This is a genomic window from Bacillus sp. AFS002410, assembly GCF_002556365.1.
Taxonomy (GTDB): domain Bacteria; phylum Bacillota; class Bacilli; order Bacillales; family Bacillaceae_G; genus Gottfriedia.
This window is the reverse complement of record NZ_NUEU01000009.1, coordinates 229,165-286,835: the sequence shown is the minus strand read 5'-3', so window position 1 is coordinate 286,835 and position 57,671 is coordinate 229,165. Positions and strand designations below refer to the sequence as shown.

Sequence of the window (57,671 nt, the reverse complement as noted above, 5' to 3'; positions counted from 1 at the left end):
ATTATCATTAAAAGAACAATTATTTAAATCTCGCGAAGTAGAAGTGCGTCGTCCGCTACATTTACTGACAAGAAGAGAATGTGAAGTACTCCAAATGTTAGCAGACGGCAAAAGTAACCGTGCAATTGGTGAAGCGCTTTTCATTAGTGAAAAAACTGTAAAAAATCATGTAAGTAATATTTTACAAAAACTAGAAGTAAATGACCGTACTCATGCTGTTGTAACGGCTATACGTAATGCTTGGGTAGAAGTGAAATAATCTGAAAAAATAGAGTATCAATATGATACTCTATTTTTATTTTTTGGCAGAATGAGGGGCGCACTAAGACCACATCTTTCAGTTAGAAATCGTTTGGAAAGAAGCCTTAATTACTCGGTTATGCTTTTCAACGCATAGGCTTTTAAGTATAATAGTTCTTTCTAACTCTAAAGGAATTGTCGAATTGCCTCAGAGTATAGAGAATAAAATTCAATGATTTTACTAAGTTTGTTGTGTAAAATTAAATTATTAAATACATAGTTAAACGTTACTATTTGTAAGAAAGGATATGACAATGAGAACTGCAATTGTTACAGACAGTACATCCTATATCGTTCAGGAATTAAGGGATTCTTTAGATATACATATGCTGCCACTTAATGTAATTTTCGGAGATGCATCCTATCAAGAGGAAATTGAAATAACAGCTGAACAATTTTTTATTAAGGTTCGAGAACAAAAGGACCTACCAAAAACATCACAGCCTGCTTATGGCACGATTATTGATAAATTTGAACAGTTAGCAAAGGAATATGACGCAGTAGTTGCGATCACATTATCATCTGGAATAAGTGGAACATATCAAAGTATGGTTACAGCTGGATCAATGTTTGATAACTTAGAGGTAGTAGCATATGATTCAGAAATTAGCTGTATGGTCCAAGGATATTATGTTATTGAAGCTGCGAAAATGGCCAAAGATGGTGCAAGACCTTCTGAAATCGTCGCTCGTTTAGACGAAATAAAAAAATCAGCAAATGCCTACTTCATGGTTTATGATCTAGATCACCTACAACGCGGTGGAAGACTATCAAGTGCACAAGCATTTGTAGGAAGTTTACTACAAGTAAAACCAATCCTAACATTCGTAGACAAAAAGATCGTAGCTTTTGAAAAAATAAGAACTGAAAAAAAAGCAATGAAGCGAATTACAGACTTATTCGGTGAAGTTGCATCAAAAGGTGAAAAAATGAAGGCAGTTGTTATTCACTCCAACCGTGAAGAAGATGCCAAAAAATTAGCCCAACAACTCGGAGAAGCATATCCGAATGCTGAAATGGAAATTTCATATTTTGGCCCAGTCATAGGAACGCATCTCGGTGATGGTGCTTTAGGATTGGGTTGGTATATTGTTTGAGTAGAAGCTCCTTTGATTAGGGGCTTTTTTTATTGGTGAGAGTATGGAAGAAAGTGTTTATAAAGACACAAATTATCTGATTTTCTGACATAAAGTTTTAAAGTGTTATATGCGCGATGAAGGAACTTTGTCGTTACAATTATCTTAAGTCGTCACTTGCTACTTCGATTAATTCAGTGAAGTAATTAATTGATGAATATAATGATGAAAAGGATATAAGATGCCTATAAACATGGGGGTCTTTTTGTTTTTTCTCCAAAAAATCATTTAAAGAAAGTAGGTAAAAAATGGACGAATTCTTAGGTAGAAAACACCAACTCAGTCCCACATTTAGCCCTCAAGATCTCCCTCCAACAAGTCAAATCATTCAAGCAGTTCAAAAAGTCAAAACACGTTATCAATGTTTTCGTTGTGGTAATCAAGACCAACATTTTTTTGCTACTCATTTTTGTTATAAATGTTCTTCGCAATGTACGTATTGTCGAAAGTGTATCATTATGGGGAAAATGTCAACTTGTACAAAGCTTGTTATAAATGAAGCTGATATGAAATTAGATCGTTCAATAGCTGGACTTGAGTGGACTGGAAAGCTTTCGCCTCAACAAGAGAAAGCTTCTCTGAAGGTTGTTGAAACTGTAAATGAAAATCAAAGTCTGCTTCTCTGGGCAGTATGTGGTGCAGGAAAAACTGAAATGTTATTTGACGGAATTGATGCTGCACTACAGCAAGGTAAATTCGTTTGTATTACGACTCCAAGAGTAGATGTTGTTTTAGAATTAGCTAATCGTTTTCGGCAAGCATTCCCTACTATTTCAATTGCAGTACTTTATGGTGATAGTGAAGAAGTATGGGACGGTAATAGAATAACAATTTGTACAGTTCATCAGTTAGTGAAATTTAGGCATGCTTTCCATCTTCTAATTATTGATGAAGTCGATGCTTTTCCTTATAATATTGAAACGCATTTGCACTGGGTTGCAAGTGAAGCAAGAACAATGATAGGTTCAACAGTACAATTGACTGCCACCCCGTCAACAACTCTACAACAGTTAGCGCTAAAAAATAGAATTAAAAACGTTATGGTCCCCGCTAGATACCATAGACAACCTCTGCCTGTGCCAGACTTCGAATGGATTGGTAATTGGCGTAAAGTAATCCACAAATCAAAAAAACTCCCAAAACCACTAGAGAAATGGCTAAAAAAAATTCTACTAGAAGACTGTCCAATCTTTCTATTTATCCCGACGATTAGTGAATGTATTTATATAGAAGAAGCTGTTAAAAAGATATCTAATAAAACTGCATCAGTCCATAGTAAAGACCAATCTAGACATGAAAAAGTTCGTGCATTCCGAAATGGAGAAATTCAAATCTTTATAACAACGACTATTTTAGAGCGAGGTGTCACGATATCAAATAGTCAAATTGCAGTACTAGGTGCTGATGAAGTGGTTTTTTCTGAAAGTGCACTCGTTCAAATTGCAGGTAGAGCGGGAAGACATATTGATTATGCTACCGGAGAGGTACTTTTTTTTCATAATGGCATTAGTGAGGAAATGGTTAGAGCTAAAAAGCAAATCCTTCTAATGAATGAATTAGGACTGAAGAGAGGATGGCTAGATAAAAAATGATCTGTATATATTGCGGAGGTCGGTTTATTGAGAATTTTACATTGCACAAACTGTTCTTTGAAAAAAAGGATATCGTATGTTTGCAATGTAAAGGGCTGTTTATAAAAATTATTGATCCAGTTTGTGAAATTTGTTGTGGCCATGTATTAGAGAATCAAAAGCTTTGTAAAAATTGTTTAGAATATAAGGAGCAAAATCCGAATCAACCTCTGATTATAAATAAATCAATATTTCATTATACAAATGAAATAAAAGAGTGGTTAACTTATTTTAAATTTTGTGGTGATGTAAAATTAGCATCATTATTTGCTGAAGATTTGAAAGAATACTATGAAAATTCTTTTGGAAATTATAAAATAGTGCCTGTCCCGTTAAGTAATGAGAGATTAAACGAAAGAGGTTTTAATCAAGTAGAAGAGCTTGCGCGTTATGCCGGGTTAAGTTTAACCAAATGTTTAAAACGAATTCATACAGAAAGGCAAAGTAAGTTAAACCGAAATGAAAGGCTAAACCGAGATCAAATATTTTCATTTAGTGGGGAGATGAAGATCGATAATGAATCGGTAATAATACTTGATGATGTATATACAACAGGAAAAACCGTGCGAGATGCTGCAACAATTTTGTTAGAAAATGGTGCTGCTGAGGTATATTCGCTAACATTAATTCGTGCATAAATGTTAGTGTATTGTCATGTGTAAAATGAATTAATTTTACTACTAATTTTGCCGATATAAATTATGTGCACTGAATATAATAGAAAGAAAAAACTAGAAATAGAGCAAAATGCCTATTGTAGAGGTAATAAGCGATTAACGATGAGGTGAGAGAAATGAAGGGTAATCCATCTGATGAAGATCGATTTCATTTAGATCAAAACAACATAGAAAAAATCGCAGAGGATAAACAAGAGAATAGAGAAGAAAGAATAGAAATCTCCCCTCAGGCTATGGAAAATCAAAATGCCGATGAGATAATCACGAAACGCAATGATCGTATAGAGCAATTAAAAAAGCAAATCGAAGAAGGAACCTACAAAGTACAAGCTATGGATGTTGCTGAAAAAATGCTTAAGTACTTTCATAAAAAATAAGATCTAAAGTCGGTGTTAAGTGGTGAGGAGTTCAGTATTAATTTCTATTAAAGAACTATAGATTACATAAAAGATAATTGGGCTTGGCAGAGAACTGCCAGGTCTTTTTTGTGCTAAGTCAATTTCGCCAAAATATAATAATTTAGACTAAGTAAATCGAATTTCAATAGTGGAATTATGTTTTTATAGGGACTTAATTTTTTGTAGTATTTTAATTTGAATTAGAGGAAAGTTAATATTAATTATTTTGATAAAAACTTAATAAATTCTTGGAAAGATTTTCATAATATATCACACAATTTTTTCTAATAATGTGATAAACTCAAATGGTTTAGTTTTTAACTTTTTTTGTAGAGGTGTACATATGTTATCGATATTAAAACGATACTTGATTGGTAAACCACTTAAGTCGACAGAATTAAGTGAACAAAGGTTATCGAATACGAAGGCATTAGCAATCCTTTCATCAGATGCACTATCTTCAGTAGCATACGGTCCTGAACAAATTTTGATCGTATTAACTACTGTAGGGGCAGTAGCATATTGGTATTCGGTTCCGATTGGTATAGGTGTTTTGGTTTTATTATTAGCATTAATATTATCTTATCGCCAAATTATTTTTAGTTATCCACATGGTGGTGGCGCTTATGTCGTTTCTAAGCAAAACCTCGGCGTCGTTCCAGGTTTAGTTGCAGGTGGTTCCTTACTTGTTGACTATATTTTGACAGTAGCAGTTAGTGTTTCAGCGGGAACGGACGCGATTACATCCGCCTTTCCGATTTTGCATTCTCACACAGTTTTTATTGCTGTTATTTTGGTTATGTGTATTACGATTTTAAACTTACGTGGATTAACTGAATCTGCTTCAATTTTGGCATATCCAGTTTATTTATTTGTTGTAGCACTTGTTATTATCATTATCGTAGGTTTGTATAACGTCTTTACAGGTCATGCACCACAAACAGATCATGCGGCTATCGGTACGGTTGTTCCGGGAATCTCGCTCTTTATTCTTTTAAAAGCATTTTCATCTGGTTGCTCAGCTTTAACTGGTGTAGAAGCAATATCGAACGCAATTCCTAACTTTAAGGTTCCTTCTGATAAAAACGCAGCAAAAACATTATTAATGATGGGGTCAATTTTAGCTGTACTTTTTTCAGGAATCATGTTTTTAGCATACTGGTATGGAATTGTACCAAATGCTGAAGAAACTGTAATGTCTCAATTAGGGTCCGATATTTTCGGAAGAAATATAATCTATTTCTTTGTACAAGGTACAACTGCTTTAATTCTTGTTTTAGCAGCAAATACTGGATTCTCGGCTTTCCCATTACTTGCATATAACTTAGCAAGTGATAAATTTATGCCAAGAATGTATCTACTTCGAGGAGATCGTTTAGGTTATTCAAATGGTATTATTACACTTGGCGTTGCTTCAATATTATTAATTATTGCGTTCCAAGGTAAAACAGAAGCGTTAATTCCACTATATGCTGTTGGTGTATTCGTACCGTTTACACTATCTCAAACGGGTATGGTTGTTAAATGGATTAAGCAAAAGCCACCGGGTTGGTTCCCAAAATTAATCGCAAACTTTGTAGGGGCATTTATTTCTGCAACAGTTTCAATTATTTTCTTAACGACAAAGCTAAACCAAGTTTGGTCAATCTTTATTTTCTTACCTTTGATTGTTATTCTTTTCTTGAGAATACGTAAGCATTATGAAGCAGTAGGTGACCAATTAAGATTAAATAATGATATTCCTGAAAAAATAAGTGGAAATATCATGGTCGTTCCTGTTGCAGGAATTACAAAAGTAGTTGAACGGACAATGCAATACGCTCAAGGTATTGCCGATGAAGTCTATGCTGTTTATATCTCTTTTGATAAGGAAAGTGAAGATCAAATGAGAGAAAAGTGGAAAGCATGGAATCCGAATGTAAACCTAATTGTCGTCCATTCGGAGTATCGAGAAATTACTAGACCACTTCTAAAAGTAATTGATGAAATGGAAGCTAAAGCTCATGAGCAAGGCTTTGAAATTACAGTCTTAATTCCACAGTTTATTACGAAGAAAAACTGGCATAATATTCTACACAACCAATCAAGTTTATTATTACGTGCGTATTTACTTCATAAACGAAGCGTTATAGTAACTACTGTACCTTTCAGATTTAAAGTGTAGTAAAGTCTATAGGAACCAGTGGTTTTAATAGAAAAATTAATTTAATAATATTTTTGGAAAAAATAGGTAAATTATAGCAGGACAAGTTAAAAGGTTCGCGAATAAGATAAATGAAGGAATAATTAGAATTTTTCGTTATTTGTCGAATTCGTGAAAAAAAAGGCGATAAGCTACTTTTGACTTGTCCTGGTTTTATGATGTATAGTTGAATTGTGGAGAAGATTCACAAGTTTTCGACTGAAGGGAATGGATTTGAATGCAAGGTAAAGTAAAATGGTTTAATGCAGAAAAAGGTTTTGGATTTATCGAGCGCGAAGATGGAGACGATGTATTCGTACATTTCTCAGCAATTAACGCAGACGGCTACAAATCTTTAGAAGAAGGCCAAGCAGTTAGCTTCGAAATCGTTGAAGGTAACCGTGGACCTCAAGCTGCTAACGTTACTAAAATTTAATTTTTCCGTTAATAAGTAAGTATTTGCTTATATAGATTCGGACCACGAGGGCTTACTCATTTGAGTAAGCCTTTGTTTGTTTTTCCGTGAAAATGTAGTATGTATCTTTAGAGTGAGATAAAAATATAATCTGATATAAATGTATAAACGTTCATTAAAATGACACAGAGATTTCGAATATTGGACAAAATTAGCAAGCAGGATTTTCGAATTGAGGTGTAGAATATAAGTATGACAGCTTTCACTTTTGGAGCTTGATGAAGGAGGAAACCCATATGATGCTAAACATCCGAGGCGAAAATATTGAAATTACTCCAGCAATTCGTGACTATGTAGATAAAAAGTTATCACGATTTGATCGTTATTTTGACGAAGAGTTAACAGCTAGAGTTAATGCTAAGGTATTCCACGACAAGCAAAGAATTGAAGTAACTATTCCTGGAACGTATATGTTATTACGTGCAGAAGAAGAACATGCAGATTTATATGCAGCTGTTGATTTAGTGATTGATAAACTAGATCGTCAAATTAGAAAACACAAAACGAAAGTTAATCGTAAACTACGAGAAAAAGGTTCATTAAAATTTATGTTTGCACCATCTACTACTGAAGCAGCTGTTGCAGTAGAAGAGCATGAAAATGATATTGAGTTAGTACGAACAAAGCAATTTGATTTAAAACCTATGGATGCAGAAGAAGCCGTATTGCAAATGAATATGCTAGGCCATAACTTCTTTGTATTCTTAAATGGCGATACAAATAAAACCAACATCGTTTATGCTAGAAAAGATGGACGTTATGGTTTAATTGAAGCTAAATAATATAACAACAAAATAATAATAAAAGGACTAAGCTGATGATTAAGCTTAGTCCTTTTTTGCTTATTTGTTAATATTTTCGAAAATATTAAATAATTCTAACGGAACATTCTCGACATAAGGTTGTCACTTAACTTCATTTAATGATAAAATTAGAAATAGTATCTACTTACTTAATGACATTTTAGTTTATGACTTTAAAATAGAGGAGCGTTACGAATGCTTGGAATGATAAAAAAGGTTTTTGACCTTAATCAACGACAATTAAATAAAATGCAAAAACAGGTTGATCAAGTTATATCTTTACAAGATCAGTATGCTAAATTAACTGATGATGAACTTAGAGGTAAAACATTTGAGTTTAAAGAGCGTATCCAAAAAGGTGAAACACTTGATGATATTTTAGCTGATGCGTTTGCTGTAGTTCGTGAAGGTGCTACTCGTGTACTAGGTATGACTCCATATCCTGTGCAGTTATTAGGTGGAATCTCATTACATGAAGGTAATATTTCAGAAATGAAAACTGGGGAAGGTAAAACATTAACATCTGCTTTACCAGTTTACTTAAATGCATTGAGTGGAGAAGGTGTTCATGTTGTTACTGTCAACGAATACTTAGCTACTCGTGATGCTCGAGAAATGGGTCAATTATATGAATTCTTAGGACTGACAGTTGGTCTTAATTTAAATAGCATGGAACCTGATGAGAAGCGTGAAGCATATGCATGTGATATAACGTATAATACAAATAATGAATTAGGCTTCGATTACCTACGTGATAACATGGTTGTTTACGCAGAACAACGCGTACAACGACCGTTAAACTATGCAATTATTGATGAGGTTGACTCAATTTTAATTGACGAAGCACGTACGCCATTAATCATTTCTGGACAGGCGAAACAATCGGCCCAAGCGTATATTGCGGCAAATGCATTTGTTGGAATGCTTAAGCTAGACAATGATTACACGTATGATGTAAAAACAAAATCAGTTCTATTAACTGAAGATGGTATTTCACGCGCAGAGAAAGCTTTCGGCGTTGAAAACCTATTTGATTTAAAAAATGTTAATCTAAACCATCATATCACTCAGGCATTGCGTGCTCATGTTACAATGACGCATGATGTTGATTATGTAGTTCAAGATGGGGAAATTGTGATCGTTGACCAATTTACAGGTCGTTTAATGAAAGGTCGCCGTTACAGTGAAGGTCTTCACCAAGCGATCGAGGCTAAAGAAGGATTAAAAGTCCAAAACGAAAGTATGACGCTTGCGACAATTACTTTCCAAAACTACTTCCGTATGTATAAAAAGCTTTCTGGTATGACAGGTACAGCTAAAACTGAGGAAGAAGAGTTCCGTAATATTTACAATATGAATGTTCTTGTTATTCCTACGAATCGTCCAATCGCTCGTATGGATAAACCGGATCTTGTATTTAAATCAATGAATGGTAAATTTAACGCTGTTGTTGATGAAATCGTAGAGCGCCACAAAGCGGGCCAACCAGTTCTTGTTGGTACAGTTGCGATCGAAACTTCAGAGTTAATTGCTCAATTATTAAAACGTAAAGGTGTTAAGCATGAAGTATTAAATGCTAAAAACCATGAACGTGAAGCTGATATTATCGCTTTAGCTGGACATCAAGGCGCAGTTACGATTGCAACAAACATGGCCGGTCGTGGTACAGATATTAAATTAGGTGAAGGCGTACGTGAACTTGGCGGATTAGCCGTTATTGGTACAGAGCGACATGAGAGTCGTCGTATTGATAATCAGTTACGTGGTCGTTCTGGTCGTCAAGGTGACCCAGGGGTGACAACTTTCTACCTATCAATGGAAGATGAGTTAATGCGTCGATTCGGCTCAGATAATTTATCGGTAATGATGGACCGTCTAGGCTTAGATGATACTCAACCGATTGAAAGTAAAATGGTTTCTCGTGCAGTTGAATCTGCACAAAAACGAGTAGAGGGTAATAACTTTGATGCTCGTAAACAATTACTTCAATACGATGATGTTTTACGTCAACAACGTGAAGTTATTTATGCTCAGCGTTCTGAAGTTATTGATTCAACTGATTTACAACCAATCGTTAAGAGTATGATTGAAGGAACTATTAACAGAGTAGTTCAAGCTCATACACCAAACGAACAACTTCAAGAAGAGTGGAATGTAGAAGGAATCGTTGATTTCTTAGAAGCTAACTTGTTAAATGAAGATGAAGTTGCAGTTGAACAATTACGAGTAATTGAGCCAGATGAAATGGTTGAGTTAATTCAAAAAGTGGTATTTGAACGTTATGAAGAAAAACAAGCAGTCCTACCAGAAGAACAAATGCGTGAGTTCGAAAAGGTTGTACTATTACGTACAGTTGATGGTAAGTGGATGGCTCATATCGATGCAATGGATCAACTTCGTGAAGGTATCCATTTACGTGCATACGCACAAATCGATCCATTACGTGAATATCAAATGGAAGGTTTTGCAATGTTTGAAGAGATGATTGCTTCTATTGAAGAAGAAGTATCTCGCATCATTATGAAAGCTGAAATTGAAGCCGATGTAGAGCGTGAAGCTGTACAAGGTGAAGCGATTCATGTAAGTAATGACGGTGAAGGTGAAGTTAAGAAAAAACCAATCGTAAAAGGCGAAGAAATTGGTCGTAATGAAGATTGTCCTTGTGGATCAGGTAAGAAGTATAAAAATTGCCACGGTAAAGGAATCTAATAAAATAGAAACTATATGAAAAGGGGCAAGGGCAAGTACTGTTAAGGATGAGTTATAACTTTCATTAGTTATACTCACTTTACTACTTGTCTTTACCTGCTTTTTATTGTTCGTAAAATTTAATCGAGGTGTTATGTAATGGAATTAGTAGAAGTAAAGCAAGAATTAGAAAAGATGGCGAAACGCCTTCAAGCATTTAGGGGGTCTCTTTGACGTCGAAACAAAACAAGCAAGATTAGAAGAGCTTGAAGCGTTTATGTCAGAACCGGATTTTTGGGATGATCAAAAAGCTGCGCAAGTAGTAATTAGCGAAGTAAGTGGTTTAAAAGAAGTAATCAATGAATTTAATGACTTAGATGAAGGTTATGAGAACCTAGAAATAACTTATGAGTTAGTTAAAGAAGAAGACGATAAAGAGCTATTTGAAGAATTAGTTTCTGAAGTAAAAGTATTAACAGTTAAGTTAAATGACTTTGAGCTTCAGTTACTTTTAAGTGAACCATATGATAAGAATAATGCAATTTTAGAATTACACCCAGGAGCGGGTGGAACTGAGTCACAAGACTGGGGTTCTATGTTGTTACGTATGTATACAAGATGGGCTGAAAAACGTGGATTTAAAGTAGAAACATTAGACTACTTACCTGGTGACGAAGCAGGAATTAAAAGTGTAACTTTAGCAATTAAAGGACACAATGCATATGGGTATTTAAAAGCGGAAAAAGGTGTACATCGTTTAGTACGTATATCTCCATTTGACTCTTCAGGTCGCAGACATACTTCATTCGTTTCTTGTGAAATTATGCCAGAATTTAATGAAGAGATTGAAATTGAAGTTCGTACGGAAGATTTAAAAATTGATACGTACCGTGCAAGTGGAGCAGGTGGTCAGCATATTAATACGACTGACTCAGCAGTTCGTATTACGCATACACCGACTAACACAGTTGTTACTTGTCAGTCAGAACGCTCACAAATTAAAAACCGTGAATCTGCAATGAAAATGTTAAAAGCAAAACTATATCAACGCAAAATAGAAGAGCAACAAGCTCAATTAGATGAAATCCGTGGAGAACAAAAAGAAATTGGCTGGGGAAGTCAAATTCGTTCATATGTTTTCCATCCTTACTCAATGGTTAAAGATCACCGAACAAATGCTGAAGTAGGTAATGTTCAGGCAGTAATGGATGGTGGACTTGATCCATTTATCGATGCTTACTTACGTTCAAAGATTTAATTTTGAAAAATGGGCTGATAAGATTGAAGAGCACTTCATTCTTACCAGCCTTAATCTTTGAGGACTTAAAGAGGTATTTTTATCAATCTAATTCAGATAGTCTGTGACCAACAACATCTTCTATTTAGAAGGTGTTATTCTTTTGAACTTTTTTCTTTTTGGGGATTAGCAAGGAACTTTCTTACTAATGTGAAGGAGTTACATGAATCATATTTATTTTTCGATTGTTTTACAAATGTAAGAAAGTAAATTTTGTTTAAGTGTAATGAAATCTTATTGTTTTTTTCATAATAAAAAATAGAGAGAGTATCCGATAAAAAGGATATAAAATCGAAAAGTTTTCGATAAGTGAGAAATTTTGAGGGGGATAAGTTTGAAAAAGGTAAAATATTCAACTGCTCTAACTGTAGGGTGGGGAAAAACGTTTTTTGATTATTTTTTCGTTTTAATTGGTTCAGCTATTATAGCTATTGCATTCTGTGTATTTTTATTACCAAACCATATTGCTTCTGGAGGAGTAAGTGGGATCTCGACTATTCTAAAAAGTACTATGGGATTTAACCCAGCTTTTGTACAGTGGGCATTTAATATTCCTTTATTTATAGCAGGTGTTATTTTTTTAGGTCGTCAATTTGGAGCAAAAACATTAGTTGGAACAATTTTTATTCCGCTAGTAGTATATTTAGTTGATTTATACAATGTAAAGCCTGCAACTGATAACCCACTTTTAGCATCTATATTTGGTGGACTTTTTATTGGTTTAGGTCTGGGGATCGTATTCCGTGGTAAAGCATCTACAGGTGGAACAGATTTAGCAGCTCAAATCGTTCATAAATATACAGGTTTTTCACTTGGAATCTGTGTAGCATTCATCGATGGATTAATTGTACTTACTTCTGCAATCGTATTTAATCTTGAAAGTGGTATGTATGCACTGATTGCACTATTTGTTACGAGTAAAACAATTGATTTAGTTCAAATTGGTCTTGCTAGATCAAAAATGGCACTTATTATTACATCAGAAGTAGAGCAAGTAACGAACGCAATTGTTCACGAACTAGATCGCGGTGTAACAAAGCTTACCGGTGTTGGAGGATATACTAATGAAGATCGTCTAGTATTAATGTGTGTATTAGATCAAACAGAATTTTCTTCCCTACGTGACATCGTTCAGTCAATCGATCGACAAGCATTCATCACAGTCGTGGATGCAACAGAGGTTCTTGGTGAAGGATTCACAAATTTGACATAAAAAGGAAAAATAAATACTTTTATAAGTAGTAGACTATAGTTATGGGAATATTAAAGGGGCGATATTTGTGAAAAAACTACTTCTTGCATTTGTAACTGGTGGTATGTTGTTAACAATGGCAGCGTGTGGATCAAATAATAACAACAATACAAGCGATACTAAAGATTCAAGTGAGCCGGCTTCAGTTGCAAACGGTGAAAAATTTTTTAAACAAACTTGTGCTAGCTGCCACGGTGGAAATTTAGAAGGTATAATTGGGCCAAGTTTAAAAAAGGTTGGAGCGAAATATTCTGAAAAAGATATAGAAAATATTATTCATGATGGTAGAGGATCAATGCCTAGTGGAGTTTTAAAAGGAAACGAAGCGAAGAGTGTTGCAATGTGGTTAGCTACTAAAAAATAAGCGTTAGATTTTTTGATGATTTGCTGTTAAAACGGACAAGCAAATCGTTCGGTTGCTAATTATGTATCAGGTTTATGTAACGAAAAAGAAGTAAGGAAGGCTATTTTGTCAATCCTTACTTCTTTCATGTCATTTGGTTTTGTTTTCCAATTAAAACCATAACCTAATTTAATAAAACAGACTATTTTCTGTTAATTAGAAAAGGTCTGTTTTTTTTCATTTTAGTTACAGTATGCCAAAATTTGTTAAAGAATCACTCTGAAAAGTCGAAATTTATATTGACTATTATGAAAATGTAACATAAATTTATCAGTTCTGACATTTTTTAAGTGGTATAATAGAGGAGCTTAGCTGAATTTATCGAAAAATGTAAATAGCAGGCGAAACGTGAGATTAAGAAAAGACAAGAAAAATTACATCCAGAATGAATCTAATATGATTTGATAGAAGAAAAATGGAACAAAAATTAAGGAGAATGTCATGATTGAGTTAAAAGATGTATACAAGACCTATCCTAATGGTGTTCTTGCGGTAAATGGTATTAATGTAAAAATTCGCCAAGGTGAATTTGTTTATGTCGTTGGACCAAGTGGTGCCGGTAAGTCGACATTCATTAAAATGATGTATCGTGAAGAAAAACCATCAAAGGGTTCGATCTTAATTAATGGAATTGATTTAAGCCATATGAAGGATAAAAAGGTTCCTTTACTACGCCGAAATATAGGTGTAGTATTCCAAGACTATAAGTTATTACCGACATTATCAGTTTATGAAAATATTGCATTTGCACTTGAAGTTATTGAAGAAAATCCGAAAACAATAAAGAAGAGAGTTATGGAAGTACTTGAACTTGTTAAGTTAAAACATAAAGCACGATTCTTACCTACTGAGCTTTCTGGTGGAGAACAGCAACGTGTTTCGATTGCACGTTCTATTGTAAACAGACCAAAAGTAGTGATCGCAGATGAGCCGACGGGTAACCTAGACCCTGAGACTACATGGGAAATTATGGAGATTTTTAAAGAAATCAATGACCGTGGAACAACTGTAGTAATGGCGACACATAATAAAGAAATTGTAAATACGATTAAGCGACGTGTTATTGCAATTGAATCTGGAAAAATTGTACGCGACCAAGCGAGAGGAGTGTACGGTTATGAAAGCTAGAACTGCAAGAAGACATGTTCGCGAAGGACTTCGTAGTTTAAAGAGAAATGGTTGGATGACTTTTGCATCAGTAAGTGCTGTTGCAGTTACATTGATGCTTGTTGGTGTATTTTTAACTGTAATTTTAAATGTTAATCATATCGGAACGACTTTAGAAAAAGATGTTGAAGTACGTGTATTAGTTGATTTAACAGCAAATAAAAAACAGCAAGCTATTTTAAAAGAAGAAATTCAAAAATTAGATCATGTAACGACTGTTAAGTTCTCGTCGAAAGATCAAGAACTAAATAATCTAATCAAAAGCATGGGCGAAGATGGGAAAGCATTCCAACTATTTGAGCAACAAAACCCATTAAATGATACGTATATCGTTAAAACAGATTCTCCTGAGCAAATTGCTCCTGTAGCGAAAAAAATTGAAGGCTTAAAATATATTGACGAAGTAATTTATGGTAAAAAACAAGTACAAAAATTATTTAATGCCGTTTCTGTAGGTCGTAACATCGGTTTAGTACTGATTTTCGGACTATTATTTACAGCAATGTTCCTAATCTCTAATACGATTAAAATAACGATTATGGCAAGACGTCGTGAAATTGAGATTATGAGATTAGTAGGGGCAACTAATAACTTTATTCGTTGGCCGTTCTTATTAGAAGGATTGTTACTAGGGGTATTAGGTTCAGTTATTCCTATCGTTATACTATTAACTGGCTATAAGGTCATTTATAATATGCTAATGCCAAAATTGGCAGGAACAATGTTTACATTACTACCATTTTCACCGTTTGTGTACCAACTATCTGCTGTTTTAATAGGTATTGGTGCTGTAATCGGTATGTGGGGTTCTGTTATGTCTATTCGTAAGTTTTTACGAAAATAAGAGTAAGTTTTTTATCGATAGTTTTATTAATAACGTAATGCGATTGATGAGCTCTAGTTCCTCATTTAACGTCTTTTTTGAGTTGATACAGGTACTAGGGCTTTTCTATATACATAAAAGGAGGGATCTTAGATGAACAGGAGACAATCATCGAAAGTAATAACGGTTATGTTATGCAGTACTTTCATAATCGGTGCTATCCCATCCGTTTCTTTTGCTGAAAGTAAGTACCAATCTGAAATTGACCGCATCAAAACGAAGCGTAGTGAGGTTAAGGAAAAGACGGATGCAACAAACAACAAAATTGCGGACATTAAACATGACCAGCAAGCAGTTGTTGCAGAGCTTGAAAAACTTGATGCACGAATGAAAGTAACTAAGCAAAAAGTTAACCAAACGGAAGATGCAGTTAATAGTGGGAAAGTGCAGATTTCAAAACTAAAGGAAGAAATTAAGTTTATTGAGGAGCGTATTGAGTCTCGTCAAGAATTATTGAAAAACCGCATGCGATCTCTTCAAAAAGCTGGGGGAATGGTATCCTATATTGATGTCATTCTAGGGGCTAATAGTTTCGGAGATTTAATTCAACGAATGAGTGCTGTACAAACTATTATGAAGGCTGACGAAGACATTATTAAACAGCAAAACTCAGACTTAAAAGAAGTCAGTGCTAAAAAAGATGATTTGACAGCAAAGCAAGCAAAAATTGAAAGTGATTTAGCGAGCTTAAAGAGTCTTAAAAATCAACTTACAAGTCAAGTAAGTGAAAAGAACAAATTAATGGCTTCCTTAAAAGAGCGAGAAAGCGAAGCCCATGAAGATGTATTAAATTTAAAAGAACAAGATCAACTTTTAGCTAGTCAACAAGCTGCAATGCAAAAGGCACTTGAAATAGCTAAGAAACAAGCTGAAGAAAGAGCCAAGAAAGAAGCTGCGGAAAAAGCAGCAGCTGCAAAAGCTGCCGCAGAAGCAGCTAAGCGCAAGGCTGAAGCAGAAAAAAATAAACCATCTACTAGTTCAAGTCATTCAAGTGGATCTGGAAGCTCTGGAAACTCTAGTAGTTCTAGTAGTTCAACAGGAAGCTCTGATAGTACTCCAACAGTGTCTAGCGGAAACTTTACAAGACCGGCTAACGGTTACATCTCCTCTGGATTTGGCCAACGTTCATTCGAAGGCGGGGAATTCCATGAAGGAGTTGACATTGCCTCAGCAGGTAGTGTACCAGTTGTAGCAGCAGCTGATGGAGTTGTTATACGTGCTTACGTCTCATCTACTTATGGTAATTGTGTATTCATTACACATAATATAGATGGACAAGTATGGACAACTGTATATGCTCACTTAGCTAGTTTTAACGTATCAACAGGACAAACTGTTTCAAAAGGTATGCAAATTGGTTATATGGGTAATTCAGGTCACTCTACTGGACAACATTTACACTTTGAATTACACAAAGGTGAATGGAATTACGCTAAAACAAATGCAGTAGATCCGATGAAATATATTAATTTTTAAGTTAGTAAACCTATCCTAATTTTTTGGGATAGGTTTTTTGTTTTTAAATCGTGATAAGGGGTAGGGAATCGTAAACGAGTGTTGAAGATTGCACATAAAATTGAGGAGTTGTAAATGATGTGAATTGCAATTCAAAAGTGAGAATCGTAAATAAAAATAGGCCATCGCAAATAAATTTGGGAAATCGCAAATAAAAAGCGAGAATCGCAATTAAAATTATGGAATCGCAAATAAAAAGTGAGAATCGCAATTAAAATTGTGGAATCGCAAATAAAAAGTGAGAATCGCAAATAAAAATGGGAAATCGCAATTAAAATGCAGAATATCAAAAAAAATGCCGTCAAACCGATGAAATAGTATCACCTTTTAACAAAAATTCGCTAGTTTTTAAAAAAGTTAAGTAGTTTTCATCAAAAACCTCTATTAAATAAAAAAACAAATAAATTAGCCCCAACTTAAAAGTTTATTTCTCTATGTGGCTATTACGCTTACTTGTTAGAACGGCATCTTCATCCCTTTTAATGTTAAAAAAATGACAGATCCACCAGATTTTTTCAACGAATCTAATAAAATAGCATATTACTTTTACATAAATAAAAAAAATCCAATTTAGTTAAAATATTCCTAGTTTATAATAATTATAATTTGATATTGATTTTCATTTAAAAGTAATTTATTATATATTTATTACTAATTAATAATAATTATAATTAAGGAGAAATGATATGACAAATAACCGTTTAACAACAAATCAAGGTGTTCCTATTGGAGATAATCAAAATTCACTTACGGCAGGGCGTAGAGGTCCAACTTTATTAGAGGATTATCAATTAATTGAAAAGCTAGCTCATTTTGATCGTGAAAGAGTACCTGAACGTGTTGTACATGCGCGTGGAGCTGGAGCACATGGTGTTTTCATCACTAAAAATAGTATGAAAAAATACACGAAAGCTAAATTTCTACAAGATGCTGGTACGGAAACACCGGTATTTGCTCGTTTCTCAACAGTTATTCATGGAATGCATTCTCCTGAAACACTACGTGACCCTCGAGGGTTTGCTGTGAAATTCTATACTGAAGATGGAAACTATGACTTTGTCGGTAATAATCTACCAATATTCTTTATTCGTGATGCAATGAAATTCCCTGATATGGTTCACTCGTTGAAGCCAGATCCAAGAACAAATTTACAAACACCTAACCGATATTGGGATTTTATGTCACTAACGCCTGAGTCAACAAATATGTTATTACATGTATTTTCTGATGAAGGTATTCCAGCGAACTACCGTCAAATGAGAGGTTCAAGTGTTCATGCATATAAGTGGGTAAACGAATACGGGAATACCGTATATATAAAACTTCGTTGGGTACCAAAGCAGGGAATTGAAAATCTTTCAATGGAAGAAGCTAGTGAAGTTCAAGGTAAAGATTTTAACCATGCGAGCCGTGATTTATATGTTTCAATTGAAAATGAAGATTTCCCAGAATGGGACTTATATGTTCAAGTATTAAATCCAGCAGATATGGATGATTTCGACTTTGATCCATTAGATCCTACAAAAGATTGGTTTGAAAATGTGATTCCACGTCAGTTTGTTGGAACAATGATCTTAAATAAAAACCCGGAAAACATATTTGCTGAAACAGAATCAGTTGGATTTAATCCTGGTGTACTAGTTCCCGGTATGCTACCTTCTGAGGATAAGTTGCTGCAAGGAAGACTATTCTCGTATTCAGATACACAAAGATATCGAATTGGAGCAAATTATATGCAGCTTCCTATTAATTGTCCTTTTGCGAAAGTAGCGAATGGCCAACGCGATGGTCATATGCCAATTGGTCAGCAAACCCATCAAATTAACTTTGAGCCAAATAGCTACTCAAATACGCCAAAAGAGGATACGAATTATGTAGAAGTGGCTCAGCCATTAAACGGTGTTTCTGAGCGTAAGAAAATCGAAAAAACGAATGACTTTGGACATGCAGGGGAAGTATGGAATAGATATAGTAAAGCAGAGAAGGATGCTGTTATTAAAAATATTAGCGCTGATATGGCAGACGTAGATGAAAAAATTAAGCTTCGTGCAGTTTGTAACTTCTATCGTGCTGACGCAAATTTAGGTGAGAAACTTGCAAATAACTTAGGAATTGATTTAACTCCATACTTGCAACATCTTCCAAAATAAATTAAACTCTTCTAATAAAAATTTATTAAATCGTGTTCTACTTGCAAACATAAGTGATACAGGCTTATCATATAATAGAACAGAAATGGCATCGCACGTCTGTGTGATGCTTTTTCAATACATACACTATTTAATAGATTGGAACGTTCTAAAAGGAACGAAAAATAGGAGGTTCTGTATGAATCGTAAAACAACGACTCTACTTGCAACAGCGACATTTGTTGTTGGTATGGGTGTAGGTACATTTGGATTTGGTGATGGTACAAGTACGATCGTTTCGAAATTATCAGAGAGTAAAGAAGTAAAAGCTTCTGAAGATCAAAATATAGCTAAAATACAAAAAGCTTACGAAATAATAGCGAACCAATATGTGAAAAAAATTGATCCGGATAAATTAACTGAAGGAGCAATTCAAGGAATGGTGACAACTTTAGATGATCCATTCTCGACTTATATGGATGGGAGAACAGCTAAACAATTCCACGAATCTTTAGGTTCATCTTTCCAAGGAATTGGAGCAGAGGTTTCTAAAGATGGAGACAAGTTAATTATCGTATCTCCAATTAAAAATTCACCTGCAGAAAAGGCTGGTCTGAAACCGAAGGATGAAATTTTATCTGTTGATGGTAAAAGTGTAAAAGGTTTATCTCAATATGATGCTGTCTTAAAAATCCGTGGTAAAAAGGGAACTAATGTAACGATAGAAGTGAAACGTCCAGGAGTTGCAGATCCAATTAAATTTACAATTAAACGTGACGATATTCCAATGTATACAGTATTTAGTTCAGTTAAAGATGTAAACAATGAAAAAATCGGATATATTCATATCACTTCATTTAATGAAAAAACAGCTGATGAGTTTAAGAAGGAATTGAAAAAATTAGAGAATCAGGATATTCAAGGCCTAACAATTGACGTGCGTGGTAATCCTGGTGGTTACTTACAAGCTGTTGAAGGTGTATTAGAAGAATTAGTTGTAAAAAATGAACCATATTTACAAGTAGAAAATCGAGATGGCCAACGTGAGAAATACTATACTAAATTAACAAAAGCGAAACCATATCCAATTGATGTATTAATTGATAATGGTAGTGCATCAGCAGCTGAGATTCTTGCGGCAGCATTAAGTGAAGCAGGACATTATGAATTAATTGGTCAAAAATCATATGGTAAAGGTACTGTTCAATCAACATTAGATTTCAAGGATGGCAGTAACATTAAGCTAACTCAATTTAAATGGTTAACTCCAGATGGTACTTGGATTCATAAAAAAGGTATTAAACCAGATGTTGCGGTGAAACAGCCTGATTATTTCTACGCAACACCGATTGATAAAAAGAAAACATTTAAATTTGATGACAATGATGAGAATATTAAGCAAGCTCAAATTATGTTAAAAGGTTTAGGATATGACCCAGGACGTAAGGATGGTTACTTCAGCAAGCAAACAGAAACTGCTGTTAAGGACTTCCAAGGAGCTGCTGGTATTACAGTCAATGGTAAAATCGATCCTTTAACTTCAGATAAACTTGAGGCATCATTAATTGATAAAATTAAAGATGAAAAGAATGATCTACAATTAGAAAAAGCTTTAGATATGGTAGCTAAGTAAAAATAACAGACAAAGGACGAATATTAATTCGTCCTTTTGTTGTGTAGATAAACTGGTTTTGAAAAGCAGAATATTTTTAGCAGTTCGTCCTCTTTTGACATAATTCCCGGGAAATAGATTCGAAATTACAAACCATGCAGGAGTTTTAGTTTTTGATGTCGAAAGTACACTTTGAGAAGAAGTGTGCTTTTTTTATTGTTTTAAAACATATTCTCTTTGAAAAAACATCAATAAACCGATAACATAAGTATATCAATCTATTAATAAAAGAAGGTGGTGAATGTTATGTGGTCAAATTTAGTCTCTGAACTCTTAGTTGGATTAGGTAAATTATTTTTAAATCCATTTACTTATATATTCTTTATCGCATCAATTATATGTGGCAATATTCGTGTAAAGCGTGAACGTAAGCATTTTTCAGTCCGAAATTTTAATGTAACGTTCGAGTGGAAGACTTCAATATGGTCTGGGTTATTTATTGGAGTAATTCTCTCGGTTATTACGTTAGGGGCTGGAATAAGTATTCCAATTGAAATGGTTTATTTATTGAGTGTGCTAACGATTATTTGTGCGCTATTGTTGCAATTTAGATGGATGTCACCAGCTAATATTTTTGGACTAGCATTAGTTGCGCTACCTTTATTAAATAGAGGACAAGGATCTTTACCATTTTTACATAAGTTTGTTCCTAGCGATATGAGTGCAATGCTTCCTGCTATCATTATTTTACTTGGTTTAATGCTATTGGCTGAAGGAATATTAGTTCAGCGAAATGCGGCAAAGCATACAACGCCTTTATTTATTGAGAGTAAACGGGGAAAAAGAGTAGGGGCACATCAGTCAAATAAATTATGGATGATTCCTTTATTTTTATTAATACCAAGTGGACCAATTGTAAGTGATTATTCATGGTGGCCTACACTTTCTTTAGGCGATAGTAGCTATTCTATAATTTGCGTACCATTTGGGATTGGGTTTTACCAATTAATTCAAGGAATGCTACCAAAGGATTCAATTAAGTTAGTAGGTAAGCGAATAGTTTCTTTAGCGATTTTAGTATGCATTGGTGGAATCTTAAGTTATTTTATTGGATTTGTAGCTTTTATTGCTGCTGCAATCGCAGTAGTAGGAAGAGAAGCAATCAGTTATTTTCATAGAAATCGAGATACTAATACACCATCATACTTCACAACGAAATCAACGGGCCTTACTGTATTAGGAATTTTACCAAACTCTGTCGCTGACAAAATGAAAATACTAGTTGGTGAAAGCATTACAAAGGTAAATGGAAAAAATGTGTCAACCGTTAATGAATTTTATGAAGCACTTCAAATTAATCGCGCGTACTGTAAATTAGAAGTAATTGATTATAATTCTGAAATGCGTATTGCTCAATCTTCCGTTTATGAAGGTGAGCACCATGAGTTAGGATTCTTATTCCCGGAAGAGGAATCTAAATATAGTGGCCAGGTTGGATAATTTTTAAACAGTCAAATAAGAAGGAACATATTCTAACTGAGAATATGTTCCTTTTTTATTTGTTTTATTTTTGGGATTTCGACTGAAGTGTGAGTATTATGTAGTGAAAAATACATGGGTAATATGTCGTGTGTACAACCGTGATGTGAGACCTATTGCTCGGAAATGTAAAATCTATCATTCTATTAAAAGAAGGAAATAAGAACAGTGCGAATTTTCTTCTTTTAAATTTTGTCACTTTAGTTTGTGACAAATACGAATATTCATTTCATTGTATTGGTACTGTAAGCGTTTTATCATTTAGATACAAGGTTTACGAGGGAGGTAAAAATTTGAATACAAGTAAAAATAGTAAAATAAAAGTAAAAATACAACGGTTTGGTAGTTTCCTAAGCGGAATGGTTATGCCAAACATTGGTGCGTTTATAGCATGGGGATTAATAACGGCATTATTTATACCTACTGGATGGATTCCTAATGCAAAGCTAGCAGTTTTAGTAAGCCCAATGATTACATACTTACTACCATTGTTAATTGGTTTTACCGGTGGAAGAATGGTACATGATATTCGAGGCGGCGTAGTTGGAGCGATTGCAACAATGGGTGTAATTGTAGGTGCTGAAATGCCAATGTTTTTAGGGGCTATGATTATGGGGCCACTTGGCGGTTTGGCCATAAAGAAATTTGACCAAGCTATACAAGGAAAAGTTAAATCAGGATTTGAGATGTTAGTTAATAATTTCTCTGCGGGTATAATCGGAGCAATTTTAGCAATTATTGGTTTAATTGGTGTTAATCCGGTTGTATCAACTTTAACTGAAGTATTAGCAAACGGCGTAGATATGATGGTAAAGGCAAATGTCATTCCATTAGCAAACATATTTATTGAACCAGCTAAAATTTTATTTTTAAATAATGCAATTAACCACGGGATTTTAAGTCCAATTGGTCTTGAACAAGCAAAATCTGCAGGAAAATCACTTTTATTTTTATTAGAAGCTAACCCAGGACCGGGCTTAGGCGTTTTATTAGCATATACAATTTTCGGAAAAGGAACGGCTAAACAAACAGCACCAGGAGCAGTTATTATTCACTTCTTGGGCGGGATTCATGAGATTTATTTCCCTTATATCTTAATGAGACCTTTATTAATTTTATCAGTTATTGCAGGTGGTGTTGCCGGAACATTTACTTTTAATGTTTTAGGAGCAGGACTTGTAGCAGCAGCTTCTCCAGGTAGTATTATCGCGATTTTAGCAATGGCACCAAAAGGAGGATACTTACCAATCCTTGCGGGAGTATTAGTAGCAACAGCTGTTTCATTTATTATTTCAGCAGTCGTTTTAAAATCATCAAAATCTGTGGCATCAGACGAAGATTTAGAAAAAGCTGCTCAAAAAACGCAAGATTTAAAAGGAAAAGAAAGTAAAGTGGCTAGTCTATTACAGACTGAAAAAGAAGTAGCTAGTTCTCTTGGTATTAGTAAAGAAGTGACAAAAATTATATTTGCTTGTGATGCGGGTATGGGATCAAGTGCCATGGGAGCATCAATAATGCGCAAAAAGGTAAAAACAGCGGGAATAGATTTAGAGGTTACTAATGTAGCAATTAATAATCTACCAAATGATGTAGATGTTGTCATAACACATAAAGATTTAACTGATCGAGCAAAAGCAAAAGTGCCAAATGCAATTCATATCTCAGTAGAAAACTTCTTAAATAGTCCGAAGTATGATGAATTAGTGAACTCTTTATTAAAATAATAATAAATTTTAAAAGAGGTATACATGTATATATCAGCTAGAGAAAGAGAAATCATTACTTTGTTGTTAGATCATCCAAACGGAATGAATGCTCAAGAAATTGCAGTGCACTTAAATGTAAGTAGTCGAACCGTGCAACGAGAGCTTAAAGGGGTCGAAGGTATTGTTAAAGCTCATCATCTTTTATTTAAAAAGGTATCAGGTGTCGGGATGTATATCGAAGGGTCACCTGAGCAAAAAAATGAGCTTCAAATAGCAATATTAAAAAGTGGGCAAGAGTTTACTCAAAAAGAAAGACAAGAGTTAATTCTCTGTTCCTTATTGAAAGAGCCGGAATCTATTAAATTAAGCTCTCTGGCAAATGAGCTACATGTTACGGTTGCTACGGTTAGTAACGACTTAAATAAAGTTGAAGAGTGGCTAAAGGACTTTGATTTAGAACTGATCAGAAAAAAAGGGTACGGTATTGCTTTGCTTGGTTCTGAAAGGAAAAAGAGAAAGGCATTAGGGCACCTGATTGCACAACAATTAAATGAATATGAGTTTTTGTCTGTAATGGAAAATGAGCGCGAGACAAGGAATAGATTCTCAGATGGGTTGTTAGAAATAATAAAGCTCGAGAAGTTAACTATAATAGGAAAAATAATTCGGGATAATGAACAACAGTTACCATACTCTTTAGCTGATAGTGCATTTATGACTTTTACAATTCATCTTTCTTTGGCAATCGAAAGAATTATTCAGGGTGAGGTCATACAGATTAATCAGGTAGTACTTGAAGAGCTAGGAACTTCTAAGGAATTTCATATAGCAGGTCAAATCGTAAATGAATTAGAAGAAGTGTTTAAAGTTAAGATACCAGATGCAGAAAAAGGGTATATTACGATGCACTTATTGGGTGCAAGACAACGCCAGGAGAAAAATGATTGGTTAGAAGAAAGTAGTACCGAAATTATTGCGGGCTCAAAAAAGCTAATCAACTATGTATCTGAGGAACTTGATATAAATTTTGATGAAGATCATGCGTTATTTGAGGGGTTAATTACACATATTGAACCAGCAATTTATCGAATTCAAAAAAAACTAGATGTAAATAACCCATTAACCAGCCAAATTCAAGATAACTATCCTGTTCTATTTAAGATCATTCAAAATGGATTGAAAATTGCCTTTCCATCGGTTGTTTTTCCGATTGAGGAAGTCGCTTATCTTGTGCTGCATTTTGGTTCATCACACGTAATCTATGATAACAGTAAAGAAATAACGGCACTTGTATTATGTTCAAGTGGCATTGGCTCTTCTAAAATGTTAGCAAGTCGAATCAAAAAAGAGATAAAAGAGATCACTGAAATTGAAGTATCGTCTTTAGCAAACTTAAAAAATATTCACTTTGAAAAATACGATATTATTTTATCAACTGTTGAAATGCCAGGCTTCTCACAAAAATATTTTACAGTAAATCCGTTGTTAACAAAGGAAGAGGCTGAACAAATTCGTGAAGAAATAAAGCGCAATTCCTTAACGACAGAAGCGACGCTATTAAGAAAGCTCCATAGCAAAACTGTTCAAAAGAAAATAACACTAGAAACGCCAGAATCAATTAAACAAAATATGGAGATTGTTCACCAATTTACAGAGACCGTGCTACATATTTTGGATACATTTGAGGCGATTTCTTTACCATTTATTCCAACTTCATCAATTTTATTATTGGAGGTATGTAAACAAGCCAACTTAAGAGGGTTGATCGGTGACTATTTCGAAGTATCAAATCAACTTTTGGATAGAGAAAAGAAGGGCGGTTTAGGGATACCTGGCACAAATGTAGCGTTATATCACTGTCGTTCAGAATATGTTGTAAAGCCTGTATTTTTATCGTTTCAACTTCATGAACCAATGGTAGTAAAAGCGATGGATCAATCAACAATTAAAATTGAGACAGTATTATTATTACTTGCACCAGTTGATATACAGCTAGGTCAATTAGAAGTACTAAGCACGATTAGCTCAACAATTATTGAAGATGAAGAATCGATGAAGATTTTTGCTTCTAATAACTATACAGATGTTTATAAAAAGCTCAGTTATGCATTATATGAAAATTTACAGAAAAGATTTAAGAATTGAGGGATTAATAATGATTCAAACAGTTTTACCAACAGAAAATATTTTATTAAATGTAGAAGCAAAAACAAAAGAAGAGGCTATTCGATTAGCAGGAAGTGTTTTAGTTAAGAACGGTTATGTAAAAGAAAATTACATCGAGAAAATGATTGAAAGAGAAGAGTCTCTAACTACTTACATGGGGAACTTTATTGCAATTCCACACGGAACAGAAGAATCAAAGCAAGAAGTTATTTCATCTGGTATTTCGATTCTTCAAATTCCTAATGGAGTAGATTTTGGGAATGGAAATATTGTAAAGGTAGTATTCGGTATTGCAGGAAAAGACAATGAACATCTGGATTTATTATCTCAAATTGCAATCCTTTGTTCAGAGGAAGAAAATGTACATAAATTGGTCGCTGCCACATCAAAAGAGGAACTAATTTCAATGTTTAGTGAGGTGGAGTAGATGTTAGCTGTACACTTTGGCGCTGGAAATATTGGTAGAGGTTTTATTGGACAATTATTGCATAAGGCAGGATATGAAATTTGCTTCGTTGATGTAAATGAAGAGATGATTAATGAGTTAAATGATAAAAAAACATATTCTGTCATGCTAGCAGATCGTACTCAAGAAAAAACTAGTATAACGAATGTAAGAGGAATTAATAGTCTGAAAGATCCTCAAGAAGTAGCAAAAGTAATTGCACAGGCTGATCTTGTAACAACAGCAGTAGGCCCGACAATTCTTCCAAAAATAGCAAAGCTAATTGCAGATGGAATAATAGAACGGGTTGAAAGTTCGGATAAAGCTTTAAATATTATTGCATGTGAAAATATGATTGGTGGAAGTACATTTTTGAGAGATGAAGTGTACTTAAATATGACATTATCCCAACAGAAAAAAACTGAACAGTCAGTCAGTTTTCCGGATGCAGCGGTAGATCGCATCGTACCGATTCAAAGTCATGAAGATAAATTGTTGGTAGCAGTTGAACCATTTTATGAATGGGTGATTGACCAATCAAAAATGATTGGAGAAGTTCCAGTAATTAATGGGGTAACATATGTAGATGATTTGCTTCCATATATTGAAAGAAAACTATTTACAGTAAATACTGGCCATGCAGCGACAGCTTATCTAGGAAATTTTTATGGATACGAAACGATTAAAGAAGCTATTTCTGATAAAAATATTAGAAATATCGTTAGCTCAGTATTAGATGAGACTGGGAAGCTATTAGTTAAAAAATATAATTTTGATCCAGTTGAACACAATACATATATCCAAAAAATTATAGCAAGATTTGAAAATGAATATATATCTGATGAAGTGTCCCGAGTTGCACGTTCTCCAATTCGTAAATTAGGAGCAAATGATCGTTTTATTAAACCATTGAGGGAGTTAATGGAATTTGGCATAACACCTAAATATTTAGTTAAAGCTATTGCAACTGCACTATTCTATAAAAATAAAGATGATAACGAAGCAATTGAACTACAAAGTTTTCTTCAGAACCATACTGTGGAAGAGTTGCTCGTTAAATATTCTGAATTATCAGAATACAAAGAGCTAATTCATTTAATTATAGATGAGTACAATCAATTAGAGAGAGACTTACTTGTACATTGATTTAATTTTTTATTAATCATTTGGGGCTAAAAAAGGACCAATTCGTTTATTGAATCGGTCCTTTTTCATTTTCATGTCTTATACTAACGGCCATTAACAAACATATCCCCAGTTTGCACTGCTTTCTCATATTGCTTAGTAGTAACATAATAGTTATAAAGTAATTTTGCATATTTAGTTAAATGCGTTACATGATGGTGACTTTTAAAAAATGGAAATGCAGTTTGCTCCAAGTACCTATAATATTCATCGAAATCTTTGTTAAATCGTAAAATTAGAAGGTTAAAGAGAATCTTATATAAATCATTTGTAGCTTTTTCTGAAAGAGCGAGTCCTTCTAATGCTTGTTCTAGCAACTCTTTTGTTGATAAAAGCTTTCCTTCTTCTGCATTATCTAAATAGTTATACAAACGATTTAAATAAGGTAGTGATTGTTTATCAGCTTCTTCAACTGACTCTTTATAAAAAATATGTGCATTTTTATAGTCTTGCTTCCAAAAATACATTAAACCTAAATTATGTAAGATCATACCTCTTTTATCTAGGAGACCTAGTGCTTCACTATGCTCAATTAAGCTCTCGTACCTTTTTACAATTTCTTCAAAATCTAGCTGTGTACTGTCTTTTAATTGTACTAGCATCAATGATTCAGCCAAAATTGCTCTTGCGTAATTATTTGTTTTATTAAAGAATCTAAAGGCTTTTTCACCATAGAAATATGCCATAACTTTTGACTGGGTCCAATGATAGGCTGATCCTAGATGATAGTAATATTCTTTATTTCCATATTCCTCTATATTGACCTTCTTTAATTCCTGTAATGCAATTTGTCTATTCACATTTTCTAAACGAGTATATTGGGCTAAATAGTATATGCCTTTGACGTGATGATATAAGTTTTTTTCATAACTAGTCATTGGGGGAGAATCTTTTTCGATTCGTTTAATCAGGCGATCTGCTTTATCTATGTTTTTACATAAAATAAAATAACGAATTAATAAAAGTTGATAATAGATTGCATAGTTGGAAGCTTTTATATAGTGAATGTTTTCTAATTCTTCTTTTATGTTTATGACATCTCTCATTCGCTCTAATATGATTGCGTTGTGCCATTTTTGAAGCTTCATTTCAATATTTTGAACAGTAATAATTTCATTCCTTATGTCAATCTGAAGACGTTGAGAGAACAATTGGATAATTTCTTCAGAATATCGAGTTTCTCCTCTTTCAATTCTGCTCACATGAGTGGCAGTACAAATGTCTTTACCTAATTCTTCTTGAGTCAACCCCGCTTTTTTGCGGTAAAATTTAATGATTTCTCCTTCAAGCATATGTTCTCTCCTTTTCTAATCCCAGTTGATAAACTCTGATGCTTCTTTGCGTTATTGTAAGACCACATTCACGCAATACGAATTACGCAAATCTAAGAAACTAGAAAGTTCAAAGACTCTAATAAACCCATTATTTCAATTATAACTAGAATTTCGTAAAGTCAAATACTTTCATTTTAAAATAAAAATAACACAAATATTTACGTATAATTTCCTGCTTTTTTTATATTTAATGAAACTTTCTTTCAAATTTCAATGCTTTTTAGTAAAAAAATCCTACAAAATAACCTAAATTTCGATTGGAAATAACACAATAGGCTTTTTTTACAAATAAGATTACTATTTAAATTATAAGAATTTTTAAATTATATAGAGAAAAATGGGGGATGAAGTTTATGAAGGCAAAAACATTGGTAAAGCACTCAGCGGTACTTGCCCTTTCTACAAGTCTGCTTATATCACCTTTTAGTGCAAAGTCATATTTAACGGCAAAAGCGGCAACTTCTAAAGCAGAAGAGATATTATCATCAATTTCACCAGAACAAAGGGAAGCATTAAAGCAATTAAAATTAAATGATCAAGATGGACTTCAAGGTTTCAGTGAAAATGATCTGAATTTTGATAAAGACATCTCTGTAATTGTTCAGTTTAATTCAGATCCAAGCAATGTCGCAGTATTAGAAGCAGCAGTTGATGGAAAGTCATTAACAAAAGAATCAGCAAAAGCACAAGTAGACAAAGAACACAAAGTTTTTAAAGAAGATGTAGGAAAGTTTGTAAAGGTTAAGGATAAGAAAAAAGCACCTGTCATTACAAAAACTTATAAAACAGCATTTAACGGTGCAGCTATAACACTCCCTGCTAATGAAGTGAAGGAGTTATTAAAATCTGATGCGGTTAAAACGATTTATAAGGATATTACCTTTAATGTAGATCCTGTTAAAGAGAATGTTCCAACTGATGTTTCAGATAAAACAACTACATCTGTTGACAGCATCCCATATTTAAATGTGGACAAGCTACATAAAGAAGGAGTAACAGGTAAAGGCGTTAAAGTTGGGGTATTAGATACAGGTATCGACTATAACCACCCTGATTTAAAAGAAGCTTTCAAAGGCGGATATGATTTTGTAGATAATGATAATGATCCAATGGAAGCTACATACAAGGACTGGCAGACATCAAATCAACCAGAAAGTAATGGTAGTAGCTCTTACTATACAGAGCATGGCACACATGTATCGGGCACAATTGTAGGACAAAATAAAGGTGAAAATGGAGTATCAGTAGAAGGTGTTGCACCAGATGCGGATCTATATATGTATCGTGTGCTTGGTTCTTATGGAAGTGGATCTTCTGAAAATGTTATTGCAGGGATAGATAAAGCAGTTCAAGATGGCATGGATGTCATTAACCTTTCATTAGGTGCTGCTATCAACGATCCGTATTATCCAACGAGCACAGCAATAAACTATGCGGTACTAAATGGCGTAACAGCGGTAGTTTCTGCAGGAAACAGTGGGCCAAATGCTTATACTTTAGGTTCACCGGGTACAGCAGCATTTGCTTTAACAGTTGGCGCAAGTGATGTCCCAACTTCAATTACAACATTTGATGGGAAAATAGCTGACGGCTGGTCGACTGATCTTGTTAGTATGGCTAGAAGCTTCGCCTATAACTTTAATAGTTTAGAAGGAAAATCTCTTGATCTAGTAGATGTTGGACTAGGAACTTTAGATGACTACAAAAATAAAAATGTTGCTGGAAAAATTGCATTCGTTCAACGTGGAAACTTTGCTCTAGTAGACAAAGTAAAGTTTGCAAAGCAAAGCGGAGCAAAGGCAGTTATTATGTACAACAATGTGGACGGACATGTTGGATATAACTTAGGTGAATCAATGGAATATATACCTGCATTCTCTATGACAAAGAAAGCAGGAGAAGAGTTAAAAGAAAAAATTGCGGGCGGAAATACAACTTTCACGTTTACGAACTTGAAAGAAAAGTTAACAGAAGGTGATCATTTAGCAGACTTCAGCTCAAGAGGTCCGGTTAATGGAAACTACCAAATGAAGCCTGAGATTACAGCACCTGGCGTGAGTGTTCTTTCTACGGTTCCTTCTTATATTGCAAATCATGATACACCAGAAGACTATCGATATGCATACCAAAGAATGGATGGAACATCTATGGCATCACCATTTGCAGCTGGGGTGGCGGCATTATTAATAGGAGAAAATCCAAACCTTGAGCCAGCAGATGTTAAATCAATCTTAATGAACACAGCTGACCCACTAAATGGCGACTATAGTGTATTTGAAGTTGGAGCGGGTCGTGTTGATCCATATCAAGCACTTCACACCGACACAGAAGTAAAAGTACAGGATGAAACATTAATCCCGGTCGGCGAAAAACTATTAAAGGCAGAGAATGAAACAGGTGGGTTAAGTTTCGGAAAACAGGTAGTTAAAACGGCTTCACAACTAAAAGCTAAGAAAGATATTGAGTTTACAAATAACAGTAATAAAAAGAAAACTTTTGATGTCAAAGTGGTAGATAACGCACAAGGAACAAATGGATTACAAGAGAACGGTGTAGTTTTAGATATGGGTGATTCGATTAAAATTAATCCAAACTCAGCTAAAACAATAAAAGCAACATTAACAGTACCTTCAACAGCTAAAAAAGGCTTTTATGAAGGGTATGTTTTAATTACAAATAATGAAGATAAAACAGAGCAATATCGTGTACCATTTAGTTTTAAGAAATCAGATGAAGGTTTTGACACGCTTGATATAGTAACACCTGCTATCTCACCTAGTGCTTATAACCATGGTTCTGATGGCTTTCGCACAGCATCAGCATTGTTAAAATACAATTTAGGCTCAGCTGTTAATACGCTAGATGTTGTATTACAAAACGCAAATACCAATGAAGATCTAGGACTTATTGGTACACTTAATTTGCAAGGAGCTTCTACAGATGTAGATTATTTCCTTCAAGCGTTTAATGGGTCGTATTACAAGTTTACAGGGGATAAAAAACTGCCTGTTTCTTCAGAGGTGAGTATTGCTGAACCAGGCCATTACAAACTAAAACTGATCACTACTTTACCGGGTGGGAAACAGCAAATAAAAACAAAAGATGTTTTCATTGATATTGACACACCAAAGGTGAAAAGTTCATTAGATAGTGAATCACCTTTCGTTGAATACAAGCCAGGACAAAAAACAGTTCCTTTTGAAATGGAAGTTAAAGATGCAGCTTTAAAAGATATGCAGAAGGCTGGTATGAATATTGACGAAACATCGAATTTTGCAGTTTATACTTATGGTATACCGGTTCCTTATGGCCCAATCCATATGGACGAGAACGGCAAATGGAGCGATGAAGTACAAATGGATGAAAATACTCAAGCTCTTTCGTTTAACTTAATTGGATATGATGCAGCTGGAAACCAAGCTAATTGGAAAGAATATTACTTTGTTAAAGAAGGAACGCCTGTTTCATACGCTAAACATAATGTAGAGCTAGCTAGATCAGGTGATATCCTATCTGCATCTCTAGTATTAGACAACTTACAAGGCGCAAAAGAAGCAACTTGGAATTTTGATGCTGCACAAGCGGCAGGTATCCCTTATGTTAATCTTGTAGAGGCTTCTTTAACAAATAAATTTAAGGATAAGGCAAGCATTCAAGTAAATGGTAACCAAGTTAAAGTAACATTTAATAAATCAATGGTATTTGACCGCACAGAAGTAGTAAATGTAAAGGTAAAAGTGCAAGATCAAATATTTTATCCAATAGGTTATATTAACCCATCTGCAAATATCATAGATGCTGATGGAAAAGCAGTGAAGTTACTAAATGCTGGTAAACGATTCCTATTAAAATCGAAATTTAACCGTGTACAAGGAAATATTATTCCAGAAGGCTATCTTGTTGAAGATGGATCATATACGGGATATCGTGACTGGTCAAAAGTAGGAGCAACTATGAAAGTAACAAATGGTGAATATAGCTTAGATGCTACTAAATTGATCGCTAATGGAGGTCGTTATAATATTGAGCCGCTTCCATTAAACAAGGATGCATTTACTTTTGAAGTAAATGTTCCAGGACACTTTATTACAAAAGTAACGAATAAATTTGGATTTAAATACAAAGGTGAGTTATATGGAAAAGCATATTCAACAATCAATGCTAAATTGATAGCTGGAGATGTAAACCAAGACAATGTAATCGATATTCAAGATGCGCTTTACGTTCAAACATACTGGGGAACTAACAAACGCAGTGCAGATATCAACTTTGACGGAACAGTAGACGCAAAAGATTTTGCATTCGTAGAGAAAAATTATTTACAGCAAAATCCATCAGTACAAAATGCACCAACTGCGAAAAAGAAATTTAAAAATGCAACATTAGAAGCGATTAAAAGTGAGTTAGGCCTATAATCTTATATCCCAAGGAAGCTGCTATTAAATATTATTAATAGTGGTTTCTTTTTTTATGGAGAATTTTGTAGCAATAGTATCAAGAAAATAGGGGAAATAACTAAACTAAAATTTATGTTCAATGAAAACCAAACAAAATAGGTAAAATCAACAAAAAGAATCTCTCCAAACCATTTATCAATAAATTTCGTTGTTTTATCAACAAAAAGCATTAATATATCAACAAAAAATACCATTATATCAACAAATTTCACAACTTTATCAATAAAGTTCACTTAGTGTTCGTAGTTTGCAATTCTGCAATAGTTCATCACTCAAAAAACAGAAGTCCACTTTCCGGACTTCTGTTCTATGATTCTTACCATTCATTTGGTTCGTAATTTAAATCTCTAAACAGCTGAGTTTTTTCTTTTTTAGATAAATCTCTCCATTGACCCATTGGTAGATTGCCTAGATGAATATTCATAATTCGAGTTCTTTGTAATCGAAATACTTCATATCCAAGCGCTTCACACATGCGACGAATTTGACGATTTAAACCTTGTGTTAAAATGATTTGGAAATCGTACTTCGAAAGTTGCCTTACTTCACATGGCAATGTTTTTGTACCTAGAATTTTTACCCCTTCAGACATTTTTGTTAAAAATTCAGGTGTAATCGGTTTATCTACTGATACGATATATTCTTTTTCATGCTTATTTTCAACACGTAGAATTTCATTAACGATATCCCCGTCATTTGTAAGTAGGATTAAACCTTCAGAGTCTTTATCTAATCTTCCAATATTAAAGATACGTAATGGATGGTTTACTAGATCAACAATATTTCCTTTAACACCTTTTTCTGTCGTAGATGTAATGCCAACAGGTTTATTTAAAGCAATATAAACGTGATTTCGTGCTAGTCTGATGTGTTCGCCATTCACAATTACTTCGTCACCAGGCTCAACTTGATCGCCGACTTTGGCTACCTTGCCATTTAATTTAACTCTACCTTCAGTAATTAACTTGTCTGCAGCGCGTCGTGAAGCTTTCCCAGATTCGCTGATAAATTTATTTAAACGAATGTTAAACAACCCCTTAAACTCTAAATTATATTTTCAGAATAACATAAATAGCTTTTTAATGAGAATACCATTTGACTAATAATAGAAGGTACTTTCTAATAGATGTTTCTTTTAGGAATGATAATTATTATTTTAACCAGATTAATCGTTTTATTTTCTAAATTATATAACAATAATGTTTTTTATTGACAGATTGTAAGGTCGGTCGTATGATAGATAAAATATATTAATATTTTCTCATATAAACTTGAAAATAAGGTTCAAGAGTTTCTACCTAGCGCCCGTAAATTGCTAGACTATGAGGAAGAGCTTCGGATTTTTATTTTCTACACAATATAAAACTGCCTGCTTTTTCTCATGAAAAGCGGGCAGTTTTTTTATTTTAATATAATAAAGGAGTCTTCACATGTTTCAACTTAAAGAACGTAATACTTCGTTAAAAGTGGAAGTGTTAGCTGGTTTTACAACTTTTTTAACATTAGCGTACATTATTATTGTTAATCCAATGATCTTAAAGGATGCTGGTGTACCTTTTAACCAAGCATTTTTGGCTACTATTTTAGCAACTATTGTTGGTACATTAACAATGTCATTAATTGCTAATTATCCAATCGTTATTGCACCCGCAATGGGGTTAAATGCTTATTTTACTTATTCTGTAATTGGAGGACATAATCTTCCATATGCAGTAGGTTTCTCTGCAGTTTTTATTACTGGTATTTTATTTTTATTATTATCATTAACTTCATTTCGTACAAAATTAATCCAGGCGATCCCGGCCAATCTAAAACATGCAATTGCGGCCGGAATTGGTTTATTTATAACATTTATTGGATTACGTTTATCTGGTATCGTAGCCGATCATCCTACCAATCTAGTTCAAATTGGTGATTTTACATCCCCTAAAGTAGCACTTACTTTAATTGGCTTACTTATAACAATTGTATTCATGGCACTAAACTTAAACGGTGCATTATTCCTTGGTATGATTACGACAGGACTTATTGCTTATTTTACTGGACAATTAGACTTTTCAAATGGCTTTGTTGCAATGCCTCATTTACCAAAAGGTATTTTAGTCTACAATCCAATTGATTCGATTAAAGATATTATTGAATATGGACTTTATAGTGTAATCTTCTCATTTTTACTTGTCATGCTATTCGATACGACTGGAGCATTATTAGCAATCGTTAAACAAGCAGACCTTTTAAAAAATGGAAAGTTGGAAAAGGGAGGAAGTGCATTCTCTGCTGACTCTATTGGTACTATAGTTGGTGCGATGTTAGGAACAAGTCCAACTGCAGCAACAGTAGAATCTTCTGCAGGTGTTGGTGCAGGCGGGAAAACTGGTTTAACTTCACTGACTGTAGTTGTTTTATTTGTAATTGCTGCGTTCTTTAGCCCAATGATCGGTTCAGTATCAGATGTAGCCGCAATTACAGCGCCTAGTTTAATTATTGTTGGTTGCTTTATGATTAAAAGTATTTCAGAGATAAAATGGGATGATATTGAAGAAGCATTTCCTGCATTTTTGGTTATCGTTAGTATGCCTTTAACATCAAGCATTGCAAACGGAATTGCATTAGGCTTTATTGCATATCCTATAATGAAGATCGTAAAACGCAAATTTAATGAAGTACACCCATTTGTTTATCTTTTTGCAGTATTATTCTTAGTACAACTAATATTTTTTGCACATAAGTGATTTAGAGCAGGTTAAGGATTATCAAGTCTTTTACCTGCTTTTTTTCTTTACCTAGTAACCCCGCAATCATTTTTCTATTAAAAAGGTTAGAATGGAATATTCTTACCAATAATAAATTATATAAACTGTGGAAATTTTATAAAATGGCTTCAAATGGGAGTGTATTGAAATGAAATTAAAAACATTAATAGGATTATTAATAGGTTCATTGACAACATTTTTTATTTTAAGTCTTCTAAGTAATAAACTTACAAGTAAAGAATACTGGTTCTATGCGTCAATCTATCTCATCTTTATGGTTTTAACATACTTGGCAATTAATTTAGTTAGAAAAGTTAAGTCATCAAAGAAGACTGATTCATTCTGAAAATCATATTGTGAAAACTTGTTCTACTAGCTAAAGACCGGTTCGCTTTGAATCGGTCTTTTTATTATTTCACTATTAGAGTAGAAGGACCTTTACTACATGATGCCTATAAGCAAAATAAATGATTATAATAGTGATAATAAGTAAATGCGATATAAGGATGTGGAGTATGGATCAAATTCTTTTAGTTTTTATGGCGGTGGCTGAAAAAAGAAATTTTTCAAGAGCAGCCGAAGAATTACATATGACTCAACCGTCTGTTAGTCAACAAATTCAATTATTAGAGAGACAGATTGGTGCAAAGCTTTTTATTAGAACGAATAAGTATGTTCAGTTAACTAAAGCTGGAGAAATAGTTTATTTGCATGCAAAAGAAATAACGAGTTTATATAAACGTATGAGCACATTAGTCAATGATCTGGTGAATGAAGCTAGCGGTCATCTAAAAATAGGTGCGAGTTACACGTTTGGTGAGTATGTGTTACCGAAAATATTAGCGGAAATGAAAAGATCTTACCCGAGTATTGTTCCATCAGTTTTAATAGGTAATACTCGAGAAATTGTTCAATCTGTACTAAGTTATCAAGTTGACGTTGGCATTGTTGAAGGAGATGCGACTAATCAAAATTTAACGATACAACCTTTTGCGAATGATGAAATGTATATTATTGCAGGAACTAAAAGTGAAATTTCATGTAAAGAGATTTTGACAATGGATGAAATAGAAAATGAGACTTGGATTGTTCGAGAAGAAGGGTCAGGAACAAGGGAAGCAACTGAACGATTATTTGAAGTATTAAAGATAAGACCTAAGAACATTGTTGAATTTGGTAGCACGCAACTAATAAAAGAAGCGGTAGAAGCTGGAATGGGCATTACGTACTTATCTGAGCTTACAATTAAAAAAGAAAAGCAATTAGGTACAATCGATTACCTTAAAGTAGAGGGGACCCCTATTCAAAGGAATTTTTCAATCATCACAGATAAAATCGAGCTGCAAACTAAATCGATGGAATTATTTATAGAGCTAATTAAAAAATAGTAAAGTACTAATCCTTTTTTTATTTTATTAAACATATAGTAAAACGAAAAGTGTTCAATAAAAGTGAAAAAGGACAATAATAATGACTTTAAAAAATCAAAAGAGAAAAACTGTTTTAATTACAGGGGCAACAAATGGAATCGGCTTTGAATTAACAAAGCTATTTGCAAAAGATCAGTTCAATTTAATTTTAGTAGCAAGAAATAGAAATAAATTAGAAGAAATGGCAATATCGCTGATGAAGCAATTTAGTATAAAAGTCTTAGTTATTTCGGAAGATCTTTCTCAAGCAAGCTCTGCTAAATCTATTGCCGATCAAGTATTAAAATCAGAAATGGAAGTAGATCTTCTGATAAATAATGCTGGGGTTGCACTATATGGCAACTTCGGTTTTACAGATTTAGAAAAAGAGTTAAATATGATTCAACTTAATATTGTTACATTAACTGAGCTAGTAAAATACTTTCTCCCAACTATGCTACAAAACAAGTCAGGTCAAATTATTAATATTGCTTCAACAGCAGCTTTTCAACCAGGTCCGCTAATGTCCGTCTATGCTGCCTCAAAAGCTTATGTGCTTTCATTCAGTGAAGCTCTATCTGAGGAATTAAAGCATACAGGAGTTAGCGTAACCACAATATGTCCAGGACCAACCAAAACTGGAATAATCAATGCATCTGGTGGAAATAAATCCAAACTATTTCAAGGCAAAATGATGTCACCGAGAAAAGTTGCAAAGTTGACATATGAAGCAATAAAAAAGGAGAAGACAGTTGTTGTGACAGGACTAAAAAATAAAATTCTTGCTCAAGCTGTTCGATTTATTCCCCGTACGATTGTGAGAAAACTTGCAAGGAAACTGCTAGACGAGAAATAAAAAAAAGTCTTATAACTAGTGAAAGCCCACCAGGAGGTACGAAAACTGGTGGGCATTTTTGTTTTTAATTGAATTACCAACGAAAAACGGCTGGCTATCAACAAGAATAGGTGAATTATCAATGGAAAACAGCTATCAATCAACGGGAATAAGTGATTTATTAACGAGAAAGGACCATTTATCAACAAGAATAGGTGGTTTATCAACGAAATATGGCTATCTACCAACAGGAGTAAGGGTTTATCAACGAGAAAAGACCATTTATCAACAAGAATAAGTGATTTATCAACGAGAAATAGCAATATATCAACGAAGTTCACAGCTTTATCAACAAAGTTCACATAGTGTTCGTGTTTGTCCCATATCGAGACCACTACCCAGAAGCAGGAGGCACCTCAGATTACCAGCAGGAAAATAAAAAAACTGCCCCAAAAGTCCATCGGCTTGCGAGACAGTTCCATCTAAATTATTCAATTAAGCGTTACCCATAATAATTTGCTCAAGTGTATTCGCTACATCTTGTGCGCTGTCAGAAACTGCTTCTAACATTTCATAAATTTCCTTGAATTGAATGATTTTTATTGGATCTTTTTCATTTTTAAATAATTCTTTAATTGAGGTACGTAATAAGGAATCGCATTGTGATTCATAATCTTTTACTTGGATCGCGTGTACGCGCATCTCAAGTAGTTTTTTTCTTGAAAGGAGTTGAATTGCTTTTAAAATTTCATTCGTTGCAGCTCGGATGTTTTTTACGAATTTGATCATGAAATCATCGATTTGAATGATGGAGTACATTTCAAATGTTGCTGAACATTGTTCCATCCCATCTAGCACATCGTCCATTTTATTAGCAAGTTCGAGAATATCTTCACGTTCAATGGGTGTAATAAATGTTTTGTTTAGTTCGACAATAATTTTATGAATATATGTATCGCCTTTTGTTTCATAGGCTTTCATTTCTTGAGCAAAAGTTTTTAAGTCAGTAGCGTTTTTTATTTTAAAGTCATCAAGATAGATCGCACAAGCATTTGCATTTTCTGCAATATCTAATAGTATTTCAAAGAAAATATCATTTTTTTTACCGAATATCAAAGTAGTTCCTCCTAAAAAAACAGATGGTTTTTCCCTTACATTATGTTGCACAAGAGTATTAAATATTATAAATAGTAACTTTAAAAAACAGGTCCGGTTCGATCAATTTTTGCCTTTACGGAAGTTTTGAACTTAACATCTTTATAATCCTTCTGCCAATTTAATTTTTTCCATAAAGCTGAATGAGAACTTGAAACTCTTCTTCCAATTCCAAATGCATCACAGTTTGCCTCTAGTAATGATTTAGTAATTTCATTCGCCTGTTTAGTAAGGATTTGTGAAATTTCTTTATTTAACTTGTCCTTATTAAGCTTTTCGCCTACCTTACCTGAATAACTCGTAATTGTTAAATCAAGATTTAGATTTAGTTTACAAGTTATTTTTGACGTTTTTTTATCTATTTTTAAATCCAAATCCCTTTTTATATCTTTTACCCTAAATGAGATTGAACGATTTGTTCCTAAGTTTACGGCCATTTCACTAAACTTAGTTAATCGATCCATCATTAATAATAATAGGCTTCCTTTTGCATCAGGTAAGCTAATTCCTGAAAACTTATCTCCATCAAATAAGTCTATTCCACCAATTGTAATTTTATCATTTTCATCTTTTTTTACAAAAGGTAAAACGAGATCGCTACCTTCATCTGTAATTTTTGTCCAAGCTGTAAAAGCAGTCTCTTTCGGAATTTTTGTAGTTTCTTCAGCAGCTTCTAATCCTTTTAAGATTTCGAATGCAATCGGACTAGTTCCAGGGTCCAGTGAAATAAGGTCTGATGCTTTATCTTCTGCGATGACAATTCTAGTAAATACAGAGGCTTGTCTAGGTCGAAAAAAAACCTCTAAAAAAGGGTAAATTCCTTTCCTAGCAAGTTCTCTTCCAATTAATATAATGTGTGCTTTACTTACATCAATTTGGCCAGGTAGTTTATTATTAATTTCAATTGCCATTCCTGATACATTAGATTGCTTTATTTTGACTAGTTCGTCTTGCACTTCGAATTGGCCGCCGCCTTTGTTTTCAATATTTAATGCTCTGACTGTGGCTAGTATATTATTGTCTTGGTCTATGTCAAGACTGATCCCATTCACCATTTTTTTATCTACTAATAGATTTTGATCCCAACAACCAGTTAATAAAAAGGAAAACAAACATAAAGTAATTAAGAAAGATCTTCTCATAATTGCTCACTCCTTTCAGTCTTAGAGATGATGAAGGATAGGCAAAAGAGAATGATCGGAAGCCCAAATACAACTACATAACTTAAATAAGTTACATATTTGTTAAAGAGAGCTAGTTGATCTTCATCATATGGAAAAATTGTAATAATAAAAATAAGGATTCCACTTAAAATAACATTCTTTTTGAATGAGTTTTCTTTGCTTATACTTTTCGCTGATAAAAACATATAAATAATTACCGATGTTGTCATTGGTACGATCCAGACTGATAAAAAAATCAAATCTAAACGGTCGATCATTTCAAACGAAAGTACTTTAAATATATATAAGACAGGTTCCCGAATTTGCAAAAGCTGCGTTGGACTAAAGCTTATTAGACAAATTAAAGTGAAATATGTATAGAATAGTGTCACTGTTAAATTGGCAAAACTCGCAGTTTTTAATATTCCTTTTTCTGAATCAAGAATAAAAGGAAATATTAGTAAAATACTTTCAAATCCTAGCATTGAGAGTAAAGATTTATGACTTCCCATCAGTATATTTTTCACACCAGATTGTCCAACTGGTAGCATAAAGCCAAAATCCTTTGGTAAATAAAAGGTAAAGAAGGACAGAAAGAAAAGTAAGATAATTAAAATGGATCCTAAAACAAAAAATCTAGAAATGATTCTTAAGTCGCTAATTGTTAAATAAATGCTTGATAAAATAATAATTAGCGATAGTACCCACATAGGAGTAAGCGGTAGTAGCCAAAGAGAAATGGTTCGTATAAAAAGTGCACAAGCCAAACTTCCAATCATAATAAAATAAATGAATATAAATAAATTACATAACTTTCCCACATATTTTCCTAAAATTTTTTTTGTGATTTCCGTATAGATTGCATTTGGGTATTTTCTTAGTAATAGCCAATAAATGATGATTGTAATTTGAACTGCTAATCCTGCAACTAATGTAGAAATCCAACCATCACCTTTAGTAGTTGTCTCGACTGCATTTGGCAAGGCTAGTAATCCAATACCTATTTGACTTTGGATAATAAAAAAATAAAGCTGTAATTTAGAAATCGAATTACTATTCGTTATCATTTTTTCTTCCACACCCTAGACATTCTTTGTCGTTCAAGTTTTTGGGGAAGTGCATCAGTTGGTCTTGTATTTTGTTTCCATATAGGCAGCCTTATAAATGTATCCTTAATATCTTCTTTTCTAAATGGTGCCATTGGTGAAAAGTACGGCATACCAAAAGATTTTAATTTACACATGTGCATAAAAATTAACATTAAACTTAAAGTAATCCCAAAAAATCCTAAAATCGAAGCCATTATCATAGTTGGAAAACCTAATAATCTCATACTTGTTCCCATTTCACTGACGGGAGCTACAAATGATGCAATTGCTGTAAATCCAATTACAACAATCATCGTATTTGACACTAAATGAGCTTCAACAACAGCCGTACCAATAACTAGTCCACCTACTATACCGATTGTTTGAGCGATAGGAGATGGTAGTCTAATAGCGGCTTCCTTCAATAGCTCCAATATGATTTGCATCATAAATGCTTCTACGAGGGGAAGAAACGGTACAAACTCTAAGGAGACTCTAATAGAATATAGAATACCGATTGGTAGTATCTCAGAATGGAAAGATACAATCGCAATGTAGATTGCAGGCAGACAAATTGCAATAAGGAAGCTAAATACTCTAATAATCCGAAAAAACGATCCGATCAACCATCGATGATTATAATCATCGGGAGCTTGATAAAAAGCAAAAAAGGTGATTGGTACGACTGACACAGTAGGGTTTCCATCTACAAGTAAATTTATTTTCCCATCTAAAAGATAAGATACAGCCCGGTCCGGTCTTTCTGTATTTAATACTTGTGGAAATGGTGAAAAAGTATTATCCTCGATTAATTCTTCTAAATGTCCTGTAGATTGAAGGCTGTCTACCTCAACACTAGAAATTCTTTCTTCTATGACTTCAACTAGCTTTCGATTTGCAATTGAATCGAGGTAAACCAATGCCACCTTTGTATTCGTAATTTTACCAATCGTAAAATACTTAACCTTTAAATCAGGTGAATGTATTCTTTTTCTCAGTAATTGTATATTTGTATTGATATTTTCAACAAAACCATCGTGGGCACCATTTATATTTTGTTCGTTAGCAGGTTCTTGAATTGCGCGTTCTTTATCATCTGCAGCTGCAGCTAAAATCCCGAATGCATTATTTTCTTCTAAAATAAGACAAAATCCGTCTAATAAACTATCTCCCAATTCGGAGATTTTTGTTGAGTTTTTTATTTCATAAGATTTGACGATATTACCTGTTTCATCTTTTTTTTCTCTTAAAATAGGTTCGATAATAAATGCTTGAAGTGCCTCTATTTTTATCATCGTTTCAAGAAATAAAATAGCAAAAATCTGGTCGTTTTTATGAATTACTTTAACAACTAAATCCTCTGTATGACATAAATATTCTTGAATCATTTCAATATTATTTTTTAGATTATCAGACAGAAATTCTTCTTTATTTGAACTAATTGTTGTTGTATTGGATCTCATATTGATACCTCTTTATGGACGGTCTAATTGCGTTTATTCTTTCCATAATTTGGCTTAGTATGCAAAGAAGATCCAATTGAAAAACATTGTTCGAATCTAATTTTTTTAGAGTAAAAAAAACGTAGGATCTCAGTTTGTTGAGAGCAAAAAAATCGAATCTTGTAGAAATAAACTTGTTGACTTTTTATTTTTTGCATAATAATATAAGGACAATTAATTTAAATCGAACATTCATAATTCCTTTGCGTTGACGAAGAGTAGTAACGATTACGGAAACTAAAGAGAGCTGATGGTTGGTGCGAATCAGTGTGAAAGTAATCGCGAATGGACTTCCGAGCATTCAAACCGAACCTTAAAAGAGTAGTAGGCTTTGGCGAGTAGTCTTCTTGTTACAAAAGACGGGTATTCAATCTAAATTTGATTGGATACTGACAAAGCGAGCTGTTAATCAGCTAATGAAGGTGGCACCACGGGTCTCTCGTCCTTTTTAGGACGGGGGGCCCTTTTTGTATTTCTTTTTAATTAAATAACAATAAATCGCTGAGTAAGAAGAGTAAATATTGGTGAATGTCACAGAGAGTTAGACAATGGTGGGAGTCTAATACAGGAACCTTTATCGAATGGGCTTACGAGAGGCATCTTGAACTAACAGTAGGGATGCACGGATTTCCACCGTTAAAAGGATAGGATATCGGAAATTGGAAGATCAGGTCCAATTAATTCCCGTATCTGAAAAGTGGGATTTCAGAACAATCTGATATCCAATCGAGGTGGCACCGCGGTAGCAACTAATCGTCCTCTATATACACAATCTTTGTGTATATAGGGGACTTTTTTATTTTCATCAAAACTTTTTGGGGGCGAACTAATTGGGCGTGAAACATAAGGCTGAACTATTTATTGAAACGATAGCGGGGGATTTATTTACACCGATTTCGGTATTTAAGAAATTGAGCGGTAGCAAAAAATTCTTATTTGAAAGCTCTTATAAGCATCAAGATTCTGGACGTTATTCATTTGTCGGTTCCAATCCTACTTTTGAATTGATTGGTGCGAAGCAAGGTGGCCAAATCATTGATCAACATGGTGAAACAGAAGAATTTATCGGTAATCCACTTTTAAAACTGAAGGAATTATTATCAGAGCAAGAATACCCGGAAGAAACTGATTTTCCCTTCATTGGAGGAGGAATTGGATACGTTGGATACGATATCATTCGTCAATTTGAAGAGATCGGCGAAGAGCTAGAGGACGTATTAGAAATGCCCGATCTGCATTTAATGTTTTTTGAAGTTTTTATTGTGTTTGATCATTTAGAACAGAAAATTCATTTAGTCGGAACTAAGCTTTCAAAAGACACAACTCTAATAGATTTAAAGGCAGGTATTCAGAAGCTGAAGCAAGAGATTTTTACAAATTCAGAGAAAGAGGAAGTAAAACCTGTTGTATTTTCCACTTTCAATTCAGAGATTAGTAAGGCTGATTACATGTCGAAGGTAGAAAAAGCAAAACAATTGATTCAAAAAGGAGATATTTTTCAAGTCGTTCTATCTCACCGAATGGGAGCTAAATTTGAAGGCGATCCATTTGATTATTATCGAAAATTACGAATCAAAAATCCTTCACCATATATGTATTTCATTGATTTTGGAGATAGTGTAGTCGCTGGAACATCTCCTGAAAGCTTGATAAAAGTTCAAAATAATCAAGTCATTACGAATCCAATCGCTGGTACGAAAAAAAGAGGGAAAACCCCCGAGCAAGATTTAATTATCGAAAGAAATTTATTACACGATGAAAAGGAATTAGCTGAACATAAAATGCTTGTTGATTTAGGAAGAAATGATTTAGGAAAGGTTTGCGAGTTTGGAACAGTCAAATTAGATAAATACATGATCGTTGAAAAGTATAAATATGTGATGCATATCGTTTCAGAAGTTAGCGGGCAATTAAATAAGACAAATACAACACTTGACGCGCTAATAGCTTGTTTACCAGCTGGAACAGTATCAGGTGCACCTAAGATTAGAGCAATGGAAATTATTAATGAATTAGAAGTATCAAAACGAGGTGTTTATTCAGGTGCAGTCGGCTATGTTTCAGTTAATGGAAATCTTGATTTTGCATTAGCTATTCGGACGATGATTTTAAAAAATCAAATGGCTTATATTCAAGCAGGTGCAGGCATTGTTTATGACAGTAAACCGGATCAGGAATATGAAGAAACCATTAATAAACTAAAAGCATTTTTGGAGGAACATCATGATTTTATTAATTGATCACTATGACTCGTTTACGTACAATCTATATCAATTTTTAGGAGAGCTTGGTCAAGAAGTTAAGGTAGTAAGATATGACAAAATTTCGATTTCTGAAATAGAAGAATTAAATCCTAAAGCAATCATTCTATCACCAGGGCCAGGAAAGCCAGAAGAGAAGAAAGAAACGAATGAACTTATTCTATCTTTATATAAGACGTTCCCTATATTAGGAATTTGCTTAGGGCACCAAGCAATCGGATATGCATTTGGTGCAAAAATTATTAGTGCTAAACAAATCAAGCACGGAAAAACATCAAAAATTAAACATGACGCTAGTAACTTATTTGCGTATATGACTCAGCCATTAGAGGTTATGAGATATCACTCACTAGTTATTGAAAAGGAAACAATCCCTCCAATATTTGAAACATTAGCAGTTGCGATGGATGACCAAGAAATTATGGCGATTAAACATCGCAAATATCCAATTTACGGGATGCAATTTCATCCAGAATCGATTGGAACTGAATGTGGAAAACAACTTTTACTAAATTTTTTAAATGAAATAAAGGAGGAATTGAAAGATGAAAGAGTACCTTCAACGCTTAGCTAATCGGGAGTCCTTTACGGTAGAGGAGATGCAAGTAGCTGTACAAAGAATTCTACAGGATGATCAAATATCAGATAGTGAAATCGCTGCATTTCTAGTTGCCTTAAAAACAAAAGGAGAAACAGTTAATGAAATCGCCGGATTAGTAAATGCCATTAGAAATCATACCGTCGGCTTTACTAGAAAGTTTCATCATGTCATTGATAATTGCGGAACAGGCGGAGATAACTCTTCTTCCTTTAATGTAAGTACCACTTCAGCATTTGTTATTGCAGCAAGTGGAATTCCGATTGCCAAACATGGCAACCGTAGCATGTCTAGTAAAACAGGAAGTGCCGATGTATTAGAACAATTAGGTGTGGAGTTATCGATTCCAACGCAATCTTCAGAAGAGCTTTTAGAGGATATTGGAATGACTTTCTTATTTGCACCTTATGTACATCCACGGCTGAAAAAAGTAATGAAGGTACGACGCGAGCTACAAATTCCAACGATTTTCAATTTAATAGGACCTTTAACTAATCCAGTTGAATTAGAGACTCAATTATTAGGAATCTATCGTAGAGATTATTTAGAAGTATTTGCAGAAGTGTTAAAAAAGTTAGGACGTAAACGAGCGATTGTATTAAATGGTGCCGGTCACTTAGATGAGGCTTCATTAGCAGGAGAAAATCATATCGTGTTACTTGAAAATAATGAGCTTAAAAAAATGACGCTTCACCCAGAGGAAGTTGGATTAAGTTACTACCCAAACGAGGCAATTAAAGGTGGAGACGCAAAAAGGAATGCGGATATTCTTCTTAGAGTTTTAAAAGGTGAAAAGGGAGTATTTAGAGATACCGTGTTATTAAATGCAGGTTTAGCAATCTACACTTCAGGGATCGTTAATCGCATTGATGAAGGGATTAAGAAAGCCAAGGAGAGCATCGATTCAGGTGCAGCTCATGAGAAACTGCAAAAATTAATCGAAAAAACTAGCAAACTAAAAAGAGAGGTTATTTAAATGGAAACAATTTTAGATCGAATTATTTCTCAAAAGCGAATCGAAATTAAAAATTTAAGAGCGATTAGTCGACAAATAGTCAACGATACAAAGAGTTTATCATTCATTGACCATTTAAAAAGTGCAGATACTCTATCGATTATTGCTGAGTTTAAGCGAGCTTCACCATCAAAAGGTGATATTAATACCAATTTAAATCCAGCTGAACAAGCAAAAAGGTATGAAAAAAATGGAGCATCCGCAATATCTGTGTTAACCGATACGACTTTCTTCAAAGGATCATTTAAAGATCTGAAAGTCGTACGAGACGCTGTTAACATCCCGATTTTATGTAAGGATTTTATGATTGATGAAGTTCAAATAGATATCGCCAAAGAGCACGGTGCAAACATTATTTTATTAATTGCTGCTGCTTTACCTTTCACAGAACTAAATAGACTATATCAATATGCTAAACAGCAAAACCTTGAAGTGTTGATGGAAGTGCATGATGAGGAAGATTTGGAAAAAGCATTAAAAATTGGACCTCAATTATATGGCATTAATAACCGAAATTTGAAAACGTTTGAAGTAAATTTAAATGTAACAGAAAAATTAGCACCAATCATTCAAGCACAAGGAGGTTTCATTATTAGCGAAAGTGGAGTTTTCAATGAGTATGATGCAAAACGAGTAAGAGATGCTGGAGCTAATGGAATTTTAGTAGGAGAGGCTTTAATGAGAAGCAATGATTTATCTACAAATATGAAAGAGCTTATGCTTCCTATCCTTAAGGAGGCTAAGCAGTGAAGGTCAAAATTTGTGGTATTACGGATTTGACTTCAGCACAGATTGCAATTGATGCAGGAGCTGATGCGATTGGGTTTGTTTTTGCTGAAAGTAAGCGACAAATCCAAATTGATGAAGCAAAAAAGATCATTAAATCGCTGCCAAATTCGATCTTAAAAATTGGTGTATTTGTTAATGAATCAAAAGAAACTTTAGAATCCATCTACGAGGAAGTTGGATTAACGCATTTACAGTTGCATGGTGACGAAACGCCTGAATTTTGCCGTTCATTACGATTTCCGAGTATAAAGGCGATACGAGTAGAGTCTGAAAAGGATGTTGAAAAATTATCAGAATATGATTGTGATTATGTATTAGTAGATAGTCCAAGCGGTAAATATCGTGGCGGCAATGGAACAACGTTTGACTGGGAGTTGCTCAATTCTAAAAAGATTAACAACTTGGTTTTAGCGGGTGGATTAACAATTGATAATGTATTACCGGCTTGTAATATTGTTAAACCATGGATGGTTGACGTAAGTAGCGGAGTTGAAACGAACGGCAAAAAGGACTATGAAAAAATAAAAATGTTTATAAAAAAAGTAAAATTAGGAGGAATTTAAATGACTACGTACACACTTCCAGATGTAAAAGGACACTTTGGTATGTATGGCGGAAAATATATACCTGAAACGCTTGTTCAAGCAATTACTGAATTGGAGGAAGCATATTCAACTATTAAAGATGATCCGACTTTCAATGAGGAAATTGAAAACCTATTAAAGGACTACGTAGGTCGCCAAACGCCACTTTACTTCGCAGAAAATTTAACTAAGCATGCAAATGGAGCAAAAATTTATTTAAAACGAGAAGATTTAAATCATACTGGAGCTCACAAAATAAATAATGCGATTGGTCAGGCATTACTTGCTTTACGAATGGGCAAACGAAAAATTGTTGCAGAAACAGGTGCGGGTCAACACGGTGTAGCAACTGCAACGGTTTGTGCGCTATTAAATTTAGATTGTGTGATTTTTATGGGGGCTGAAGATGTTCGTCGACAAGAATTAAATGTGTTCCGTATGGAATTACTAGGCGCGAAAGTTATTAGTGTTGAATCGGGGAGCGCGACATTAAAGGATGCAGTAAATGAGGCACTTCGTTACTGGGTTGCAAATGTTGATGACACACATTATTTGTTAGGTTCAGTTATGGGACCACACCCATTTCCAATGATGGTTCGCGATTTTCAAAGTGTTATCGGAAAGGAAACGCGACAACAGTTTTTAGAAAAAGAAGGCAAGCTTCCTGATGCAGTAGTTGCATGTATTGGTGGAGGAAGTAATGCAATTGGTATGTTCCATCCATTTATTACAGATGAAAGTGTAAAACTGTTTGGAGTAGAAGCGGCCGGACACGGAATTGATACAGATAAACAAGCAGCTTCGTTAACAAAAGGTGTGCCAGGTGTTTTACACGGTGCCCTAATGTATTTACTTCAAGATGAGGACGGTCAAATACAAGAAGCACATTCGATTTCAGCTGGACTTGATTATCCAGGAGTTGGACCAGAGCATTGTTATTTGAAGGATATTGACCGAGTAAAATATGAATCAATTACAGATGAAGAAGCGCTCGACGCATTCCAATTATTAGCGAGACTAGAAGGAATTATTCCAGCACTAGAAAGCGCACACGCAGTTGCATACGCAATAAAACAAGCAAAAATAATGGGTAAAGACGAAAATTTAATCATTTGTTTATCTGGTCGAGGCGATAAAGATGTGCATACCGTTCGAGATCGATTAAAGGAGGAAAAATAATCATGAATCGAATTGAATGTCAGTTTTCAGAGCGAATTAAAAAAGGTGAAAAATTATTTATTCCTTATATAATGGCAGGCGACGGTGGTCTAGAAGTATTAGGAGGAAGATTAGCCTTACTAGAAAAATTTGGTGCCTCAGCGATTGAAATAGGAATACCTTTTTCAGACCCAGTAGCTGACGGACCAGTAATTCAGCAAGCAGGCATTCGAGCACTACAAGAAGGTACAACTTTAAAAGCCGTTCTTGAAAAAATCAAAGAGGTTCGAAAATTGGTTTCAGTACCTTTAATCGTTATGACGTACATGAATCCTATTCTAGCTTACGGAATTGATAAATTCGTAGCTGACCTCAAACAAGCAGGAGTAGACGGTTGCATTATACCTGACCTACCAATTGAAGAAGAAGAGATTATCATAAATAAACTAGAAGAATTTGAAGTAGAACTAATTCGACTAGTTACAATGACAACACCAAAAGAACGAATCATTAAAATTGCAGAAAAAGGCAAAGGTTTTTTATACACAGTAACGGTAAAAGGGATTACTGGTGTTCGAAATGAACTAGACGTAAGTTTATCATCCTTTCTAAAAGGTGTTAAAGAAGTTAGTAATAAACCGGTTATAGCTGGATTCGGCGTATCTAGCCCTGATCAAGTAAAAGAATTGTGCCAAGATTGCGATGGGGTCATTGTTGGAAGTAAAATTGTTGATTTATTTAATCAAAATAAGATTAATGAAATTAAGCTTTTAATGGAATCAATTTTAGTAAGTGAAGAAGTAATCTAATATGAAGAAAATCAGGCTACCAATATGGCCTGATTTTTTGGCTTTATCGCTTAATTGCGATTCCCATAATTTAATATACGACTTACCACCCATCCCGAAAACAAGTTCATCACAAATTATCCACAAAAAGTATATTTTTCTCATCTCAATTCAATGAAAAACAGTTATCGGTTTTCCACATAATAACTGAGTATCCACAAAAAATTGCTTTCTAATAAAGATTAATGCAATTATCCACAGAACTTTGCAAATTTTAGCTATACATTAAAGTTTTCTACAGGCTGATTCTTCATCTAACTCATCTTGGGACATATGTCCTTTCCAAACGTGCCTCCAATATCGTTTAATAATGAAGAAATCAAAATGTCAGGAGAGAAAGTATATGAAAGGAATTATATTAGCAATTTTGGCTGGAGCATTCATCACGCTACAAGGAGTCGCAAATTCGAAAATTAGTAGTGATATAGGTACTTGGCAAGCAGCTACGATTACTCAATTTACTGGTTTTCTTGTTGCGTTTTTAATTCTACTTATAATAAAAGATAAAAATTTAGCTGAAGTTAAGAAAGTAAATCCAATTTATTTAACAAGTGGAGCATTTGGAGCGTTTGTTATTTTTTGTAATGTGACGGCAATTCATTTGAATGGTGTTACCTTTTCAGTTTCAACGCTGTTAATCGCACAGCTATGTTTAACTTTTATTATTGATAGTAGAGGTTGGTTCGGAGTAAAAAAGCTTAATATAACTCCAACCCAATTAATTGGAATTGGAATGATGATGATTGGTGTCATTGTGCTAGGATCTTAACTTATAACCTACTGGAGGTGATTTTAACTTGAAAATTTCTAGTGATACTGAACAAATTAATCAATTTTTAGCTGAACATCGTATTGAAGAAGTCTTTAATGAGGAATTAAGAACTCATATGACTATTCAACGATTCAATCAAGGAGCATTTATTTGTTCTCAAGGAGACTCGGCACAAACAATGTTTATTTTAGTAAAAGGAAAGGTAAAAGTTTATACTTCCTCAGCTGAAGGGAAAACATTAATCCTATCGTTTAAAACTCCTCTTGAATTAATCGGTGATATCGAATATGTAAGAGAATCGAATTATATTAATACGGTGGAAGCAATTTCTACTGTTGAAGTGATCTCTATAGACTATCGTTGGTTAAAAAAACTTAGCAAAAACTATACACCGTTTCTTCAATTCCTATTAAAGGTCATAACGGAAAAATTTTATATTAAATCGAATTCGATGAGTTTTAACTTAATGTATCCAGTAGAAGTACGCTTAGCGAGCTATTTATTATCCATTTCATACGATGATACAAATTCTTTACTCAATGATAATTTAAATACGATCAATCTTAAAGATGCGGCAAATTTGATCGGAACGAGTTATCGACATGTTAATAGAGTTATTCAACAATTCTGTAAGGATGGCCTAGTAGAGCGAAAAAATGGGAGCATTCTTATAAAAAATAGAGATGGCCTGAGTATTCTTGCGAGTAATAATATTTACGAATAAAAAATCACATTGCTAAATTTGGGAGGTGTGTAAGCTTATGCTTTATGGATTACTTTTATCTTTAATCGCGGGTGCACTTATTGGCTTACAAAGTATATTTAATAGTAAGGTTAATGAACGGACTGGAATATGGCTCACAACAACATTTGTATTAGGAATGGGCTTTATAGCTTCACTAATTATGGGTCTTTTCCTTGATGGGAAACAATTATTTGATTTGCATAATATGAAAGTTTGGTATTGGTTTAGTGGCATTGTTGGTGTAGGAGTTGTATTCTGCTTAACGAAAGGGATTAGAATACTTGGGCCAACCTATGCAACATCAATAATTCTGACATCACAATTATTGTTTGCATTATTATTTGATACTAAAGGGTGGCTAGGTCTTGAGAAAGTTCCGTTTACTTCTAAGCAATTAATTGGAGTATTGCTGATTATAAGTGGTATATTAGTTTTTAAATTAAGCGGAATAAGCTTTAAACGTATAAAACAGCTAATTTGATTTAATGGTAATCTAGTAAAATATGATTTTAATATAATAGGGATGGGGAAAATGTTATGAAAACTTACAAGACATTATTATTAGATGTAGATGATACATTATTAGATTTTGGCGCAGCAGAAAAAGTAGCATTACAATCTCTATTTAAAGATCAAAATATACCGTTAACGACTGAAATTACGTCGAGATATAAGGAAATTAACCATGGACTTTGGAAGGCTTTTGAAGAGGGGAAAATAAGTCGCGATGACATATTAAATACCCGATTTTCAACTTTATTTAAAGAGTTCGGTATCGATGTAGACGGTTTAATGCTAGAACAGACTTTTCAAAATTACTTAGGAGAAGGCAATCAATTAATTGAAGGGGCTTTCGAATTACTTTCAAATCTTCAGGATCATTTTGATTTGTATATTGTGACAAATGGCGTTTCAAAGACACAATACAAAAGATTAAATGCTGCTAGGGTTTATCCATTCTTTAAAGATATTTTTGTTTCTGAGGATACTGGCTATCAAAAACCAATGAAAGAGTACTTTGATTATGTATTTGCTCGAATTCCAAATATCGAGTTGGATAAGACTTTGATCATTGGAGATTCGTTCAGTGCGGATATTACTGGTGGAGTCGGAGCGGGAATAGATACTTGCTGGGTTAATTCAAAAGCACTATCAAATGATACAGATCTAATCCCTACTTATGAAATACAAAAACTTGATGAGTTATACAAAATTTTAAATATTGAACAAAAGATTTTGGTTGGTTCATCTAACTAAAAATTTTAAAAAAGAGACTGCCTCATAAGNNNCTTATGAGGCAGTCTCTTTTGGATGCGTTATAAGTAAAAATTGCTTGGAAACAAAGTTACCCATATACTGCCATCTCAATAGAAGATTGGCCATATTAGAAAGTATGAATTTAAAAATGAAGGGATGTCTTTTGAAGCTCTTAGTTAACATAGACATTAAAAGCTGAAGAAAAAGTTCCTCAGTTTTTTTAATTTACTCGAATGTTGAAATTAACATTAAAAATAGTTAATAAAAATATAATTGACTGTGATATGAAATACCTTTATTATCAAGATGTGATAATGATTATCATTTTTACTTAAGGGGAAAATCAACCATGAAGCAAACGCTTATCAAAGTAACTTTAACAGTTTTACTTTTACTTGTTTTACCGTTTAAAACCTTTGCAGCTAGCCCTGAAGAGGATTTAACCAATGCAAATACTTTTGTAGAAAATGCAATCCAAGCTGCACAAAAAGGGGATTTTAAGTCTGCCGAGCAGGAATATAAAAAATTCAACGATGAGTGGCTTGATAAAGAGGATGGTATAAAAAATAAATCGATTGATGCGTATGGCAAAATCGAGGAAGCTATGGGAATGGTTCAGTATAACCTAGCACAAAAAACAGTGAATCAAAATGCACTTATTACTGCACTTAAAGAATTAGAAGGTGTAAATGAAAAGTTTATTTCTCATCAGTTTGCTAGTTCAAAATTAAGTTCAAAAAGTACAGGTAGTGTTGAAGATTTAATTGAAATATTAAACAAAGCATTAGCGGATTTAAAAGATAATAATGTTTCAGGAGCAACTTCAGAAATTAATCAATTTAGAAAATCTTGGATTAATATTGAAGGTGTAGTATTAACTCAATCACAAAAAGTTTACACTGACTCTGAAAGAGATATGGTTACATCTTATGCAATGTTAACTGCTAAAACGCCAGATGTGAAAGCGGCTACAAAAACAATTAAAGATATGCGCGATTATCTATTACCTTTAGCTTCTAAAACTAGTTATACAATGTTAGATGCTATTACAATCCTACTTCGAGAAGGTTTAGAAGCGTTACTAGTTGTTGTAGCATTACTAGGTTTTATTAAAAAGTCTGGTCAAGAAAAGAAAAGTAAGTGGATCTGGTTTGGTGTTGGTGGTGGTTTAGGCGTCAGTATTATACTAGGTGTTATTGTAAATATCTTATTCTCAGCAGGTGCTTTTGGAAGTAACAACTTCTTAATTGCAGGTTGGACTGGAGTATTTGCGGCTGTCATGCTTTTATATATGAGTTATTGGTTACATAGCAAATCTAATACGAAGCAATGGCAACAATATATTAAAACTAAAAGTGATAAAGCATTAAATACTGGTAGCCTATTATCTTTAGCTATTCTTGCGTTTTTAGCGGTGTTTCGCGAAGGAACTGAAACAGTATTATTCTTTATTGGAATGGCATCATCAATTAAACTATCATCTTTATTAATAGGAATTGCGTTAGGGTTTGCTATTTTAGCAATACTGAGCTTCTTAATATTAAAGGTTGGCTTAAAGATTCCAATGAGACCATTTTTCCTAGTTTCAAGTATCTTAATGTTCTACTTATGTTTTAAATTTGCGGGTATGGGTATTCACGGTTTACAACTTTCAGGATTACTTCCTGCTACCCAGGCTCCTATTCCAACAATAGATTTCTTTGCAATCTATTCTACTTGGGAGAGCTTTGTACCACAGATGTTCTTGTTACTAATAGCTTGTATAACTGTTATTTATAATAGATTCTCAAATAAAAATAATAAAAAAAGTAGTAAAAATTCGGAGGGTACGAAAAATGTTATCTAATAAAAAATTGATCGCGGCAATGGCTCTAGGACTATCTTTAATTTTATCTGCATGTGGAACGAACACAAACGATGCAATTAAAACAGGATCTGACGATATGATCAAAACGATTTCTGAACTAAAAACACAAGTTTCGAATAATGATGAAGCAAAAGCAAAAGAAAGCGGAGAAGCGCTTGAGAAATCATGGGAAAAATTCGAAGACTCAGTTAAAGATAAAGACAAAGCATTGTATGGAAAAGTTGAAACTCCACTTCATATTATTGAAGCGGGAGTAAAAGTTTCACCACTTGATGCAGATACATTAAACCAAGCTGGCGATGAATTAAAGAGCGTGTTAAAAGAAGTTAAAGATTTAAAATAATATAAAAGAGAGAACTGATAGTTGTCGGTTTTATGAAAAACTTACAAAGAATTTTCTTTGTAGGTTTTTTTATTTTTATTTCTCGTTTGGAAACTTTTTCTAATGTAAACCTTTTCTAATAGTTGCATAGACAAATTATAATTCTTAATTTAAAATAAAGTTAGTTGATAAGGATTATCATTCTTAAGTATTTTAGATAAAATAGTTTTGATTCGGGGGAATCATTCATGTTACTTTCAGAATTAAAAAAGGGCGAAAAAGCAAAAATTACAGACTTGTCATCACTAGGTGAGGCAGTGAAGAGACGTCTTTTAGATCTTGGAATAAGTGAAGGGGCTATGGTCTGCTTACAATGTACAATGCCGTTCAAAGGGCCTTGTATGATTGAAAATTGCGGACAATCACTTGGTATTCGATTTAATGATGCATCTGGGATAAAGGTAGAAAAAATATGTTAAATATAGCACTTATTGGAAATCCAAATACAGGAAAAACTTCTCTATTTAATAATTTAACAGGTACATACCAATACGTAGGAAATTGGAGTGGGGTTACTGTTGAAAAAAAGGTAGGGACTATAAAAAATAAACTTGGAAATTTAATTGATTTACCAGGTATTTATTCTCTAAGCCCTCTTTCAAAGGATGAGGCCGTTGTTTCACATTTTTTTGTAAATGAAACATTTGATGGGATGATAAATATAGTTGACGCTGCTCAATTAGAGAGAAACTTAATGCTAACTCTTCAACTTCTAGAGTTTAATAAATCAATGATTATTGGTCTAAATATGGTTGACGTTGCTAAAAGGAGAGGGATTTCAATTGATCCTTCTAGTATCTCAAAGATATTAAAAGTACCAGTTATTCCAATTGATGCTAGATCGGGTAAGGGAACAGACGAAGTAAATAATATGTTAGTGACTATTCCTCAAGCTGAAGTTGAGTTTGAAATTGATTATGGAAAAATTATTGAAGATGGTATTAAAAATATTATGACGCTATTACCTTCAACCTTAACTATTCCTAAAAGATGGACTGCAATACAAATTCTAGAGGGTAATAAAGAAGTAATAGATTTTATATCTTCATCTTACGATTTTAGTAAAATTGGCGAAATCATTAAATTAACAGAGGAACAATTAAGTAGTGAACATGGTGTAGCACCTTCTAAGTGGATTTATTCAGCAAGAAAAGAAGTGATATCACAGTTAATTGGTAAATCTGTAGAGAAAGAATCGAGTGAAGCAGTTACATTAACTGATCGAATTGATCGATTTGTTACACATCCAATTTTGGGTATTCCTATTTTCTTAGCGACAATGTTTTTAATGTTTAAGCTTACTTTTGATTGGTTAGGGTTACCATTATCTGACGCATTAGATGGGTTTTTATCAGGACCTGTGACAGACTGGCTTACAAACGGCTTAAATGCAATACATGCATCTGGTTTTATAAAAGCAGTTATTCTTGATGGTATTGTTGCTGGTGTTGGTGGAGTTTTAGTCTTTGTTCCACAAATTTTTATTTTGTTTTTACTAATTTCATTCCTTGAAGATTTTGGATATATGTCTCGTGCGGCTTTAGTAATGGATCGTTCGATGGAAATGGTTGGTTTAACCGGAAAAGCATTTATTCCAATGATTATTGGATTTGGTTGTAATGTACCTGGAGTAATGGCTGCCAGAACAATTGAACAGCCTAGAGAGAGACTGCTCACGATTTTGTTAACACCATTAATGTCTTGTTCGGCGCGTTTACCAGTATATGCACTATTCGTTGGAGCGTTTTTCGCGAAAAATCAAGCAATAGTTGTATTTTCACTGTATATACTTGGAATAGTAGTTGCATTAATATTAGCTAAGGTTTTTTCATCTACTATATTAAAGGGTGAGTTTTCATTATTTGTCGTAGAACTCCCACCGTACCGTATGCCACAAGGTAAAGCTTTGTTTAGAAGCACTTGGGATAAAGGTAAAGGGTTTATTCGAAAAGCAGGTACGTTTATTTTTGGTGGTTCTGTAGTAATTTGGTTATTATCTTATATGGGACCAAGTGGTTTCGGTGTTTCGATGGATGATAGCTTCTTAGCAATGATTGGGGGCATCTTAACTCCAATACTTGCACCTTTAGGATTTGGAACATGGCAAGCG

The 57,671-nt window shown here is 33.8% G+C and carries 49 protein-coding genes, 1 riboswitch and 2 other annotated features (2 of these 52 only partly in view); of the genes, 43 read left to right on the top strand and 6 right to left on the bottom strand.

What is annotated here, in order from left to right; translation table 11 throughout:
- From CN692_RS09060 to CN692_RS08955, 22 genes are all read left to right on the top strand, one after another.
- A protein-coding gene (locus CN692_RS09060; protein ID WP_098118828.1) for a response regulator crosses the window boundary here: on the top strand, positions 1 to 259 show its 3' end. The gene continues 419 nt to the left of window position 1, outside the view; 259 of the gene's 678 nt are visible here — the last part of the coding sequence; its start codon lies off the left edge, out of view; its stop codon occupies positions 257 to 259.
- A gap of 295 nt (positions 260 to 554) precedes the next feature.
- Positions 555 to 1,397, top strand: a complete 843-nt coding sequence (locus CN692_RS09055) for a DegV family protein (RefSeq protein WP_098118827.1) — start codon at positions 555 to 557, stop codon at positions 1,395 to 1,397.
- 497 nt (positions 1,398 to 1,894) lie between these two features.
- The gene (locus tag CN692_RS09050; RefSeq protein ID WP_179874399.1) at positions 1,895 to 3,028 is read left to right on the top strand and encodes a DEAD/DEAH box helicase; all 1,134 of its coding nucleotides are present in this window, start codon (positions 1,895 to 1,897) and stop codon (positions 3,026 to 3,028) included.
- Between the two features lie 80 nt (positions 3,029 to 3,108).
- Positions 3,109 to 3,705 (top strand): ComF family protein, encoded by a 597-nt coding sequence (locus CN692_RS09045; RefSeq protein ID WP_098118825.1) that lies wholly within the window; start codon positions 3,109 to 3,111, stop codon positions 3,703 to 3,705.
- Between the two features lie 155 nt (positions 3,706 to 3,860).
- Positions 3,861 to 4,121: a flagellar biosynthesis anti-sigma factor FlgM gene (gene flgM / locus CN692_RS09040; protein WP_098118824.1), complete on the top strand. Its 261-nt coding sequence runs from the start codon at positions 3,861 to 3,863 to the stop codon at positions 4,119 to 4,121.
- Positions 4,122 to 4,485: 364 nt separating this feature from the next.
- Positions 4,486 to 6,306, top strand: a complete 1,821-nt coding sequence (locus tag CN692_RS09035; protein WP_098118823.1) for an APC family permease — start codon at positions 4,486 to 4,488, stop codon at positions 6,304 to 6,306.
- 256 nt (positions 6,307 to 6,562) lie between these two features.
- On the top strand, positions 6,563 to 6,760 hold the full coding sequence (gene cspD, locus CN692_RS09030; protein ID WP_088001105.1) for a cold-shock protein CspD: 198 nt from the start codon (positions 6,563 to 6,565) through the stop codon (positions 6,758 to 6,760).
- A 275-nt stretch (positions 6,761 to 7,035) separates the two neighbouring features.
- Positions 7,036 to 7,581, top strand: a complete 546-nt coding sequence (hpf, locus tag CN692_RS09025; protein WP_098118822.1) for a ribosome hibernation-promoting factor, HPF/YfiA family — start codon at positions 7,036 to 7,038, stop codon at positions 7,579 to 7,581.
- A gap of 216 nt (positions 7,582 to 7,797) precedes the next feature.
- A complete protein-coding gene (secA, locus tag CN692_RS09020) occupies positions 7,798 to 10,311 on the top strand; it encodes a preprotein translocase subunit SecA (protein WP_098118821.1) in 2,514 nt (837 codons plus the stop codon).
- A gap of 138 nt (positions 10,312 to 10,449) precedes the next feature.
- Positions 10,450 to 11,548, top strand: a protein-coding gene (gene prfB / locus CN692_RS09015; protein ID WP_098118820.1) for a peptide chain release factor 2 whose coding sequence is annotated in 2 segments (ribosomal slippage) — positions 10,450 to 10,521 and positions 10,523 to 11,548 — 1,098 coding nt in all. Because the reading frame shifts where the segments join, the coding sequence is not laid out codon by codon here.
- 373 nt (positions 11,549 to 11,921) lie between these two features.
- Positions 11,922 to 12,800 carry a YitT family protein gene (locus CN692_RS09010; RefSeq protein WP_098118819.1) on the top strand — a complete coding sequence of 293 codons (879 nt, stop codon included), beginning with the start codon at positions 11,922 to 11,924 and terminating at the stop codon, positions 12,798 to 12,800.
- A 67-nt stretch (positions 12,801 to 12,867) separates the two neighbouring features.
- Positions 12,868 to 13,203: a cytochrome c551 gene (cccB, locus tag CN692_RS09005; protein ID WP_257143996.1), complete on the top strand. Its 336-nt coding sequence runs from the start codon at positions 12,868 to 12,870 to the stop codon at positions 13,201 to 13,203.
- A gap of 480 nt (positions 13,204 to 13,683) precedes the next feature.
- On the top strand, positions 13,684 to 14,370 hold the full coding sequence (gene ftsE, locus CN692_RS09000) for a cell division ATP-binding protein FtsE (protein WP_098118818.1): 687 nt from the start codon (positions 13,684 to 13,686) through the stop codon (positions 14,368 to 14,370).
- Positions 14,360 to 15,253: a permease-like cell division protein FtsX gene (ftsX, locus tag CN692_RS08995; protein WP_098118817.1), complete on the top strand. Its 894-nt coding sequence runs from the start codon at positions 14,360 to 14,362 to the stop codon at positions 15,251 to 15,253. Before ftsE ends, ftsX begins: the two co-directional genes overlap by 11 nt.
- Before the next feature lie 132 nt (positions 15,254 to 15,385).
- Complete coding sequence (locus tag CN692_RS08990; protein ID WP_098118816.1) at positions 15,386 to 16,768, top strand: murein hydrolase activator EnvC family protein; 1,383 nt, start codon at positions 15,386 to 15,388, stop codon at positions 16,766 to 16,768.
- A 725-nt stretch (positions 16,769 to 17,493) separates the two neighbouring features.
- On the top strand, positions 17,494 to 18,957 hold the full coding sequence (locus CN692_RS08985) for a catalase (protein ID WP_098118815.1): 1,464 nt from the start codon (positions 17,494 to 17,496) through the stop codon (positions 18,955 to 18,957).
- Between the two features lie 178 nt (positions 18,958 to 19,135).
- Positions 19,136 to 20,569, top strand: a complete 1,434-nt coding sequence (locus CN692_RS08980; RefSeq protein ID WP_098118814.1) for a S41 family peptidase — start codon at positions 19,136 to 19,138, stop codon at positions 20,567 to 20,569.
- 285 nt (positions 20,570 to 20,854) lie between these two features.
- Complete coding sequence (locus CN692_RS08975; RefSeq protein WP_098118813.1) at positions 20,855 to 22,048, top strand: PDZ domain-containing protein; 1,194 nt, start codon at positions 20,855 to 20,857, stop codon at positions 22,046 to 22,048.
- Positions 22,049 to 22,380: 332 nt separating this feature from the next.
- The gene (locus CN692_RS08970) at positions 22,381 to 23,811 is read left to right on the top strand and encodes a PTS mannitol transporter subunit IICB (protein ID WP_098118812.1); all 1,431 of its coding nucleotides are present in this window, start codon (positions 22,381 to 22,383) and stop codon (positions 23,809 to 23,811) included.
- A 24-nt stretch (positions 23,812 to 23,835) separates the two neighbouring features.
- Positions 23,836 to 25,938, top strand: coding sequence for a BglG family transcription antiterminator (locus CN692_RS08965; protein WP_098118811.1), 2,103 nt, complete (start codon positions 23,836 to 23,838; stop codon positions 25,936 to 25,938).
- 10 nt (positions 25,939 to 25,948) lie between these two features.
- Positions 25,949 to 26,386 carry a PTS sugar transporter subunit IIA gene (locus CN692_RS08960; protein WP_098119112.1) on the top strand — a complete coding sequence of 146 codons (438 nt, stop codon included), beginning with the start codon at positions 25,949 to 25,951 and terminating at the stop codon, positions 26,384 to 26,386.
- The gene (locus CN692_RS08955; RefSeq protein WP_098118810.1) at positions 26,387 to 27,550 is read left to right on the top strand and encodes a mannitol-1-phosphate 5-dehydrogenase; all 1,164 of its coding nucleotides are present in this window, start codon (positions 26,387 to 26,389) and stop codon (positions 27,548 to 27,550) included.
- An 83-nt stretch (positions 27,551 to 27,633) separates the two neighbouring features.
- On the opposite strand, the gene CN692_RS08950 is transcribed toward CN692_RS08955, so the two are convergent.
- A complete protein-coding gene (locus CN692_RS08950; RefSeq protein WP_098118809.1) occupies positions 27,634 to 28,881 on the bottom strand; it encodes a helix-turn-helix domain-containing protein in 1,248 nt (415 codons plus the stop codon).
- Positions 28,882 to 29,276: 395 nt separating this feature from the next.
- Between CN692_RS08950 and CN692_RS08945 the strand changes: the two genes are divergently transcribed.
- The gene (locus tag CN692_RS08945; RefSeq protein ID WP_098118808.1) at positions 29,277 to 33,338 is read left to right on the top strand and encodes a S8 family serine peptidase; all 4,062 of its coding nucleotides are present in this window, start codon (positions 29,277 to 29,279) and stop codon (positions 33,336 to 33,338) included.
- A gap of 358 nt (positions 33,339 to 33,696) precedes the next feature.
- Here CN692_RS08945 and rluF read toward each other — a convergent pair whose 3' ends face one another.
- On the bottom strand, positions 33,697 to 34,413 hold the full coding sequence (gene rluF / locus CN692_RS08940) for a 23S rRNA pseudouridine(2604) synthase RluF (protein WP_172446342.1): 717 nt from the start codon (positions 34,411 to 34,413) through the stop codon (positions 33,697 to 33,699).
- A gap of 208 nt (positions 34,414 to 34,621) precedes the next feature.
- Positions 34,622 to 34,723: riboswitch (purine riboswitch) on the top strand.
- Between the two features lie 87 nt (positions 34,724 to 34,810).
- Here rluF and CN692_RS08935 point away from each other — a divergent pair.
- From CN692_RS08935 to CN692_RS08915, 5 genes are all read left to right on the top strand, one after another.
- Positions 34,811 to 36,112, top strand: coding sequence for an NCS2 family permease (locus CN692_RS08935; RefSeq protein WP_098118807.1), 1,302 nt, complete (start codon positions 34,811 to 34,813; stop codon positions 36,110 to 36,112).
- 169 nt (positions 36,113 to 36,281) lie between these two features.
- On the top strand, positions 36,282 to 36,479 hold the full coding sequence (locus CN692_RS08930; protein WP_098118806.1) for a hypothetical protein: 198 nt from the start codon (positions 36,282 to 36,284) through the stop codon (positions 36,477 to 36,479).
- Positions 36,480 to 36,648: 169 nt separating this feature from the next.
- Positions 36,649 to 37,521, top strand: coding sequence for a LysR family transcriptional regulator (locus CN692_RS08925; protein ID WP_098118805.1), 873 nt, complete (start codon positions 36,649 to 36,651; stop codon positions 37,519 to 37,521).
- Positions 37,522 to 37,603: 82 nt separating this feature from the next.
- Entirely contained in the window at positions 37,604 to 38,398 is a 795-nt protein-coding gene (locus CN692_RS08920; protein WP_098118804.1) for an SDR family NAD(P)-dependent oxidoreductase, read from the top strand.
- Between the two features lie 58 nt (positions 38,399 to 38,456).
- Positions 38,457 to 38,675, top strand: coding sequence for a hypothetical protein (locus CN692_RS08915; protein WP_098118803.1), 219 nt, complete (start codon positions 38,457 to 38,459; stop codon positions 38,673 to 38,675).
- A gap of 197 nt (positions 38,676 to 38,872) precedes the next feature.
- Here CN692_RS08915 and CN692_RS08910 read toward each other — a convergent pair whose 3' ends face one another.
- The 4 genes from CN692_RS08910 to CN692_RS08895 form a co-directional block, all read right to left on the bottom strand.
- Positions 38,873 to 39,493, bottom strand: coding sequence for a DUF47 domain-containing protein (locus CN692_RS08910; protein WP_098118802.1), 621 nt, complete (start codon positions 39,491 to 39,493; stop codon positions 38,873 to 38,875).
- A gap of 80 nt (positions 39,494 to 39,573) precedes the next feature.
- Positions 39,574 to 40,674: a Ger(x)C family spore germination protein gene (locus tag CN692_RS08905; RefSeq protein WP_098118801.1), complete on the bottom strand. Its 1,101-nt coding sequence runs from the start codon at positions 40,672 to 40,674 to the stop codon at positions 39,574 to 39,576.
- Positions 40,671 to 41,762: a GerAB/ArcD/ProY family transporter gene (locus CN692_RS08900; protein ID WP_098118800.1), complete on the bottom strand. Its 1,092-nt coding sequence runs from the start codon at positions 41,760 to 41,762 to the stop codon at positions 40,671 to 40,673. Before CN692_RS08900 ends, CN692_RS08905 begins: the two co-directional genes overlap by 4 nt.
- Positions 41,759 to 43,246: a spore germination protein gene (locus CN692_RS08895; RefSeq protein WP_098118799.1), complete on the bottom strand. Its 1,488-nt coding sequence runs from the start codon at positions 43,244 to 43,246 to the stop codon at positions 41,759 to 41,761. The genes CN692_RS08900 and CN692_RS08895 overlap by 4 nt, the downstream gene beginning before the upstream one ends.
- Before the next feature lie 238 nt (positions 43,247 to 43,484).
- Positions 43,485 to 43,735: a binding site (T-box leader), on the top strand.
- 42 nt (positions 43,736 to 43,777) lie between these two features.
- Positions 43,778 to 44,049: a binding site (T-box leader), on the top strand.
- A gap of 66 nt (positions 44,050 to 44,115) precedes the next feature.
- On the opposite strand from CN692_RS08895, the gene trpE reads away from it, so the two are divergent.
- From trpE to feoB, 15 genes are all read left to right on the top strand, one after another.
- Positions 44,116 to 45,525, top strand: coding sequence for an anthranilate synthase component I (gene trpE / locus CN692_RS08890; RefSeq protein ID WP_098118798.1), 1,410 nt, complete (start codon positions 44,116 to 44,118; stop codon positions 45,523 to 45,525).
- Positions 45,509 to 46,120, top strand: coding sequence for an anthranilate synthase component II (locus CN692_RS08885; RefSeq protein WP_098118797.1), 612 nt, complete (start codon positions 45,509 to 45,511; stop codon positions 46,118 to 46,120). Before trpE ends, CN692_RS08885 begins: the two co-directional genes overlap by 17 nt.
- On the top strand, positions 46,092 to 47,120 hold the full coding sequence (trpD, locus tag CN692_RS08880; protein WP_098118796.1) for an anthranilate phosphoribosyltransferase: 1,029 nt from the start codon (positions 46,092 to 46,094) through the stop codon (positions 47,118 to 47,120). The genes CN692_RS08885 and trpD overlap by 29 nt, the downstream gene beginning before the upstream one ends.
- Positions 47,121 to 47,909 (top strand): indole-3-glycerol phosphate synthase TrpC, encoded by a 789-nt coding sequence (trpC, locus tag CN692_RS08875; protein ID WP_098118795.1) that lies wholly within the window; start codon positions 47,121 to 47,123, stop codon positions 47,907 to 47,909. It abuts the gene before it with no gap.
- Positions 47,906 to 48,511: a phosphoribosylanthranilate isomerase gene (locus CN692_RS08870; protein WP_098118794.1), complete on the top strand. Its 606-nt coding sequence runs from the start codon at positions 47,906 to 47,908 to the stop codon at positions 48,509 to 48,511. The genes trpC and CN692_RS08870 overlap by 4 nt, the downstream gene beginning before the upstream one ends.
- The gene (gene trpB, locus CN692_RS08865) at positions 48,512 to 49,711 is read left to right on the top strand and encodes a tryptophan synthase subunit beta (RefSeq protein WP_098118793.1); all 1,200 of its coding nucleotides are present in this window, start codon (positions 48,512 to 48,514) and stop codon (positions 49,709 to 49,711) included.
- A gap of 2 nt (positions 49,712 to 49,713) precedes the next feature.
- A complete protein-coding gene (gene trpA, locus CN692_RS08860) occupies positions 49,714 to 50,499 on the top strand; it encodes a tryptophan synthase subunit alpha (RefSeq protein ID WP_098118792.1) in 786 nt (261 codons plus the stop codon).
- 382 nt (positions 50,500 to 50,881) lie between these two features.
- Complete coding sequence (locus CN692_RS08855) at positions 50,882 to 51,307, top strand: DMT family transporter (RefSeq protein WP_098118791.1); 426 nt, start codon at positions 50,882 to 50,884, stop codon at positions 51,305 to 51,307.
- A 28-nt stretch (positions 51,308 to 51,335) separates the two neighbouring features.
- Complete coding sequence (locus CN692_RS08850) at positions 51,336 to 52,034, top strand: Crp/Fnr family transcriptional regulator (RefSeq protein ID WP_098118790.1); 699 nt, start codon at positions 51,336 to 51,338, stop codon at positions 52,032 to 52,034.
- A gap of 37 nt (positions 52,035 to 52,071) precedes the next feature.
- Positions 52,072 to 52,536: a DMT family transporter gene (locus CN692_RS08845; protein ID WP_098118789.1), complete on the top strand. Its 465-nt coding sequence runs from the start codon at positions 52,072 to 52,074 to the stop codon at positions 52,534 to 52,536.
- A 56-nt stretch (positions 52,537 to 52,592) separates the two neighbouring features.
- Positions 52,593 to 53,312: a YjjG family noncanonical pyrimidine nucleotidase gene (locus CN692_RS08840; RefSeq protein ID WP_098118788.1), complete on the top strand. Its 720-nt coding sequence runs from the start codon at positions 52,593 to 52,595 to the stop codon at positions 53,310 to 53,312.
- Positions 53,313 to 53,661: 349 nt separating this feature from the next.
- Positions 53,662 to 55,158, top strand: a complete 1,497-nt coding sequence (locus CN692_RS08835) for an FTR1 family iron permease (RefSeq protein ID WP_098118787.1) — start codon at positions 53,662 to 53,664, stop codon at positions 55,156 to 55,158.
- A complete protein-coding gene (locus CN692_RS08830; RefSeq protein ID WP_098118786.1) occupies positions 55,148 to 55,522 on the top strand; it encodes a DUF4363 family protein in 375 nt (124 codons plus the stop codon). Before CN692_RS08835 ends, CN692_RS08830 begins: the two co-directional genes overlap by 11 nt.
- Positions 55,523 to 55,749: 227 nt before the next feature.
- The gene (locus tag CN692_RS08825) at positions 55,750 to 55,980 is read left to right on the top strand and encodes a FeoA family protein (protein WP_098118785.1); all 231 of its coding nucleotides are present in this window, start codon (positions 55,750 to 55,752) and stop codon (positions 55,978 to 55,980) included.
- Positions 55,974 to 57,671: the 5' portion of a ferrous iron transport protein B gene (gene feoB / locus CN692_RS08820; RefSeq protein ID WP_098118784.1), read on the top strand. The gene runs 303 nt beyond the window's last position; the window shows 1,698 of its 2,001 coding nt (coding positions 1-1,698); the start codon lies at positions 55,974 to 55,976; the stop codon falls past the right edge of the window. The genes CN692_RS08825 and feoB overlap by 7 nt, the downstream gene beginning before the upstream one ends.

Bases quoted from the DNA above. Each gene is read 5' to 3' on its own strand.
- CN692_RS09055 (WP_098118827.1), top strand. From the start codon at position 555: ATGAGAACTGCAATTGTTACAGACAGTACATCCTATATCGTTCAGGAA.
- CN692_RS09050 (WP_179874399.1), top strand. From the start codon at position 1,895: ATGGGGAAAATGTCAACTTGTACAAAGCTTGTTATAAATGAAGCTGAT.
- flgM (WP_098118824.1), top strand. From the start codon at position 3,861: ATGAAGGGTAATCCATCTGATGAAGATCGATTTCATTTAGATCAAAAC.
- CN692_RS09035 (WP_098118823.1), top strand. From the start codon at position 4,486: ATGTTATCGATATTAAAACGATACTTGATTGGTAAACCACTTAAGTCG.
- cspD (WP_088001105.1), top strand. From the start codon at position 6,563: ATGCAAGGTAAAGTAAAATGGTTTAATGCAGAAAAAGGTTTTGGATTT.
- hpf (WP_098118822.1), top strand. From the start codon at position 7,036: ATGATGCTAAACATCCGAGGCGAAAATATTGAAATTACTCCAGCAATT.
- secA (WP_098118821.1), top strand. From the start codon at position 7,798: ATGCTTGGAATGATAAAAAAGGTTTTTGACCTTAATCAACGACAATTA.
- ftsE (WP_098118818.1), top strand. From the start codon at position 13,684: ATGATTGAGTTAAAAGATGTATACAAGACCTATCCTAATGGTGTTCTT.
- ftsX (WP_098118817.1), top strand. From the start codon at position 14,360: ATGAAAGCTAGAACTGCAAGAAGACATGTTCGCGAAGGACTTCGTAGT.
- CN692_RS08990 (WP_098118816.1), top strand. From the start codon at position 15,386: ATGAACAGGAGACAATCATCGAAAGTAATAACGGTTATGTTATGCAGT.
- CN692_RS08985 (WP_098118815.1), top strand. From the start codon at position 17,494: ATGACAAATAACCGTTTAACAACAAATCAAGGTGTTCCTATTGGAGAT.
- CN692_RS08980 (WP_098118814.1), top strand. From the start codon at position 19,136: ATGAATCGTAAAACAACGACTCTACTTGCAACAGCGACATTTGTTGTT.
- CN692_RS08975 (WP_098118813.1), top strand. From the start codon at position 20,855: ATGTGGTCAAATTTAGTCTCTGAACTCTTAGTTGGATTAGGTAAATTA.
- CN692_RS08965 (WP_098118811.1), top strand. From the start codon at position 23,836: ATGTATATATCAGCTAGAGAAAGAGAAATCATTACTTTGTTGTTAGAT.
- CN692_RS08960 (WP_098119112.1), top strand. From the start codon at position 25,949: ATGATTCAAACAGTTTTACCAACAGAAAATATTTTATTAAATGTAGAA.
- CN692_RS08955 (WP_098118810.1), top strand. From the start codon at position 26,387: ATGTTAGCTGTACACTTTGGCGCTGGAAATATTGGTAGAGGTTTTATT.
- CN692_RS08950 (WP_098118809.1), bottom strand. From the start codon at position 28,881: ATGCTTGAAGGAGAAATCATTAAATTTTACCGCAAAAAAGCGGGGTTG.
- CN692_RS08945 (WP_098118808.1), top strand. From the start codon at position 29,277: ATGAAGGCAAAAACATTGGTAAAGCACTCAGCGGTACTTGCCCTTTCT.
- CN692_RS08935 (WP_098118807.1), top strand. From the start codon at position 34,811: ATGTTTCAACTTAAAGAACGTAATACTTCGTTAAAAGTGGAAGTGTTA.
- CN692_RS08930 (WP_098118806.1), top strand. From the start codon at position 36,282: ATGAAATTAAAAACATTAATAGGATTATTAATAGGTTCATTGACAACA.
- CN692_RS08925 (WP_098118805.1), top strand. From the start codon at position 36,649: ATGGATCAAATTCTTTTAGTTTTTATGGCGGTGGCTGAAAAAAGAAAT.
- CN692_RS08920 (WP_098118804.1), top strand. From the start codon at position 37,604: ATGACTTTAAAAAATCAAAAGAGAAAAACTGTTTTAATTACAGGGGCA.
- CN692_RS08905 (WP_098118801.1), bottom strand. From the start codon at position 40,674: ATGAGAAGATCTTTCTTAATTACTTTATGTTTGTTTTCCTTTTTATTA.
- CN692_RS08900 (WP_098118800.1), bottom strand. From the start codon at position 41,762: ATGATAACGAATAGTAATTCGATTTCTAAATTACAGCTTTATTTTTTT.
- CN692_RS08895 (WP_098118799.1), bottom strand. From the start codon at position 43,246: ATGAGATCCAATACAACAACAATTAGTTCAAATAAAGAAGAATTTCTG.
- CN692_RS08885 (WP_098118797.1), top strand. From the start codon at position 45,509: ATGATTTTATTAATTGATCACTATGACTCGTTTACGTACAATCTATAT.
- trpD (WP_098118796.1), top strand. From the start codon at position 46,092: ATGAAAGAGTACCTTCAACGCTTAGCTAATCGGGAGTCCTTTACGGTA.
- trpC (WP_098118795.1), top strand. From the start codon at position 47,121: ATGGAAACAATTTTAGATCGAATTATTTCTCAAAAGCGAATCGAAATT.
- trpB (WP_098118793.1), top strand. From the start codon at position 48,512: ATGACTACGTACACACTTCCAGATGTAAAAGGACACTTTGGTATGTAT.
- trpA (WP_098118792.1), top strand. From the start codon at position 49,714: ATGAATCGAATTGAATGTCAGTTTTCAGAGCGAATTAAAAAAGGTGAA.
- CN692_RS08855 (WP_098118791.1), top strand. From the start codon at position 50,882: ATGAAAGGAATTATATTAGCAATTTTGGCTGGAGCATTCATCACGCTA.
- CN692_RS08845 (WP_098118789.1), top strand. From the start codon at position 52,072: ATGCTTTATGGATTACTTTTATCTTTAATCGCGGGTGCACTTATTGGC.
- CN692_RS08840 (WP_098118788.1), top strand. From the start codon at position 52,593: ATGAAAACTTACAAGACATTATTATTAGATGTAGATGATACATTATTA.
- CN692_RS08835 (WP_098118787.1), top strand. From the start codon at position 53,662: ATGAAGCAAACGCTTATCAAAGTAACTTTAACAGTTTTACTTTTACTT.
- CN692_RS08830 (WP_098118786.1), top strand. From the start codon at position 55,148: ATGTTATCTAATAAAAAATTGATCGCGGCAATGGCTCTAGGACTATCT.
- CN692_RS08825 (WP_098118785.1), top strand. From the start codon at position 55,750: ATGTTACTTTCAGAATTAAAAAAGGGCGAAAAAGCAAAAATTACAGAC.